The sequence below is a fragment of the Granulicella tundricola MP5ACTX9 genome (assembly GCF_000178975.2).
Classification (GTDB): Bacteria; Acidobacteriota; Terriglobia; order Terriglobales; family Acidobacteriaceae; genus Edaphobacter; species Edaphobacter tundricola.
Map to the genome: position 1 here is coordinate 1 of NC_015057.1, position 57,671 is coordinate 57,671.

31 protein-coding genes and 1 riboswitch (1 of these 32 running past the window's edge) are annotated in these 57,671 nt (G+C 60.8%); of the genes, 12 read left to right on the plus strand and 19 right to left on the minus strand.

All coding sequences use genetic code 11. The features are described from left to right. Positions 1-77 precede the first annotated feature (77 nt). The 12 genes from ACIX9_RS18900 to tssB form a co-directional block, all read right to left on the minus strand. Positions 78-7,769 carry a DUF7948 domain-containing protein gene (locus ACIX9_RS18900; RefSeq protein WP_013572702.1) on the minus strand — a complete coding sequence of 2,564 codons (7,692 nt, stop codon included), beginning with the start codon at positions 7,767-7,769 and terminating at the stop codon, positions 78-80. Between the two features lie 314 nt (positions 7,770-8,083). Continuing rightward, positions 8,084-8,590, minus strand: a complete 507-nt coding sequence (locus tag ACIX9_RS18905) for a hypothetical protein (RefSeq protein ID WP_408609733.1) — start codon at positions 8,588-8,590, stop codon at positions 8,084-8,086. A 62-nt stretch (positions 8,591-8,652) separates the two neighbouring features. After that, positions 8,653-10,689, minus strand: a complete 2,037-nt coding sequence (locus ACIX9_RS18910; protein ID WP_013572704.1) for a type VI secretion system Vgr family protein — start codon at positions 10,687-10,689, stop codon at positions 8,653-8,655. A 107-nt stretch (positions 10,690-10,796) separates the two neighbouring features. Further along, complete coding sequence (gene tssH, locus ACIX9_RS18915; RefSeq protein WP_013572705.1) at positions 10,797-13,457, minus strand: type VI secretion system ATPase TssH; 2,661 nt, start codon at positions 13,455-13,457, stop codon at positions 10,797-10,799. Between the two features lie 39 nt (positions 13,458-13,496). Beyond that, complete coding sequence (gene tssG / locus ACIX9_RS18920) at positions 13,497-14,549, minus strand: type VI secretion system baseplate subunit TssG (RefSeq protein WP_013572706.1); 1,053 nt, start codon at positions 14,547-14,549, stop codon at positions 13,497-13,499. Next, positions 14,513-16,360 carry a type VI secretion system baseplate subunit TssF gene (tssF, locus tag ACIX9_RS18925; RefSeq protein ID WP_013572707.1) on the minus strand — a complete coding sequence of 616 codons (1,848 nt, stop codon included), beginning with the start codon at positions 16,358-16,360 and terminating at the stop codon, positions 14,513-14,515. The genes tssG and tssF overlap by 37 nt, the downstream gene beginning before the upstream one ends. Before the next feature lie 3 nt (positions 16,361-16,363). Continuing rightward, complete coding sequence (gene tssE, locus ACIX9_RS18930) at positions 16,364-16,825, minus strand: type VI secretion system baseplate subunit TssE (protein ID WP_013572708.1); 462 nt, start codon at positions 16,823-16,825, stop codon at positions 16,364-16,366. Positions 16,826-16,854: 29 nt separating this feature from the next. Further along, positions 16,855-18,714, minus strand: coding sequence for a type VI secretion system protein TssA (gene tssA, locus ACIX9_RS18935; RefSeq protein ID WP_013572709.1), 1,860 nt, complete (start codon positions 18,712-18,714; stop codon positions 16,855-16,857). Further along, entirely contained in the window at positions 18,701-19,399 is a 699-nt protein-coding gene (locus tag ACIX9_RS18940; RefSeq protein ID WP_232298895.1) for a type VI secretion system accessory protein TagJ, read from the minus strand. The genes tssA and ACIX9_RS18940 overlap by 14 nt, the downstream gene beginning before the upstream one ends. A gap of 40 nt (positions 19,400-19,439) precedes the next feature. Next, entirely contained in the window at positions 19,440-19,916 is a 477-nt protein-coding gene (locus tag ACIX9_RS18945) for an Hcp family type VI secretion system effector (protein WP_013572711.1), read from the minus strand. Between the two features lie 81 nt (positions 19,917-19,997). Further along, a complete protein-coding gene (tssC, locus tag ACIX9_RS18950; protein WP_013572712.1) occupies positions 19,998-21,491 on the minus strand; it encodes a type VI secretion system contractile sheath large subunit in 1,494 nt (497 codons plus the stop codon). Continuing rightward, positions 21,484-22,005, minus strand: a complete 522-nt coding sequence (tssB, locus tag ACIX9_RS18955) for a type VI secretion system contractile sheath small subunit (RefSeq protein WP_013572713.1) — start codon at positions 22,003-22,005, stop codon at positions 21,484-21,486. The genes tssC and tssB overlap by 8 nt, the downstream gene beginning before the upstream one ends. Before the next feature lie 426 nt (positions 22,006-22,431). On the opposite strand from tssB, the gene tssK (ACIX9_RS18960) reads away from it, so the two are divergent. Beyond that, positions 22,432-23,787, plus strand: a complete 1,356-nt coding sequence (gene tssK / locus ACIX9_RS18960; RefSeq protein WP_013572714.1) for a type VI secretion system baseplate subunit TssK — start codon at positions 22,432-22,434, stop codon at positions 23,785-23,787. Positions 23,788-23,890: 103 nt separating this feature from the next. After that, complete coding sequence (locus ACIX9_RS18965) at positions 23,891-25,909, plus strand: amidohydrolase family protein (protein WP_013572715.1); 2,019 nt, start codon at positions 23,891-23,893, stop codon at positions 25,907-25,909. 57 nt (positions 25,910-25,966) lie between these two features. Here the strand turns inward: ACIX9_RS18965 and ACIX9_RS27465 are convergent, their stop codons facing one another. After that, on the minus strand, positions 25,967-28,417 hold the full coding sequence (locus tag ACIX9_RS27465; protein ID WP_013572716.1) for a hypothetical protein: 2,451 nt from the start codon (positions 28,415-28,417) through the stop codon (positions 25,967-25,969). A gap of 239 nt (positions 28,418-28,656) precedes the next feature. Here ACIX9_RS27465 and tssK (ACIX9_RS18975) point away from each other — a divergent pair, with 239 nt between their 5' ends. From tssK (ACIX9_RS18975) to ACIX9_RS19010, 8 genes are all read left to right on the plus strand, one after another. Beyond that, positions 28,657-30,015, plus strand: a complete 1,359-nt coding sequence (gene tssK / locus ACIX9_RS18975) for a type VI secretion system baseplate subunit TssK (RefSeq protein ID WP_013572717.1) — start codon at positions 28,657-28,659, stop codon at positions 30,013-30,015. Continuing rightward, the gene (locus ACIX9_RS18980) at positions 30,012-30,746 is read left to right on the plus strand and encodes a DotU family type IV/VI secretion system protein (RefSeq protein WP_013572718.1); all 735 of its coding nucleotides are present in this window, start codon (positions 30,012-30,014) and stop codon (positions 30,744-30,746) included. Before tssK (ACIX9_RS18975) ends, ACIX9_RS18980 begins: the two co-directional genes overlap by 4 nt. Then, positions 30,743-34,129: an ImcF-related family protein gene (locus ACIX9_RS18985; protein WP_013572719.1), complete on the plus strand. Its 3,387-nt coding sequence runs from the start codon at positions 30,743-30,745 to the stop codon at positions 34,127-34,129. The genes ACIX9_RS18980 and ACIX9_RS18985 overlap by 4 nt, the downstream gene beginning before the upstream one ends. A 78-nt stretch (positions 34,130-34,207) precedes the next feature. Continuing rightward, on the plus strand, positions 34,208-34,984 hold the full coding sequence (locus tag ACIX9_RS18990) for a Stp1/IreP family PP2C-type Ser/Thr phosphatase (RefSeq protein ID WP_013572720.1): 777 nt from the start codon (positions 34,208-34,210) through the stop codon (positions 34,982-34,984). A 305-nt stretch (positions 34,985-35,289) separates the two neighbouring features. Further along, positions 35,290-36,555: a M24 family metallopeptidase gene (locus ACIX9_RS18995; protein WP_013572721.1), complete on the plus strand. Its 1,266-nt coding sequence runs from the start codon at positions 35,290-35,292 to the stop codon at positions 36,553-36,555. Between the two features lie 97 nt (positions 36,556-36,652). Then, positions 36,653-37,351, plus strand: coding sequence for a GntR family transcriptional regulator (locus tag ACIX9_RS19000; protein WP_013572722.1), 699 nt, complete (start codon positions 36,653-36,655; stop codon positions 37,349-37,351). A gap of 665 nt (positions 37,352-38,016) precedes the next feature. Next, positions 38,017-40,944, plus strand: a complete 2,928-nt coding sequence (locus ACIX9_RS19005; protein ID WP_013572723.1) for a diguanylate cyclase — start codon at positions 38,017-38,019, stop codon at positions 40,942-40,944. Positions 40,945-41,014: 70 nt separating this feature from the next. Beyond that, a complete protein-coding gene (locus tag ACIX9_RS19010; RefSeq protein WP_013572724.1) occupies positions 41,015-42,376 on the plus strand; it encodes a glycoside hydrolase family 28 protein in 1,362 nt (453 codons plus the stop codon). Here ACIX9_RS19010 and ACIX9_RS19015 read toward each other — a convergent pair. The 4 genes from ACIX9_RS19015 to ACIX9_RS19030 are packed head-to-tail and all read right to left on the minus strand — an operon-like array spanning position 42,373 to position 49,400. Further along, positions 42,373-44,046 carry an ATP-binding protein gene (locus ACIX9_RS19015; protein WP_013572725.1) on the minus strand — a complete coding sequence of 558 codons (1,674 nt, stop codon included), beginning with the start codon at positions 44,044-44,046 and terminating at the stop codon, positions 42,373-42,375. The genes ACIX9_RS19010 and ACIX9_RS19015 overlap by 4 nt on opposite strands. Next, positions 44,043-48,425, minus strand: coding sequence for a cobaltochelatase subunit CobN (locus ACIX9_RS19020; protein ID WP_013572726.1), 4,383 nt, complete (start codon positions 48,423-48,425; stop codon positions 44,043-44,045). The genes ACIX9_RS19015 and ACIX9_RS19020 overlap by 4 nt, the downstream gene beginning before the upstream one ends. A gap of 3 nt (positions 48,426-48,428) precedes the next feature. Next, positions 48,429-49,151, minus strand: a complete 723-nt coding sequence (locus tag ACIX9_RS19025; RefSeq protein WP_013572727.1) for a CbtA family protein — start codon at positions 49,149-49,151, stop codon at positions 48,429-48,431. Positions 49,152-49,181: 30 nt separating this feature from the next. After that, positions 49,182-49,400 (minus strand): CbtB domain-containing protein, encoded by a 219-nt coding sequence (locus ACIX9_RS19030; RefSeq protein ID WP_013572728.1) that lies wholly within the window; start codon positions 49,398-49,400, stop codon positions 49,182-49,184. A 228-nt stretch (positions 49,401-49,628) separates the two neighbouring features. On the opposite strand from ACIX9_RS19030, the gene ACIX9_RS19035 reads away from it, so the two are divergent. Next, entirely contained in the window at positions 49,629-50,201 is a 573-nt protein-coding gene (locus tag ACIX9_RS19035; RefSeq protein ID WP_232298897.1) for a histidine phosphatase family protein, read from the plus strand. Beyond that, positions 50,200-50,392, plus strand: a riboswitch (cobalamin riboswitch). Its footprint overlaps the gene before it by 2 nt. An 88-nt stretch (positions 50,393-50,480) precedes the next feature. Continuing rightward, entirely contained in the window at positions 50,481-54,101 is a 3,621-nt protein-coding gene (locus ACIX9_RS19040) for a TonB-dependent receptor (RefSeq protein WP_013572730.1), read from the plus strand. A 126-nt stretch (positions 54,102-54,227) separates the two neighbouring features. Here the strand turns inward: ACIX9_RS19040 and ACIX9_RS19045 are convergent, their stop codons facing one another. Then, a complete protein-coding gene (locus tag ACIX9_RS19045; protein ID WP_013572731.1) occupies positions 54,228-57,617 on the minus strand; it encodes a TonB-dependent receptor in 3,390 nt (1,129 codons plus the stop codon). Positions 57,618-57,662: 45 nt separating this feature from the next. Further along, positions 57,663-57,671, minus strand: the 3' portion of a protein-coding gene (locus tag ACIX9_RS19050; protein ID WP_013572732.1) for an alginate lyase family protein. Its footprint extends 1,215 nt past the window's final position; the window shows 9 of its 1,224 coding nt (coding positions 1,216-1,224); its start codon lies off the right edge, out of view; it ends in the stop codon at positions 57,663-57,665.

Consider the following 57,671-nt stretch of genomic DNA (forward strand, 5'->3'; position numbering starts at 1 on the left):
CCTTCTCGAACTGCCGGTTTAAGATTCAGTTGAAAGCCACGATAGCAGAGTCCCTTCAACTCTCGTCACGTGCGCCGTTAGTTTCCTGCCACCACCTTCACAGAGAACGCCGTGCTGTAAAGTATGCCGCTGCCGGTTGCCGGAGTAGCCGAAGCGCGGAAGTAATATGATCCGGCTGGGGTTACGGTCGTGGCCGTTGTGCCTGCGATGCCCCCTGATCCGCATCCGGAGAGTCCTGCCGCGCCAGTCAGCATCAATAGCAGAACCAGCAGGCCGAAGCGCTTCGGATACCGGCGGCGCATGACTGCAAATGGAATGAGCATCGCCGCCAACACACCGCCGCCAACCAGCTTCCAGGTGGGCAATGTGGCTGGAACCCGATTCTGTGCGTTCAGCGTGCCCGAGGTCACAACGTAGATCGCGGGATTGGTCGGCGCGGTCGCTGTGGTGAAGTTGGCGGGGAAGGTAATTGTTCCACCAATCTGGCAGGTCAACCCAGCCGGGAGCGGCGTCACAATGCTTTGGGTTGCCGAGTCGACGCCGAAGCAGCTCAAGGTATAGGTGCCACCCGTTGCAGTCGGAACGATATCCCCCAGCTTCCACTGGAAGCCAACGGTCTGGCCAGCGGTAACCGTCGCCGCCGCTGCCGTGTATCCGGTCAGCACCGTCGTTGAGGGAGAGGATGGCGTTGTGGCCGGAGGAAGAATGATGAGCCCGCTGCCGCCGCCGCTGATGCTAGGGGTCAAATCAGAGATATCGGCGCTGCTGAAGACAATCTCCTGAGGAGGATTGCTGCTTAGTCCCGCTATTGAAATCGGGCAAGGTGCGGGAACCGTTACCGGCGAGTAGGACCCAGGTGCGTTGCCGGGATCGCAGAAGTTTGCTGCTTTGTATACAGCAACGGCTAGTTGATCGGCGACCAGCTCAAAGAGAGTCTCCCCACCCTGAACCTCGTAAGGGACCGTGCTGTTGACGAACGCTGAACCTGCCGCGGTCGCCAGGGGCCCAACAACATGGCTTTGGCTCGGAATTAAAGCCTCTCCGCCGAAGATCCATGTTGTCAGCACTTTATTGTCATCGCAGGTGCCACGATTTGTCCCGACACCAGAAGTGCTTGAATCGGTATAACACGGATCGTGCTCGTTGTAGTCGTGAGCTGTCGGGAACAGGAACGACACCTCGGACACACCCTTACCGGGGGTCGAAGAGATCGAAGCGCTGTTCGGTGTTTGGTAAGGAGCGAAATTGACCGGCTCCAAGACCGCGACGGTGAGCGGAGCAGTCACTGGTGCAAAACCATCTACCTGTCCGCAGACCATGGCGGGCTGGCTTTGCGTCGCGGGGAAGCCCGCGAACGAGGTATACGGCAACGCGCTGCCGCCTGCTTCGACGTAGCTTGTGCCGGTCAGAGGCTTCACGAGTGTTGTAATGTCGCCTGCCGGAGCTGGGATATTCGGCACCGTATGGATGAAGTTGGTAGAGGTGTATCCAGCCAGCGGCCACAGCAGAACACGCTCAGGTTTCGCAAAGCCATCCGAAAGCGCGCCTCCCGCGGGGTTCGCGAAGCACAGGTTGGTTGGGTTTCCGCTGTTCACCAGCGCGGCCGTCGTTCCAAGCGTATAGAAGTTTGGAGCGGCAGAGCCAGCCTGATAGAGAGGAATTGCCGTCTTCGATCCGCGCGGGTCAGGCGAAATGCCCATAGGCCGTGCGGCAAAGCTGTTCGTGGTAGTCTCCGTCGTGATTCCCGGAGCGGCAACCGCTGCGAAGGTGAGAGTCGCAGGCTGTGTGCCCGTGCTGGAGAACGGCGCCACGATGAAGTTGCTGCCGGACGGAGTATTGACCACCGTCACTGCAGGTCCGCTCACCGGAGTAAACGTCGCACCGGTGGTATCAACGATGCCCGGATCCATCAGCGCGGAGTAGGCAAGGGTGGCAGGCAGAAGCTGAGAGTTCACCCCTGCGAGCGTGCCCAGCTTGAAGTAGCCGTCCACGTCGATGACCAGCGCCGAGCCTGGCAATTCAGACAGCGGCGTAACCACGGAGGTCGGGCTAATGGTCGTTGATGTAGTTGCACCATACGAGCAGGTGCTGGGCAACGGTGTATCCGAACCCGGCGTGGTCGTCGTGCCCATGGCGCTTGAAGCAAGGTTCAGCCCTGCTGGCGGTACCACGGTGAAAGTTGGCAGGCGAGAGATGTTCGGCCCCGAGTTCTGCACATAAACCTTGTAGCGCAGGCAGTTGAAGACCGGTGTTCCTCCACCGACGCTCGGTTCAGCTTCAGCGATGATCGGGCCGTTTGCTCCCGCTGTCAAAGGTGTCTCGTTGGTCATCGTCTGCCGCGGAGCGCCCATGAGGATCAGGTGCGCGGCGCGCTGGATGGTATAGGCAGCCAGTGCAGCGCTCTTAGAGTCAGTTGCAGGGCCCGGATCGACTACCTTGGCGGAAGAAACCGTCGCATCACCCGGTGCGGACGTGACCGAATAGGTGCTGACGCCGTTTCCGAGATTGTCGAGTCCGGGAGCGTTGTCCTGGAACTTGCCCTGATACACGAACTGGACCGAGCTGGTACTTTCAAACGCCCCGGTCTTCGAAGCCCCGGCCGCAAGCGCAATGGGAGCGGTCGCAGTTCCGTAGGTGCAGATGATCGGCAGGCTGGTGCCCTGTGTGACGATGGGCAGCGTCAGCGCCGAACCGTCTGCCTTGGTGCACGTGAGTCCGGGGACGGCTGCAGTGGTCGGCCCCAGGTTCGCAGCGTTATCCGGTGCGACGGACGATCCTGCGACGAAGTAAGTCTTGAGGACAGTAAAGTAAGGCGGCAGAATATCAGCGAACTGGACACCCACCGCAGTGTTTACACCACCGTTGGCGAGAGTGACAGCATATTCAATCTCATCATTGACGCCAAAGGCTGCCTTCTTTTCGTCGAGGTTGGGGTCCTTGTCCACGAACGGAGAAACCGCGACCGCTGAGTTGCGAGTCTTCCGGACGAGAAGGTGCGCTGAACGAACGACGTTGACGGATGCACCCTGGCTTGTCGCATCTGAAGCCGAAGGATCCACGGCGAAGCTGGTCGTGGAAGCGGCCCCTGCGAGCGTCACCGCCGCCATCGCCTGTTTTGTTGCGGCTAACCCAGTAATGTCATCGGATGCACCGTTATCGATGAACTTCCCGGAGTATGTGATCGTTACGGCGGGAGTCGTGATGGTTGCAGGAGTGGAACCTACCCGCGCAGTGGCCGTCTTGGCGGCGACCGTGCCCAAGGCGCAGGTAAGGACAGCCGGCGTCGCTACCGGACCCGTGACATATCCCGTGGTCAGGGGTGAGGTGACGGCGGTCCCGTTGATCGTGCACGTAACGCCTGCGGGAATCTGTAGTTGAGTCATACGGAAGTAAGCCGGCAGCGTATCGGTCAGGACGACGCTTGGCGCATCGTCCAACGGGGAGTTGCCTACGCTGATCGTGGCCTTGATCGTGTCGTTCACACCTGGCAGCAGACTGGCTTTATTCTCTTCCAGGTTGATCGGTGACGAAGGGGTGCTCCCAACGAGACTGATCACCTTTGTGGTCACCAGGTGGGCCGCGCGGTCGATTTCGATCAGCGGCAACGCCGAGTTTCCGGCGGGCGCGCCGTTTGCGCTCTCTGATAGACCGAACGAGCCCAAAGTTGCCGCGGTTGTGACGAAGACCGCATTGGCCGGAACACTCGTGGCGTCCGAGGCGGCTGTTCCCATGATGGTTACAGTCGTGGGGGTCCCGATGGTCGGGTCGAAGGCGATGTTACCGCTGCAAAGAATCTGGTTCGACGCATTCGGTGCGCTGCATGTGACTTTGCTCCCAAACAGCGGTGTCGCTGAGGCTGTCGTATTTCCTACCGTGAAGACCAGCGGGTGGGCTCCGCTTGCGTTCGTAGGAGCGGACGGAAGGTTGATGGTGAACTGAGCGCCCACCGCAATATTCGGACCCTGGTTCTGGACGGCGAAGGTGTAGTTGATCGTATCGCTGCCATCACCCGTCTTCGACAGATAGATGCAGTGACCATTCCCTCCCGCGCACGTCGTATCCAGCTGGGGTAAGCTTGCCCCGAGGTTGAGGATAGAAAGAACTGCGGTGCGTTGGACTGTCGTGCTGGCAGAGGTTGCATAATCCGGCCCTCCGGCGGTCGCGGTAGACTCAAAGTCCCCATTCAGCGTGGCCGTCGCAGAGAACTTCTCAGCAACCGCAGCCGCCAGGATACCGGCGTTGTTCTGGTTGTCCAGGAACTTTCCGCTGATCGTATAGGCCGGTGACGCGCTGCCTCCGGATGCGATCGCCGCGATGTTGATGGTGCAGACAACCGGGGTCCCGTTTCCGCAGACGAAGCTTCCGGTGCTTGTCGGAGTGAAGCCGGTGGGCAGAGTCACGGTAAGGACATCAGTGCCGCTTGTAGCGCTCGGCCCATTGTTGCCGACGGTGACGGTGTAGGCGATCGAATCACCCAGGTTGATCGCGGTGGAAGAGGGCGACAAACTGCTGCCAAGCACGAGGTGAACACCGCGTTCAATCGGCGTCTTCGGCGCGTACGACAGGTCTCCCGGAGTGGAGAGCGTCGAGGAGACATGCGGGGTAAACGAATCGGACGATATAGCGCTCGCAGCGCCGGCCAACTCTGAGTCGGGAATGTATCCCGTGATGGTGTAGATTGCGCTTCCGCCTGCGGTGATCGTCAGCCCTGTGCATCCGTTTGTGTCGCAGGTCCCGATCGCACCGGGGGAAAGCGTCGCGCTGACGATTTGGAACTGGTTCGTGAGTGCAGGGTTCAGTTTGAAGATCGCGCCGGTTGCATCTCCCCCGATGGGCGCAGTATTGGAAATCGTAAAGGCGTAGCTGACCTGGGTTGAGGGGAGTGATCCGCCGGTATTGGTCGTGAAGGCGTATCCGGCAGCGGGAACCGTGGCCTGCGCCGTGATGGTAAAGCTCGCTGGAACCTGGATGTTGCTCTGTTCAGATGAACTGGTCGTGTCAGATCCGGCATCGACTGCGGTCGCAGTCAAGATCAGCGAGCTTGTAGGCTGTGCCGTGAGCATTGCCGGTAGTGTCACAAGCAGCGTATCGTTGGTCCCGCTGGTCGTCTGGGGGAAGGCCAGGAACGTGCAGTATGCATCCCCGCTCGCCAAAAGAGTGCATGTCGCGCCAACGTTTTTCGTCGGATCATTAACATCCGTGATCGTAGGAGCCGAGTAAGTCAGACCCGTGGTGGCCGGGATCTGGACGATGATGTCCAGCGGAGTCAGCAAAGCTGTACTTGAGTCAGTCAACTGCCAGAGGTATTGAACCGCAACGTTCGTTCCCGCATAACCGATCGGATCAGGTGTCCCGGTCACGGGTGTCGGCGGTGCAAGCGGCGAGACGACCGTCGCATCACTCAGCGGAATCGCCGTAAGGGTCAACTGGCTCGGAGCTGAGTTGGCGATCTCCGCGACATAGGCGGACGCGATGGCCGGCGTCTTGGCACTCTTCTCAAAGGCCGAATTAGCTCCGGGTGGCGTGTAAGCAGGGAAGAGGGACGCTGCGATGTTCGCGGCCAGATAAGCATTGTTGCTGCTGTCCAGGGCCAGGCCGATGCCGGTATCAGGTCCCGATGGGCTGCCGACGTTCGCAATATAGTTCACCGCGCTCAGCGCAGCCGGCAACTGAATCACGAAACCATGCTTTGAGCTGACCAGGGTATTATCCTGCCCAGCCGGAAGGACCGGGGTGGTCGGTCCGCCCAGCGCCACGGCCGGGGGATAGCTCATCGTCTGGGACGAGGTCGAACTGCCCCCCGCGTAGACCATGCCGTTCGTGTCAACACCGCCAGCGTTGATGACATCATCACCACTGCCGCCAAGGTAAGTCACCACGAGCGGCTTTCCGGTCTGATCCACACTGACCACAAAGCCGGAGTTATTCGTTGTCGCCGATTTGGTCAGCGTGCCGGACACTGGAGTGGCACCCACCTGACCTTGCGTTGGTGTCGTGACCGGGGTGTCCGTGTTGAAGTAGGTATAGGTGACGTTGGCCCCAGGAAGATCTGTGGACGTGGTCTGTCCGAAGATCAGAAGGTTTCCGATACTGCTCTTGGTTGATGTGTCCAGCGCGATGCTATTCAGTTGATCGCTGCCGCTGCCGGCCATCCAGACGCTGTACCCGATCGTCGCCTGCGTTGCCGTACCCGTCGGGAGAATCTGCGCCGCAAATGAGTTGTATGCGCCTGCGGGCTCCCCGGCGTTCGGTTGGTTCATCGCTCCGGAGCTATAGGTACCCGCTTGGGGGAAATCGCCGACGGTGTAACCACCCACGTAAATGGAAACTCCCGCCGGGTCGGCAGCCGCGCTGCTGATCGTCGTAAAGGGATTGAGCGTATCTCCCATGAGATAGGAGGCGAACGTGACGGTGTTCGTTGCGTTCAACTTAACGATCACGCCTTTCGTAACGGGGACTGCGAGCGTCGGAGCGTCAACGACAATCGCATCGGTGGTAGTTGCCAGCGCGGATCCCGTGCTGTTACCAACGGCAATCACATTCCCCAGACTGTCGCTCGCCACTGCGGTGACGGCGCTGATGCCCGTATCGGCAACTCCGCCCGTGGCGGCCGCAAAGGGCATGGTGCTGTTGAACGTTCCGTCCGCAGATTTCAGAAAGGAGAGGAAGCCAGTGGTTGGTGTTGGGGTGACGGCCGGGGTCGTCACAGGCGCGGTAGTTCCGCCGACGACCACGACAACCCCCGCCGGGGTCGGCTGTAGAGCAAGCGCCGTAGTCTTCGAGTCAACCGCGTCGACACCCACATAGGTCAGCCATGACACCTTTGACCCTTTGTCGGTGTTGTTGAACCGAGCAACAAAGTAAGCAATGCCTGTTGTTTCTCCGCCTGAATTGTCCGTCGTCGCGGTCACGCCGAAATCAGCCGCGGGAGAACGGGTATAGCCCGTCAGAAAAACATCTCCTGCGGGATTGGCGACGATGGCCGTGGCCGTCGAGTCTGCGCTTCCGCTGAAGTAGGTTGCATAGACGATCACGGGATCGATCACAAGTTGGCGGGAGTGATCATAATCACCCAGGGCAAAACGAAGGCTTCGCGAGGAAGCATCCCCGCCGAGAACAAAATCAGCCGCTACCTCAACGTGCTTGCCCTCAGGAGTGATCTGGTAGGCGACCGGCTTTTTGAGGCGCAGCTCTCCCGATTCAGCCGGAATCAGCACCTCGCCCTGCGCATCCAAAGTCGCCTTGTCGGCACCGCTCAGGTGCATGGAGATCGCAGACGCATCCGCCCCGGGAGAGACGAGAAAGTCGTGCTCGATCGCTTCACCGCTCGCGTAGAACTGCGCGTCGATACCGGGGTAAACATGATTCAAGCCGATACGGCTATAGTTCCTGATCCCCGTCTTGAAGTCGGACGGGTCTTTGCCCATGTAATAGTTCGTCAGCAAGGGAGCCGTGGTGATCCCGACCGGTGCCGTCGCGGAGCTTCCATCAAATGTCATCACGACGGAGGAAGACTTATGCGCTCCTGGCAGTGAAAAGCGCAGGTCCTTGGACCCGATCGCGACGCTGTAATGCTGCGTTCGCCCAAGAAAGCCAACACCCGCCGCGAGCTGTCCCGCGTTTTCTTCGAAGGCGAGCGGAAGCGTGCGATCCAGTTGCTTGTGTCCGGAGACGAGCGGCTTGGGAGCCTGCGCGCTGAGGGAAGCAGTGACGAAAGGCAGAAAGGCGGACAAAGATGAAATCAAAAGAGTGTTGCGCAGCGAAGCCATACCGGCACCTTAATTGCTCGACCAATAAACATGGAACAAAACCCTTTTGAGAAAAGGGAGAGATCGGCATTTGGTTGATGGAGAAAACATGATGATGATACAAACCAGCATCTGGAGGGTCAACAAAAATAGAGATGAATAATTCGCATCAGTTACGTCCCTTTACTCATCCGTTATCAATCGGTTCAGGATAGAGGGGCAGGCGTGCCAGGTACGTTTCCTCTCGAGGCAGTCCTATCCTGAGACTCAATCAAAAGTCCGTTCAGACATCTATATTCTCAGCGCCAATCTTTAACTCAAGTCGATCAAAATCATCAGGCTTGGGGTGCGTTCACGGCAGGCTCCGGCGTGATGTGCAGGCCTTTGACAAATGCGTCGTAGTCCGGCCGAACCGCCTTGAGTTCAGTTTCCCGCGTTGTCAGGGTAATGATCCCTACCCATCGCCCGGATCGAACATAAGTCTGCGCATGCAACATGCTGCCTGCGTTCTCCGGAACATGCCGAACGAAGAACAGGCAAGCCTCCTCAGCACCCGGGAACTCCATCGGCTTTGGTCCTGCCATGGTCGGATCATCAAGGTGATGCGCGATCAGCTTGGACTGAGCTGCAATATACCCCGCAAGATCGTCGGCTTCGCCAAGCTCGTCTTGTCCCAGCGACACATTGGCAACAATGCTCTGGGCGTCGACGGCCATCTGTCGAATCCCGAAGTTCGCCACATAAAGCCATCCCCGCGGCAGGGCCGTGACCAGCCATCTTCCCACGGTGGGGAAGTTCGTCTCCGCGCTGGATTGGTCCTGGGGCTGGGTCAAAGTTTCCACCTGATACTTGGATCGAATGCTAGGGATGCTCACCGTGGGCCTCGATGGAGGCCCACGGAAATCTACATCTTGCCGCCCTTGGTGCCGTCGTCGGCCTGGTCGGGAGCAGTCGGAGGATCGGGATCCACGATCGTGCCCGCAGTCCCAGAGACAGCGGCGCCACCGCTATTGATCATCACCATCGTGCCCGAGATCGCAATCCCGGCCGGCCCAATCGTGATAAACCCGCCTGCCCCCTTCAGACAAAGCTCCATCCCGCTTTCGATCACCAGCGTCATCCCGGCTTTGATGTACACCTCCATCCCCGCATCCATGGAGTAGTTCATCCCGACCTTCTCAGCCATATTCGTTCCGACCTGAAGCGATACGTTCCCACCCACCTTCTCATTGCGGTCCGTACCCACATCGAGACTCATCTTCTCTTTGATCTTTTCAACCTTGTTCGCGTTCAGCGTTGAATGACGATCTCCCCCCGTTTGATCGTAGTGAGATCCGTCAACCATCACCGACTTCAGGTTCTTGACGTACTCGCGGTGATCGTTCTCAATCCGATGATCCATGTCGTGCTCGGCGTTGATGAAGATCTGCTCGCTCCCCATCTTGTCCTCGAACCGCAGTTCATTCGCATTCGCAGCGCCACCACCCTGACTGCTTCGCGTCAGGATTCCGCTGCGCGTGCTCATGTCAGGCAGTGCGTACTTTGGAACATTGGTCCCGTTATAGACCGAGCCCACGATGATCGGATTATCCGGATCGCCATTCAAAAACTGAACAATGACCTCATCCTCCGTTCGAGGCCAGAAGTAAGTGCCCCACCCATTCCCAGCCCAGGACTGCGCCACCCGAACCCAGGTGTTGTCGATCGTATTGCCGTCCGGCCGCTGGTAGTCCCACCAGAACTGCACGCAGACACGCCCCAGCTTGTCGATGTGAATATCCTCGCCCTTGGCCGTAACCACGAATGCCGTCTGCGGTCCATGAATCAGCGGCTTTGGGGTAACCAGCCGGGGACGAAATACAAGGTCGCTTGAAACAGCTGTAAATCGATTGCGATACTCCCCGTCGTCTCCCCCCGTCGTGCTTCGGTAGGAGGGAATCTGGTCCACCTGGTGAGATATCTCCGTCAACAGGTACTTGCGATTCCAGGCGTCGTTCGTATGGTCCGTCATCGTGAACGTATAGCCGCTTGTCATCGTGCGTGCGCTGGATACCCCATGAAGGACCTCTGCCTCCAGGTCGCTCGCTCCCGCACGGTTCGCCAGAAATCCCTTCGCGTGCTGCGGGGTCGAAAGCTGCTTTGTCTCCAGCTTGACGTATCCTTCTTCGCCGCCGGGCCAGTAGTAGTTGCTGAACGTGTTATTCGCGAACGTGCTTGTGGTCGGCACGCCATCCACCTTATTCGGGTCGAAGGTGCGATAGTCGTAGTCGCCGGTGATATGGCGCCCCGTCACCATCGTCGCCGTTGAACTGAAGTTCTGGATGGAAGACACATACCGGTCCTGCGAAACATCGGAGTTCGGCGAATACGTAACGGTGTTCACAAGCGGGCAATCCGCATAGGCAGTCCGCGAGTTGCCGAAGTTCACCTTGTTGTCGCTGTCCGAGTGTTCAAACCAGTAAAAGATGCCGTGCTGCTCCGCCAGGCGCGAGATGAAGTTGAAGTCCGTCTCGTTGTACTGCGTGCAGTAGTCGAGCGCCTGCAGCGTCCCTTCCGTCTTATCGCCAACGCTCAAGCCGTAGGGCGTAATCACAGCCTTGATAATGTCCATCACGGTCTTGCCTTGGAAGACACGGCAGTTGGTCGCCAGTGTCAACTGCCAGAGAGAGGGAACGATGTGGACGTGATACACATCGAAATCGGTATCCCCACCCATCTGCACAAACCCATTGACCATGCCGTTGATATACCGGCTGCCCTGCGTCTCGACCAGCGAGATCTCCACCGTAACCTTTTGCCCCATGATCGCCGACAGCTCGATCTCGGTGCCGGCGTCCGCCAGCAACTCGCCTTGAAACTCGAATAGGCGCGAGATTCCTTCCGTACCTTCCAGCGTCTCGATCACAAGCTCATCCGGCCCCAGAGGGCTGGTGAATTTCATCAGACGATCATCCTGCGATTGCGATCCCATAGTCGACCTGCTCCGGGTCTCCCCGCTTTCTTGCGCGCGCCGCACGCCTCAAACTGAGGCGTGCGGCATGCCAGCCTTCAGGCTGCCTTTGCCACTTCCTGCCAATCGTACGTCATCTTACCGTCCGCCACGGAGATCGCGACACTCTCAATCGTCTCGCCCTCCGCCAGTTTCCCGAGCATCTGCCGCGAGATCTCGGGCAGCATCGTATTGGACAGAATATTGTCCACGTTTCGCGCACCGCTTTCGACCTCCGTGCAACGCGACGCCACCTCGTTCAGTAACGCATCGTCATACGTCATCGTGACCTTGTGCGTCTCGCGTAGCCGCTTCTGGATCTTGCCAAGCTTCAGCCGGATGATCTGTTTCAGAGCTTCATCCCTAACAGGGAAGTAAGGCACCGTGATCATGCGGCCCAGGAACGCCGGCTTGAAGATCTTGTTCAGCTCCGGCTTGATCGCCGCCAGCAGTCCATCGGAGAACGGCATCGTCTCCGGATCGGCGCACAGCTTCATCAACGTATCCGTCGCTGCGTTGCTCGTCAGCAGGATGATTGTGTTCCGGAAATCTATCTCGCGGCCCTCACCATCCTCCATCCGGCCCTTATCGAACACTTGGAAGAACAGCTCCAGCACGTCCGGATGAGCCTTCTCGCACTCATCCAGCAGCACAACGGAGTAAGGACGGCGACGCACAGCCTCGGTCAGCACACCGCCCTCGCCGTATCCCACATAGCCCGGAGGCGAACCCTTCAGCGTCGATACCGTATGTGCTTCCTGGAACTCCGACATGTTGATCGTGATCATGTTCTTCTCGCCGCCGTAGAGCAGGTCGGCCAGCGCGATCGCCGTCTCCGTCTTGCCCACGCCGCTCGGTCCCACCAGCATGAAGACGCCAATCGGTTTGACCGGATCGTCCATATTCGCCTTGGAGGTGAGAATGCGTTGTGCGATTGCAGCCAGCGCATGGTCCTGTCCGATGACACGCTTCTTCAGGTGTTCGGCAAGCGTCAGCACAGTCGAGATCTCGTCCTTCATCATCTTGCCCAGCGGAATGCCCGTCCAGGCCGAGATCACCGCACCGCAGATCTGAGCGTCGACCGAAACGCTCATCAGTCCGGTTTCACCCTGCAGTGCCAGCAACTCTGCTTCAAGCTCGCCCAGCTTCTTCCGTGCCTCTGCCGCGGCTGCCTCGTCCTTCTTCGGTTCAGCCTCAAGCTCGATCTGGATCGTGCGAATGCCGGAAACGAGAGCCTTCTCTTTCTCCCAGCGCTCCTTCAACTCTTCAAGCGTCGCCTTGTTCTTGGCGATCTTCTCGTCGATCTCGGTCACACGTTCGCCATGGCTAGCGCCGATCACGTTCTCACGCTCCAGCACCCGCTTCTGCACCTCAAGGCTGTCGATCGTCCGCAGAACGTCTTCCAACTGAGGAGGCATTGAGTTCTGTCCGAGAGCCAGGCGTGCACAAGCCGTATCCAGAACGCTGACCGCCTTATCCGGTAACTGGCGACCGGCAATGTACCGGTGCGAGAGCTTGACCGTCGCGACAATCGCCTCATCCAGAATCCGCAGTCCGTGATGCTTCTCGAGCGAAGCAACAATTCCACGGAGCATCGTGCAGCAGACCTCTTCGCTCGGCTCCTCGACCTTCACAACCTGAAAGCGCCTCGCCAAAGCCGGATCTTTCTCAAAGTACTTTTTGTACTCAGACCACGTCGTTGCAGCAATCGTTCTCAACTCGCCACGTGCGAGAGCCGGCTTCAACAGGTTGGCCGCATCGTTCTGTCCCGCCGTACCGCCCGCGCCGATCATCGTATGCGCTTCGTCGATAAACAAGATGATCTTCTCGGTCGAAGACTTCACCTCGTTGATCAGTCCCTTGAGCCTCTGCTCGAACTCACCCTTCACGCTCGCGCCGGCTTGCAACAACGCCAGGTCGAGGCTGTACAGGTGAACTCCCTGCAGTGCCGGGGGCACATCACCTTGAACGATCCGGTTCGCCAGCCCTTCCACGACAGCGGTCTTACCCACACCCGCCTCACCGGTCAGGATCGGATTGTTCTGCCGGCGGCGCATCAGGATGTCGATCATCTGACGAACCTCAGCATCGCGTCCCAGCACCGGGTCGATCTTTCCGGCCTTCGCGTTACCGGTCAGATTCACGCAGTACTGATCCAGATTCGGAGTCTTACCCTTGCCCGCCGCAGGCCCATCGCTGGTCGTCGCGTCGCCCGTTCCGCCCGTTGGCTTCAGACTCGCCTGTACCTCGCGCGAGTTCGCCACGATCGTATAGAAGTCCTTACGCAGCCCCTCTGGTTCAATCTTCTGTAGCTCGCGGCTGATCTCTTTCACGGCGCGTGCAAGGTCCTCGTGGGTTAGTAGCGCCAGCAGCGTAAAGCCCGTACGTACGCTGCCCGCATCGTACTCGATCGACGCCACAGTCCACGCCTCCGCCAACATCTTCACCAACTGAGGGCTGAACGCCGGGGACCGCGCATTGCCCGTCTTGATATTGTCCAGCGCCCGGTCCAACTCCTTCGAGAGTCGCGACTTATCCACGCCGTAATGCTTTAGGATCGACGCGATATCGTTATCGCTGCTCTCCATCGCCTTCACGAGGTAGTGCTCGATCTCGATGTCATAGTGCGTGCGAGACATGCACAAACCAGCCGACGCTTCGAGCACGCTGCGGGTCGTATCGTTCAACTTCGCAATCAGGGACTTCAGATTCAGACTCACGGGGATAGCCTTTCTTGCTGCAAACTCTAGAGAAATTTTCTAAGCCAAAAGGTAGGTCGCCTCACCTGCATCCGTCATCCTCGGCCGTGTCTTCAACCAGCTCACAAGCCCAAGCCGCGGGGTACTCTGGCCCTGCCCGTCCAACTCACACTCGGGCACATCCTGCTTATCCAAAATCAACTGCACCTGGGTCTCGTACGCGCCGTCGGAGTAGAACTGCATCCATCCGACCAACTCGTTGTATCCGGTCTCACCCGGTAAAAACTGTTGATACCGGTCAAAACGCATTGGCCCCAAGGAAATCTGAATCCGGCCGTGATGATCCCAGACCTCTTCGCCCGTCACCACGCCCAGTCCAAGCTGTTCGCTCATCCGCCCGCTTCCCGAAAGAAACGTCATATTCTCCTTCGGCAGGGAACGCCACGTCCCGGCAAACTGGTTGATCTGCACCGGAACGTCGAAGAAGTCCTCCAAGATCTGACGGAGCGAATCCGCCGTACGAATGTGCCGTCCCAGCAGTCCGGCATAGTAGATATAGGTCTTATCGGAAAGCCGCGCACGATTCCGAAGACCTTCCGTGCCCAGCCCCAGAATGTCCAGCAGACGGAGGCTCAGCTTGTCATCGAGTCCAGCCTCATACCCGATGTAGTAGCGGTGCTTCTCCCAGGCGCGGTAGAAAAGCGAAAGAATGCGATGGTTGAAAATATCAAAAAACTCAACCATCGCGCGATCTTTTTCGCGAATCCGCGTCAACGCCTGTTCCGTGTACATCGAAGGCAGCGCAGACAGGGCGGAAGTCAGTCCCATGAACTGCACGGTCATCTTCAATTGCCCGGAGGACATCCGCTCCAGGTCATAGATCTCACTCGGCGGAAACCCGAACGTCGGAAGGGAAGAGAAGCGAAGAGTCTCATCCTGCGGCTGCGAAAAACCGCCTACAGTGCCTCGGCCCTTCTCCATTCGCTGCAGCATCCGCACAGCCTGGAAGAAGCGAACGCGGAACGGCTCGTCATCAAGCATCTTCCGGACGGCCTCAAACTGCGCCCGGTCCGTCTCTAAAGCAGAACCTTCGTGCCCGCTCTCGGTGGCCATGTCCGCATTACCTCCTTCCTGAGATTCGTCCGCACGGAAAGCTGCGAGAAGCTGTTGATGGAGGCATATCCCGCCAGAAATCGATCCAGAACCGCCGCAAACAGGTAAACGCCGCCGCCAACGAACTGCTGTTCATCAAGCTCCAGGTGAACCTCGGTACCGCGCGCCGGCACCAGTCCGTAGTCGGAAAGCACCAGCGCGAAGTGTGGCCCGGAGGTCATCTTCTGAATGCTGCCGATGTGGTTCTCCAGGTGCTGCGAATCCGTAAAGTTGTGCAGCCGCAGAATCTCCTGCAGCGCCGTCTTCCCATCTTCCGTCAGAGACAGGTAGTTCAACGAAAGCAAAGAGACCAGCCGCCAAACTTGACCTTTGCCCTGCGGTGGATCGGCACTCGCCGTGGGCCGCCGCAGCACGTTCACGACCTTCGCCGCCGCATGACCCACAGCCTCCATGTCGCTCTCGGTCGTACCGAAATTGAATCGTGACGGCAAATCGAAGTTCGAGCAGGTCGTCCGTACCGTCAGCACGTCCGCATCCGGGCTCTTCAGTTGCCCGTTCAGATCCACCACGGAGATCGTCAGTACGGAAGGCTCGCGCTCTCCAAGCTGACTCACATTCCGCGTCGCCGTCCAGTAGGCCGTGTCCTTCTGCTCCCGGGTCTCATACCGATGCGCGTTCACTGGCTCCAGCGTGACCGACTGCCGCAGCTTCGGGTTCGCCGCAATCACCTCGTCGATGCTGAAGACCTCCATCATCGCCGCGTGCCGGCCATCGGGAATCACCGTATACTCATGCTTGGTCTGCGTCAGCAAAATTGGCTCGGCCGTCTGCGGAAACAGGTTGATCACCGGCGTGCATCCCAGCCGGAACGTTCGTGCACTGACCCCCAACTCCATCACCTGCTGCCGGTCTGACCGCTCAAACCGAGAGAACAGAAAGATAATCTCCGCCTCGTCCCCAAATCCTGTTTCCCCCAGCGCCTCCAGCCCGCTCAGGTCGAAGAACAGGAACTTCTCCGGCAGCGCAAAGTACTCCTGCAGCAGACGATGTCCTTCAGCCGATCGCCGCTCATGCGGAATCACCGCCTCATCCTTTTCGAAACCCACCATTCGGATCTGCCCGGGCTCCAGCGAGATCGTTCGGGTCCGGTTCTTCGGATCGCGCAAAATGATCTCAATGCAGTTCGCCGAGATCATCTCGTACAGGTTGTAGACGACGCTTGCGTCGCCCGCCAGATGAAACCGAAGCGTCGAAAGCGGAAGCCCTTCAAACTCCACGTCCTGAAAGCACTTCAGCTTCAGCCGCGCAGCCGTCACCGCTTGCACCTCGCCTGAAGCCCGCACCGGATACTGGAGCCGCTCCACCTGCCGCCACTCCGCCTCCACCACCGAGAACGGCCAAAGCTCAACCTCATAAGCTGATTCGAACCGGCACGGCATCCCATCTACCGTCGCCTTCGTCACCATCGCGGAGCCGCGCGGAATCTTCGTACCCGCCGTCTTCTTCCCCTGCCCAGGATCGGACAGACACTCCACAATCGTCATCGAGGGAATTGGCCGCAGGTAGGCCGGGTAGATCATGTTCAGCAGCGATTCGCTGATCTCCGGAAAGTCATCATCGATGCGCCGATGAACCCGCGCCGCCATGAACGCAAATCCTTCCAGCAGCCTTTCCACATGCGGATCTTCGCAGGAGTCGCCCGTGAGCAGCAAACGGCTTGCCACCCGCGGATAGCGGCGCGCAAAGTCGCCCCCCATCTGCCGCAGGTAGTTCAGCTCGCGCTCGTAATACTCCAGCAACTCTTCCGACATCGCCTACTTCACCTCATACTCACCGCGCGTCAACTCCAGCACCGTGTCGAACTCGATATTCTCAACCTGCGTGTCGAACTGAATGCGCCCCTCAATCCGAAACTGAAGACTCCGCGTCATCGCCTCCCCGCGCGAAACAAACACCCGCACGCCCTGAATTCTCGGCTCAAATCTCCGCAACGTCTGTAGCATCGCCGTCATCAGTGCGCTCTGGTCTCCGGCGGACTCTGAATACGAATGAATATCCGGCAACCCATAATTGATCACTGAAGCCGCCGCCCTCGGATAGAGGTTGATATCCTCAATCGGTGGCCTCCGCGAGTTCAGCAGATACTCCACATCCCGCTTGATCGATTCACGATAAACTCGCATAGACTGCTGCCGCGTCGTAGGCCAGTCATCCACATCGCACAGCCGGTCCAGCAGCGATTGCGTTACGAGATTTTCTGCTTTGCTCTTGGCCACTGCACTCTCTCCCAACCGCTGTCCTGTGGCTAAGCAAGCCTGCCCAATGCCGCCTGCGGATCGAGCCGACACAAACGTTCAAACACGACTTCCTTCTCCTCTGCCGGGCTGCCTCGCTTGTCTAGGCACTTGAGCAGCAGACCCAGGGGGTGCGCTAGCATCTCGCCTGTCTCCCACGTCTCCAGCCCGCGCCGTTCGATCTCCTTGGAAAGCTCTACCAGAACCGGATAAGCAATCGCTCCCTGATCCGCAACCAGGCAGAGTTGTGCAACCTGCACACGGCGTTGGAAACGGGTGCGTCCACTCGGTTGCAGTTCAGCGTCCCGCACCAGCAGGGTAATGGCCTCGCCTGTCTTGCCGCTCTTCAGCAGAATCGTAGCCTGCTCATAGATGTCGGGTCCCTTCATCTGTTCTGGTCCGGCACCCATCGGCGGTGGAGCAGCCACAACCGGCGCTTCAACCGTGGGCTTTTCTTCTTCGATCACCGGTGCCGGAGGCAGGATCGCCGCATCGATCCATTGTTGTGTCTCCGCGTTCGCCGCAGGAGTGTCATCATCCAGCGACCACCCGCGAATCTCCGGCAGATCGATCAGCACGCCACGCACGGTGCTGACGATCGCTGCAGCCAGCGCATTCGCTCCCAGCCCTGTCGCGCCGCGCCATAGATACCGTTGCAGATCGAGCCACGTCCGCGCACAGGGCTCTCCCAGTGTTTTGAGACCTAGTGTCAGAAGATCGTTCCAGTTGCTCTCGCTCGCCAGCCGCTTCAAAGCCTGGCGCGTCTCTGTAGGAGGGGCGACGGCAAAGTTCAGCTCATAAACCGCCCCCTGCGCGCGCATCTCTCCAAACCGCAAACCGGAGCAGACCAGGTAAGGAACCGGCGATTGTGGAGCCTGACCGTGCAGAAACAGGGCGCCTTCCATCACCGCCGTGTGTGCCTGCTCGGGAGTCGTCGGAACCCCACCGAATCCAGCGGCTTTCAACGGAGCCGTCTGCACTACCGGTACGGCTGCAGGGGCAGCTTGGCTTTCGACAGCAACCGCGATCGGAGCGGCAACGACCACTACAGGTTCCGGTTCAGGCTCGGGCTCAGGTTCCGGAGCGATCTCAATATCCGGTTCCGTCTTACGCCGTTCATTCAATAGCCCGGAGACAGCCTGCTTCACCTCCTCAAGCGACGTGACGAGCTTGTTCATCGCAGGATAATCGTCGCCGTACTTGTCCTCCTGAAACACCCCCATCTCATCGATCAGGAGAAGGGAAGCCGTGAGGGCCTCTTCCGTTGCAACAAAAAATGTCTTTGGAGTAGCCGCAAAGGCGATATCGAAATCTTCGGCCGTGACCTGGCCCTGGTTGATGGCGTCCTGGCGAGCCTCGCGCTTTTCCTTGGTGTCGGCAGCCTTCTCATAGCCCACCTTGCGGGATTCAACGTACTTCGACTGCCCAAAGCCGTTCTTCAGAATGGGAAGCCCTTTGACGAAGCTGGCAATACGGTTCACAGGAGCTTCAATCGCGGTGACGCGCAGCCCCAGGTCGCCGTCGTCATCGATCTCGGGAAAAACCGTATCCCAGAACTGATCTTGCAGCTTCAATATCAGATCGAGGCACCCGGGAAGCAGTGCAATTCCCTCTCGCTTCAGGTGCGACTCGATCAGCCAGCCCGCAAGCCTTAGATCCTTCGTTCGCTTGGCAAGCGTCTCGCTCGCCAGCTTGATCACAAGGACGTGGTCGGCCTTCTTCGGCGTGCGTTCCCACGCACCCGCCGAACCGCTATCGTCATCTTCGATACGGGCTTCCTTAATCTGATCGAAGACTTTGTCGTAGTAGAGGTTGGTCCCGGAAGGATTGGCACCGGCGATCGGCTCGAGCAGATCCTCACGCAGAGGCATCGGCGACTTCCTCCGCGATCCGTTCCCAATCGATGCTGTTCAACTCCAGCAGAGGAACTTCCTCACCGTCGATCAGCATCATGCGCTGGCCGAACGGAACCTCCGCCTCACCATCCGCGGACTCCCATACCGTCATCCGGCCGAGCTTCACCGCATCGTCCGCCTGCTGATAAGAGAACGGCGACAGAACAGGGATCAGAACCTCGCCCAGGTCCTGTAGGCGGAAGGCCTTGCTCGTCTCAATGCGCGCCCGAGCCCAGATCAGATCACGCAGGCTCTCGGGCTTCTCGATCTCGATCTGCTCCATGTACTTCATGGGAATCCAGGTGTAGCTGCCCGCAATAAAGACCTCAAGATTTGCGCCGATCCGTGGGTCGGCATCTCGCAGATCGGAGAAAGCCTGACCGTTCCACATTCCAGTCAGTGGCTCGACGGAGGCATTCAACTCTGGATAAGCCTTCTTCGCGAAGAGATCCTGCCGCGTTCTCTCCGCATGCAGGGCACTGCGATACATCAAAGCGCCGGCGGCCGTTTTCCCGCCATCTCCTGCCAGAAAATCCAACTGCTTCTCGGCGCGGTCGTAGTTGCCGGCGAAGCAGAGAAGCTCGAACAGAAAGGTGCGGCGCTTGGTGTCGAGAGGATTGCTCCTGACCTCGTCACCAAGCACCTTGATCGCTTCTTGCAACTCACCTTTTTTGTACAGGTCCAACGCCGTCATGATCTGCCTAGCTGACGAGGTTCTGCTTCAGGTTGTAGTTGATGGCAGCCTTCACATTCAGCTTGCCGGTCTCATCCTGCTGTGCATACTCGGTCGAGATCGTGTTGTAGCTGAAGGACACGCTCTCCATCGGAACTTCGCTTGATCCGCTGACCTGCACGCTGGTGATAAAAACCTCGCCCAGAGAGATCGTCAGGAACGGGCTGCCGTCGCCGCCGGACTTCACGGCCGTCAGCACGCCGGTTGCAATGTGGGTGCCGAGCAGGAGGGCCTTGTACATCGGACCGCTCGCTACGTCGTAGTTCTTCATGATGCTCAGGTCCGCAAGAGACGCCTTGCCGGCTCCTGATCCGCCCGAACCCGAGACCGAGGTGGTCTGGCTCGCCCCCCAGCTGAAAGACATCACGCTGATTTCGTTGGGGTGCTTGGAATCCACGGACTCACCGGGGATATCTGCGAGTTTGAAAAAAAAATCTACGGCCATGACTTCTCCTTGTTGTGTGAATGCTGCGGCTAATACTTCATGAATTGTAAAGACTGGTCGATATTCCGAATGCTCCCGCCATTACTTCGCGGGAGCCGGCAGATCCGCCACCAGCCTCAGAGAAACGGTCAACTCATCCAGTTGGAAATGCGGCCGCATAAACGCGACTGCGCGCAGCGCACCCGCATTTCCAGGAACCGACATGACCTCAATACGAGCCTCGCGTAAAGGCCGTTTTGCCTTTGCCGCCGCAGATCCTGTGTCATCCGCAAGCACGTACTGGTTGACCCACTGATTTAGGAACTTCTCTGCCTCGACACGGCTCATCGCGCTGCCGATCTTATCGCGCATCATCGCCTTGAGGTAATGTGCGAAACGAGACATCGCCATGATGTACGGAAGCTGGGCCGAAAGCCGGGCATTGGCATTCGCCTCCGGCTTGTCGTACAGCTTCGGCTTGTTGACGGTCTGGACGCTGAAGAACGCGGCCTTGTCCGTCCCCTTGCAATGAACCAGGGGAACAAAACCCTGATCGGCAAGCTCTTTTTCACGACGGTCGGTGATCGTCACCTCGGTCGGACACTTCAGCGCGACATCGCCCTCGTCGGTCGTGAAGTTATGGGCCGTCAGTCCTTCGACCAGGCCCCCGCCTTCCACGCCGCGGATCGCCGAGCACCAGCCGGACCGCGCAAACGAGTTCGTCATGCGTGCAGCCAGGCCGAACGCCGCATTGCCCCACAGATACTTCGAGTGGTCGCGGCCGTCCACCGCTTCCTCATACGCAAACGCTTCGATCTGCTTCGTATCCTGCCCGTACGGCTGGCGCATCAGGATGTGCGGAAGCGTCAACGCAACGTAGCGGGAGTCGTCGGACTGACGGAACGACTTCCACTTCGCATACTCGGTGCTGTCGAAGATCTTCGACATATCGCGTGGAGCGCCGAGCTGTGTGTAGTCGCTCAGGTTCATCAAGCCAGGAGCGGCAGCGGAAAGGAACGGAGCATGCGCCGCGGATGCGACCTGCCCGATCTTCTCGAGCAGCTCCAGATCTTCAGGACCACGGCCAAACTCGTAATCGCCGACCATCGCCGCGAACGGAGCGCCGCCGAATACGCCGAACTCCTCTTCGTAGACCTTCTTGAATAAGGCGCTCTGATCGAACTCCGGTGCACGCTGAAGATCGCGCAGCAGGTCTTTCTTGGACGCGTTCAGCACCTTGATCTTGAGCATGTCGTTCGTCTCGCTCTGATCCATCAGGTACTTGATGCCGCGCCACGTCGCTTCCAGCTTCTGGAACGAAGGGTGATGAATCACCTCGTTCAACTGGATCGAGATCAGACGGTCAAGCTGCGCGATGCGTGCGCTGATCGTCGCCTCGGCATCCTTGCTCAACGTCATCTGTCCTTCGAGCACCTGGCTGACGAACTCCTTCACCAGATCTTTGCCTCGCTCTAGATCGCCAGCCTCGCGGCTGAAACGGCCCTGCGCGACGATCTGATCAAGAAGGGAAGGCTCGCCCGTCTCGACTGCTTCTGCGGTGCTGGCGCTCGCCAGCGGGTTCGCTGCACTACTCATTTCCACCCTCCGGGGTCGTGCCGACTTCCGCACGAAGCTTGTTTCGATCTTCCGTGTTCGAAACCGCATCGAACAGCATCTGGTCCAGCTTGTCGTTGCCCTGCAGCGTGCCGCGCAGATCGGAGAGCCGCGTGCGCAGATCCAGAAGCTCCTTCAGCGGCTTGACCTGCTTCGCCACGTTCTCCGGCGAAAAGTCGTCCATGCTCTCGAAGTGAAGATTCACCTTCACCTGTCCTGCATTCGGGTCGTCGCTCAGCTTGTTGTCAACAGAGTATGCCAGGTGCGGCTGCATCCCCTTCAAAACCGTGTCAAAGTTGTCCGGGTTGATCTCCACGAACTTGCGGTCTTTCAATGCGGCCAGCGGAGTCTCAGGCTGGCCGGTCAGATCGCCCAGCACACCCATCACGAACGGCAATTCCTTAAGTTCAATTGCATTGCCGACTTCAACGTCATACGTGATATGAACGCGCGGCGATCTCACACGATCGAGTTTGTGTTGCGTACTCTCAGCCATGATGCTCCCCATCCTTGGTTTTTTTCGGTGCCCCTAACAAGACCACAACTCCCTGTGGAAGTCCAGCAGAAAATCCGCTGCTTCTCTTACCATTCGCTCGGGCCCGATGTGAGCGGATGGTAACGTCTTCTGTATCGTCTGGATGAAACCATCGCACCCACACGGGAACACAAGTCAGAGACTATCGCTGAACCTTCACTTCAGCAATGAGGCTTGCAACAGAGGTAACGCAGGGCCCTATTTCCTTTGAGGAGTGAACTCTATCGCAACCCGGTCCTCCCCTACAAGTAAATTTTTGAAGAGCCTTGAAGCTTCCTCTCCACCCATCCTCTCACCCCCAAACAATCGCCCTCTCACCCGCATCAAGAAGCGGTACAGTGATGCGATAAGCTAACAAGCGATCCTCATCGGTTCGGAGCACCTCGCATGCGACAGTTGCAGCCCGTCATCTGGTCCAAAGGCACCTTCCTGTCCCCGCAGCACCTGCAGTCGCAGGAACGCTTCGTCGAAGACACCGTGCGCTTCTATCTCGATTCGCTTGTCTCAAAATCCTGGGGCTTCCTCAAGATCCAGATCGACGCCAAGGCCCTCACCGAAGGCACGCTCACCATCTCTGTTGCAACCGGCATCTTCCCTGACGCTCTCCCCATCGACGTCCCCGCTTCCGATCCCGCGCCACCCTCCCGAGTCCTTGACGAATGTTTCCGCGACGGACGCGAGACCTGCATGTTCTACCTTGCCATCCCGCAGTACCTGCAAGGCGGCATGAACGTCTCACTCCAGCGCGGCCGCGTCAGCACCCGCTACCTCGCACAGCTTCAGATGACTCGCGACGAAAACAGCGGCAGCAATGAAAAGCCTGTACAGGTCGCCCGTAAAAATCTCCAGCTCCTCGCTGAAGGCGAAAACCTTGAAGGCTCCGTCCTCCTGGCCTGCGCGCGCGTCCTCAAGACCGAAACGGGAATGTACCACCTCGACCCAACCTACGTTCCATCTCTCATAGACGTACACGGCAACGAAACGCTCACCAGCATCATCCGCGGCCTGATCGAGCTCCTCGTCACCCGTTCCAGCCAGCTCTCCGGCAGCCGCCGTCAAAAGAACCAGACCCTCGCCGACTTCACCGCCTCGGACGTCGCCAACTTCTGGCTCCTCTACACCATCAACACCCACCTCCCCGGCCTCCGCCACTACCTCGAATCCTCCAGCGTCCAGCCCGAGATGCTCTTCGGCGATCTCTCCGACCTCGCCGGCGCGCTCACCGCCTTCTCCACCCAGATCGATCCCCGCGACCTCCCGCGCTACGACCACGACAACCTCGGCCCCTGCTTCATCGAGCTCGACCGTCTCCTCCGCATCATGCTTGAGACCGTCGTCCCCACCAACGTCGTCTCCATCCCCCTCAACCTCACGCGCGAGACCATCTACGCCGCCTCCATCGACAAGGACGCCTGGTTCGACAACTCCCGCTTCTACCTCGCCGTCTCCGCCGACATGCGCGACACCGACCTCATCGACCGCATCCCCAAGCTCACCAAGGTCTGCTCCGCCACCCACATCGAGATGCTCGTCCGCCAGGCCCTCCCCGGCATCAAGCTCACCCACGTCGAGCAGCCTCCCCGCGCCATCCCCGTCAAGCTCCGCTACCAGTACTTCAGCATCGAGCGCAGCGGCACCGCCTGGGAGGCCGTACAACGCGCCCGCAACTTCGCCGTCTACGCCCCCTCAGACCTCCTAAATCCCCAGATGGAACTCATCATCCTCCTGCCTAAAGCCAACTGAACTGGAGCTTTCAGGGTTTGATCGATGACTGTATTGCTTGCTCTCTTGCGATACACTCACGTCGTCCGCTGCACACGGCTCTTGCTGCATAAAGGAGAACACCATGCGCTCTCTTCGCCTGATCTATGCCTTTCTCTTTATGTCTGCATCGCTTACCTTCGCGCAGCAGCCCGCTACGTCTGGCATATTTGTGCTGCACAAGTTTGCGCAGCCCATAGGCAAAGAGACGTACAGCATCGCTGCAAGCGGCGATACGTATACGCTGCGCTCGCACTTCTTGTTTACGGACAGGTCGACACCGGTATCGCTGGAAACGACCTTCACGGCGCATACGGCGGACATGCTACCTCTGAGCTATGCGGCGAAGGGAAAGTCTTCGCGACTGTCACCGATGGATGACACGATGACACTTGCCGATGAAGCATTGCTGGTCAGTGCAAATGACAAGAAGACCTCGGTGACGCCGAAGGGGCCATGGTTTATGACCGATGGCTATTCGCCTGTCGCGATGCAGGAGCAGATGATGCGGTGGTGGCTGCTGCAGGGGAAGCCGGCGGCGTTCACGGCGTATCCATCAGGCGCGACGGTGCACATCCTCCCTGCTGGAGAGCTCACGGTGGAAGGCCATTTGTTGCATGGGTACACCGTTGGCGGACTGATCTGGGGGCAGGAGAGTCTGTGGATGGATGAGGCGCAGGACCTCGCTGCGCTGGTGTCGATCGATGCTGAATTCGATCACTTCGAAGCGCTGCGCGACGCGTTTGCCAACGATTTGAGCACATTCATATCCGCTGGAGTAAAGAACAATCTTTCGGCACTGAAGACGTTGAGCGCTTCGGCCCGCATGAGACCCGCCAAGGTGCTCGTGATCACGGGAGCAACCCTTGAGGATTCCACGGGTGTGGCTGCTGTCAAGGACTCGGTGATTGTGATGAGCGACGGTGTAATTACGGCGGTAGGATCGAAAGGGAAAATTAAGGTGCCGCGAGGTGCGACGGTGCTCGATGCGCGCGGCAAATTTGCAGTGCCGGGGCTTTGGGATGCCCATGCACACTACGAGCAGGTGGAGTGGGGTCCTATCTATCTCGCCGCAGGTGTGACGAGCGTTCGCGATGTCGGCAACGAATACGACTTCATCACAACGGTGCATGATGAGTTGGATCGCAAGGCAGATCCGGCGGTCGGGCCGCATTTGGAGTTCGCGGGCATCATCGACGGCAGCGGCAAGGACGGGAAACGAGCACGGTCGCTCGGCGTGGTAATTGCCGATACGCCCGAACAGGCGCAGATGATCGTTACGAAATACAAAGGCGCGGGTGCAAAGCAGATCAAGATCTACAGTTCGGTGCAGCCGGAGATTGTGAAGGCCATCTGCTTAGCCGCGCATGCGCAAGGGATGACGGTGACGGGGCACATTCCGGATGGCATGACCGCCGTGGAAGGTATCAATGATGGCATGGACCAGATCAACCATATTCAATACCTCATCCCCTATCTGGTAAAGCCCACGCTTGGCCCGGATGGCAAGCCGATACGCACGGCAGACGTCTTCCTCGACGTCACACAGCCGAAGGCGAAAGAGCTGCTGGACGTGATGAAGCAGCACCACACGGTACTCGATCCGACCATTGCGCTGTTTGAAACGCAAATTCACACAAAACCGATGAGTGAGTTAGAGCCGGGGCTGGACCACGTGGCCCCGCAGCTCTATGCAGCACTGAATTCGCCCGCTGCTCCGGCGGCTCGGGCCCACGCGGTGGATAACCGATGGAGTCTTTTTCCGGCGATGGTCGGGGCCGTGCATGCGGCGGGCATCCCCGTCATTGCAGGCACAGACCAGGCGATCCCCGGGTACTCGCTGCACCGCGAGATGGAACTGTATGTGCAAGCTGGGTTCACGCCGCTGGAGGCGCTGCAGTCGGCGACGATCGAGACGGCACGCGCGGTAGGAGTGGAGAAAGAATCAGGATCGTTGGAGGTAGGCAAGCGTGGGGACGTGCTCTTGCTCGACGCGGACCCGATGGCCGACATTCACAACACACGCAAGGTGTGGCGGACAGTATCGGCCGGGGCAGTGTATGCGCCGGGGGCATTGTGGGAGAGCGTTGGGTTCAAGCCGTAGCAGTTGGGGTGAAGCAAATAAGGACTACCGAGTGGCGACTCCTTAGTATCAATAGCTTCACTTTTTCATCAGCAACACCACAGCCACCAGAATTGCCACCAGCAGAAAGATCACCAGGATCAGCAGCAGCGGGAGCATCTGCTGCATCTTCCCCGCAGCCGGTGCCTCAACCTTGAGCTCAGGTGCCTTCAACTGCGGCACCGCAGGAGCAGAAGGCATGGCAGGCCCGGTAAAGTGAACTCCTCCACCACTCGCACCAGGCATCCCCGGCATGGCAGGCGGCGCGAAGTGAGGCGCAGCCCCGCTACCCGCTGAAGGCATGGCAGGCATGTGTGGCATGGACATCGAAGGCGGCGTGAACGTAACTCCTAACGGCGAACCCCCAGCCGCCGCAGCCGGAGCCTCCGCAGGAGCGCCGCCGCCGCTCGGCCCGCGCAGCCCAGCCTCCCGCAGCGCGGAAGCCGTCACAATGCGCGTGAACTCACTCGGGCCCGCACCCGACGGAGCCACAGGCGGCGGTGTATACATCGGTGCCTGTCCAGCCGGAGGAAAGCCCGCCGCAGGCAGACCTGCAGGGGGAAAACCTTGTGCATTAGGAGTCTGCGCCTCCCACGCCGAACTCGGCGTGCTGGACTGTGCAGGCTGATCAAGCGTCCGCAGCAACTGCGTCAAGCCTCCGCTCCCCGCAGGAGGAGCCTGCGGCGGAGGCTTGGGCTGGCTGTACCCCATATCCCTCGCAGGAGGCGCAACAGTCTCAGGCCGTCTCGCCTGCGGCTCCGCATACGTGGAGAACATCTGCGAGGCTCCCATCCCCGCATCGGAGCTGGCCGGTGGAGCCACACTCGGTCTCGAGTATGGATCGGGACTCCCAAACGGATCGCCGCCCGCAGCCTCCTGACGCACAGGCTGACTCACCGCCGGCTTGCTCTCCGCAGGCTCTGAATCGAGCGTCCGGAACAACTGCGTAAACGTCCCGTCACTCGCAGCGGCCGGTGGCGCAGGCGGAGCCGCCGGAGGGGGAGGAGCAGCCACATATCCCCGAGCCTCAGGCAGAGCAGGCTTTGTCTCAGGCTCTGAAAGCGCACTAAACATCTGCGTGAACGATCCCGGTTCAGACTTCGGTGCGGCAGCCACAGGCTCCGGAGTATAGCGTGGCGCTTCATGCTGCGGCGCACTCTGCGGTGACATCGTGGAAGCATTGAACATCTGCGTAAACGATCCCGGCTCGCTCGCCTTCGGCGCAGCCGCCGCAGGCTCAGACGGCGCGGCAACCACAGGAGCCCGTACCGGCTCCGCAGGAGGCGCTGGGATGGGAGTAGACGCAGCAGGAGCCGCATCGAGCGCCTGGAACATCTGCGTAAACGAACCCGGACTTGGAGAGCCCGGCGGAGCCTCTGGCACTTGGGCCGGCCGACTGAACGATCCCGGCTCGCTCGCCTTCGGAGCAAGCTGCTCTGAGCTCGGCAGCGGCATATCCAGCGTATTGAAGATCCGCGTAAACGATCCCGGACCGGCCTCGGCAGCAACCGGCGCGGGTGCCGGCGCAGCAGCCTGTGTCTCCACAACAGGAGGCGCAGCAGGCGACGTATCGAGCGCCTGGAACATTTGCGTAAAAGAACCCGGACTTGCAGCCGCAGGTGCCGCCATAGGCGCCGCAATCACCGGTGGCGCTGTCTCTGGAGCTACATAGGGCGCTACGGTTTCAACTGCCACCGGCGGTAGAACTGGAGCAGGCGGGGCCACCGGAGCAGCAGGCGCCGGAGGTGCAAAGTCGAGCGTATTGAACAACTGCGTAAACGACCCCGGCTGGCTCACTGGAGCAACTGGAGCGGCAGGCGGAGCCGCCACACCCTCAGGTGCCGGCGCACCCACCGTCGCAGGAGCCCCCCGGAATGACGTCACCTGCGCCTTCTTCAACGGTGCAGCCTCCACCGGCTTGGCCTCAGCCACAGGCTCGTCGATCGTCCGCAGCAACTGCGTGATCGACTCCACCGCAGGCGCGGCAGGAGGGGGAGCAGCAACAGGGGAGGGAGGCGGAGCAACCGGTGCAGTAGCCGGTGGCTGGTCATAGTTCAAAGCCCTCAGCAGTTGTGTGAACCCGCTGTTCGGCACAAGCGGCGCGGCGGGCGGTGGAGGAGGAGCGACCGGTGCCGGCGCAACAGGGGCAACAGGAGCAGCCGGAGGAGAGTTCCGCAGCAGGTTCTTCAGCGCCTCAGATCCATCCTGTGCAGCCGTGTTGTCTTCCTTGAACGTCACCTCGTGAACCATGGGCGCAGCCGGCCGAACCGCCTCGGCCTCCTTCACCGGTGTTGCAACTGGCTCCCACCCAGGCGCAGAAGCCTGAGCAACCGGCGGCGCGGATGCGAGCCCCAGCAGCCGTGCCAACTCATCATCCTTCTCGCCCGGTGCGCTGTCCGAAGAGATCGTCCCAAAGATATCCGTCGCACCGCCGCTCGAAGCCTGCGCCCGATTCATCTCGCTGTCATTTTTGAAATTCGGATCCGCCATCAATCTCTTCTCCGGGACTCATCCCCTGTCGCGCGTACCCCGCGTGGAAGGATGATATCCGATCCAGAGAATGTTTCTTGACACCCCCGGCAAAGATTCCTAGTATGGCGCTACAGCCTCTTCAAACGCGGCGAGTTACCCCTGTTGGTCTCAGCCTGTTTTCCTCGCAGGCATCGCTCCTGAAACCCCCTAAACCGCCGCCGTTCTCCGAACGTCAGAAACACTATGGACCGCTCCCTATGAAGTTCCTCTCTCGCGTCGTCTGGTCGGAGGGAATGCATCTTGGCCCACATCACTTCCAGACTCAGAGCCGCTATTTCGAAGACTCCCTCTGGTTCCTCTCAGCAGGCCTTCGCCGCAATCCCTGGGGCCTCATCAGCCTCTCCCTCGACACCGAAGCCATCCGCAACGGCAACGTCGTCCTCCGTTACGCCTCCGGCATCTTCCCGGACGGCCTTGTCTTCGAGATCCCCGACAGCGATCCCGCACCCCCCGCCGTCAGCCTCAAAGACCTCTTCTCCCCCACCGACAGCGAGATCACCCTCTTCCTCACCGTCCCCAAGCGCTCCTCTCGCGGCCTCGACTGCGACACCGCCACCCTGAAATCCAACGCCGCCCGCTACTCCTCCGCCGACCGCACCATCACCGACGACACCAGCGGCCAGGACGAGTACACCGTAGCCTTCGGCAATAAAAATCTCACCCTCGTCAGCCAGGCCCAGCTCACCCCCGACGCTATCTCCTTCCCCCTTGCCCGCATCTTCCGCGATGGCAAAGGCGGCTTCGCCGTCGATCCCGACTTCATCCCTCCCGCCCTCCGCATCTCCGCCAACGAGAACCTCCTCACCCTCCTCAAGCGCCTCATTGAAACCCTCAACGAGCGCATCAAGACCGTCTCCCGCGGCAAAAAGCGTGAAGGCCAGTTCGAGATCGGCAGCTCCTCCCTCGACGTCGCCAACTACTGGTTCCTCCACGCCCTCTGCTCCGCCATCCCATCCCTCCAGCAGCATCTCGACGCCAAGCACAGCCACCCCGAGGAGCTCTACCTCGATCTCGTCCGCCTCTCCGGCGCCCTCTGCACCTTTTCGCTCGAGTCCAATCCATCCGACATCCCCCCCTACTCCCACCTCCATCTCCAGTCCGTCTTCCACGCCCTCGACGCCCACATCCGCCGCCATCTTGAGATCGTCGTCCCCTCCAACACCCTCACCCTCGACTTCACCAAGTCCGAGCCCTACGTCTTCGTCGCCAACGTCAACGACGAGCGTTGCTTCCGCCGCGCCCGCTGGATCTTCGGCATCCGGTCCTCGCTCGCCGAGTCCGACCTCCTCCGCCTTACCCCGCACCTCGTCAAGATCTGCTCCGCCGAAGGCGTCACCAAGCTCGTCCAGCGCGCCCTCCCCGGACTCGAGCTCCTCCACCTCTCTGTCCCTCCCTCCTCCATGTCGGCTGAGGCGGACATGCACTACTTCAGCATCAGCTCCGCCGGAGCCTGCTGGCAGCACATCCTCCAGACCAAGCGCGTCGGCATCTATGTGCCCGGTGACATCCGCGACGCCGTCTTTGAAATCACCGTCATCCTTGAGGCCAACGCATGAGCACCGCCGCCACTATTCCGCAGGCCCCACCCGCCGCCCGCACCAACTCACTCGCCCTCTCCTTCCAGGACGTCATCACCGTCGTCCTCCGCATGCGTTACGGAGCCCAGCGAATCCCCGACGCCGCAGCCTTCCGCGTCTCTATCCGCAAGATGATCGCGGCCTCCGTCCAGGAGGTCCGCTCTCTCGGTTACTCCGATGCCACCAGCCACATGGCCCTCTACGCCATCATCGGTTTCCTCGATGAAAGTGTCCTCAACTCCCAGGACCCCGTCTTCGCCGATTGGTCCCGCCGCCCTCTCCAGGAAGAGATGTTCGGCGGCCACTTCGCCGGCGAGACCTTCTTCCGCCAGGTCGCAGACCTCCTCAACGCCCCCGAATCCACGGAAGTCGCCGACACCCTCGAGCTCCACGCCATCTGCCTCCTCCTTGGCTATCGTGGCAAGTACGCCTTCGGCGAAGGCGGCGAGATAAGCGGTATTCTGTCCCGCATCCGCGACAAGATCATCCGCATCCGTGGCCCGCTCGCCCTCGCCCGCCTCAGTGCCGTACCAGAGGTCAAAATCGTCGCCAAACGCGATAAGTGGCTCACCTCCCTGTATCTCGCCGCCGCCTGCCTCATCGTGTTGACCATCGTGCTCTTCGCCGTCTACACCCTCACCCTCGGCTCCGGCCTCGGCAGCATTCGCAGCGCTGCCCTCTTCACTCCCTTTACGAGGCTCTCCCTGTGAAACGCATCTGGCTCGTCGTCCTCGGCTTCGTCCTCTATCTCGCCCTCGTCATCGGCGTAGGCTTCCTCCTGCATCTCCCCACCCAGCGCACCGTCCTCTTCATCGTCATCCTTGGCCTCCTCGGAGCCGCCGCCTGCGCCGTCATCATCTGGTACCTCAACAAGATCTCCCCCGCCGGCGAACCCGCCAACGCAGCCGATCAGTCCAACCTTGACTCACTCATCAAGGACGCAGACAACAAGCTCAAGCAGGCCAATCGCCCCGGCATCAAGTCCCTCGCCCAGCTTCCCCTCATCTACGTCATCGGCGACGAAAACTCCGCCAAAACCCAGACCATCCTCCAGTCCGGCCTCGACCCCGAACTCCTCGCCGGCCAGGTCTACCGCGATCAATCCATCGTCCCCACCCAGAGCATCAACATCTGGCTCACCGGCTCCGCGGCCGTCGTAGAGGCCTCCGGCGCACTCCTCCGCCAGCCCGGTCTCTGGCAGCGCCTCGTCAAGCTCACCGCTCCCGGCAAGGTCTCCGCAGCCCTCTCCAAATCCGCCCTCCAGCCCACCCGCGCCGTTGTCCTCTGCGTCTCCATCGAGCGCATCCTCGCCCCCAGCACCTCGGAGCAGATTCGCGCCCTCGCTCAGTCCATGAACGAGCGCCTCCGCCAGATCTCGCAATCCCTCGGCATCTCTCTCCCCGTCTACGTCCTCTTCACCAAGCTGGACACCGTCACCGCCTTCGCAGAGTACGCAGCCAATCTCACCGAAGCCGAAGTCACCACGCCCCTCGGCTCCATGCTCGCTGAAACCGGTGCCGCAGGTGCTGGCCTCTATGCAGATCGCGCCGCCCAGCAAATCGGCCAGCGCTTCGACGAGGTCGCCTACCTGCTCTCGGAGTTCCGCCTCGAGCTCCTCGCACGCGGCGGCCAACCCCAAACCCTCGCCCGCTCGTATGAGTTCCCACGCGACCTCCGCAAGATCCGCCCCGGCATCGTGGACTTCCTCGTAGAGGTCGCACGCCCCACCCAGATCGGCGTCAACCCCTACCTGCGCGGTTTCTTCTTCTCAGGCATGCGCGCCCACATCGTGGAGGACGTCCTCTCCGTCGGCGCACAGCATTCAGCACCCATTGTCGATCCCAACGCCGGCGCCACCAAGATCTTCTCCATCGCCGCCATGCAGCAGCAGGCCGCGCCCACACCCGTCCGCTCCTCCTCAACCCGCAAGGTAGCCCAGTGGGTCTTCCTGCCGTACTTCTTCTCCCGCCTCGTCCTCACGGACAAGACCGCGCTCGAATCCAGTCGCTCCAGCACCCGTGTCTCCGGTGTAAAGCGCTTCCTCGCCGCCTGCGTCTGCGCTCTCTTCGCCGTCTACCTCGTCCTCCTCACCATCTCCTTCTTCAACAACCGCAGTCTGGAAAATCGCGCTGCGGCCGCCACCCGTGACATCCATCCCGTCGGCAAATCCGACGTAGCCTCCGTCGCTGACCTGCAGTCTCTCGAAGAACTCCGCCAGGTCCTCGTTGAACTCGACGGCTACCACAAGGACGGCGCGCCCCTCATGGATCGCTGGGGCATCTATCGCGGCGAGGACATCCACATCGCCGCCTGTCATGCCTGGGGTGACCGCTTCAACAAACTTCTCCTCACCCAGACCCAGAACAACATCACTACCAAGCTCGCCGCCCTGCCCGTCAAAGCGCTCCCCACGGACGAGTATCAGGCTACATACAAGCCCCTCAAGGCATGGCTCATCACCACCTCCAACCCGGACAAGAGCACCACGGACTTCCTACCGCCCGTCCTCTTCTCAGAGTGGGTCGCCGCCCGCTCCGTCACCGCCGAAACCGGAGCGCTCGCTGAAAATCAGTTCGAGTACTACGCCGGCGTCCTCCCTGAGCCCAACTCCTGCCTCGCCCGCCTCGGCGGCAAACCCGACCAGACCCTCATCGCCAACACCCGCGGCTATCTCAACTCCTTTGCCGGCATGGATCATGTCTACCTCAGCATGAAGGCCGCCGCCGACCGCAAGTTCCAGCCCATCGAGTTCAAGAAGCTCTACCCCGGCTCCGTCCGCATCGTCAGCGCACCCACCATCGTTGACGGCTCCTTCTCCAAGGATGGCTTCACCTTCATGCAGGACGCCATCAACCACCCGGATCAGTACCTCTCCGGAGAAGAGTGGGTCACCGGACCAGTCACCGCGCCCATCGATCGCGGCCACCTCCGTGACCAGCTCTCCGAGCGTTACCAGACCGACTTCCTCGGTGCTTGGCGCACCTTCATCAAGACCTCTCAGGTCAACGGCTTCGGCGGCCTGGAAGACGCTGCCAACCGCCTCCATGAGCTTGATGGGCCCGCCTCACCGGTCCTTCAGGTCCTCGGTCTCGTCTCGCGCAACACCTCCGTCAGCATCCCCGCCTTCAGCCAGCCCTTCCAGATGCCGCAGGCGATCGTGAAGACGGATACCGCACCCACCAACTCCGGCTACACGGAAAAGCTCACCGCCATCGAGCAGGCCCTCCGCCAGATGATCTCCGCCCCCGGCACCCCGGACCCCAGCGGAGTCAACAGCGCCGCCGGAACGGCGGAAACAGCCGTCAACGGCATGCGTGGCAGCTTCGATCCCGCCGGAGTTGTAGACACCAGCGCGGAACGTCTCCTCCGCGAACCCATTACCTATGTCGGCGGCATCGCCGGCAAGGCTGGCGGCAAGGCAGCCAACAAGGAAGGCGGAGACTTCTGCGCCGCCGCCAAGACCGTCCTGGACAAGTTCCCCTTCAACCCCGACGCCAAGCTCGACGCCACCCCGGAAGAGGTCGCAACCTTCTTCAGCCCCACCGGACCCATCGGCGTCTTCGTCGCCAGTCAGTCCAAGTTCATCGCCTATAACGGCACCCTCTACAGCGCCGTCCCCGGCACGCAGGTCAACCCGGCCCTGCTCAACTTCCTCAACGCCACCAAGTCGGTCGCCGCCATTCTGCTCCCCAACGGCGCCACCACCCCGAGCCTCAACTTCTCCATCACCCAGGAAGCTACCCCCAGCCTCACTGCGGCCACGCTGGATGTGGACGGCACCTCCTACTCCACCGTCGGCACCTCCAGCCACATCACCTGGCAGTATCGTGTGCAGGGCTCGGTCAAGCTCGCCGGCTCCGGCCAGACCAAGAACAGCTTCGGCCCCTGGTCCATCTTCCACTTCGCCTACGCCGCCAAGCACCCCGCGCCCAACAAGCTCGAATACATCTTCCAGAACAACGGCATCACAGAAAAATCCCAGACCGGCGTCGACATCATCTATAACTTCGATCTCGACGAAAACGGCGCAAAACTCCTCAACCCCGACTACATGCGCCACTCCATGCACTGTGTCTCCACCGTCACCAAATAGGCCCGCGTTCCTACTGAACCGTCACTACCGTACCACTGCACCATCACTGCTTTTTCACTGCCTCAAGGGAGTTCTAAAGTGCCAAACAAGGTAGAAGTTGCCGCCCTCAGTGACGTCGGGTGCGTCCGCACCAACAACGAAGACTCCTTCGGTTACGATCCAGACCGCCAGGTCTACGTCGTCTGTGACGGCATGGGCGGGATGGCCAGCGGAGAGGTCGCCAGCCAGATGGCCGTCTCCACCTTCCTCCAGGTCGTCTCGGATGCAGCCCCCGCGACACCCATTGAGGCCATCCTGAACCAGGCCATCGTCGCCGCCAACTCAGCCGTCCACGAGGTCGGACTCCAGCCCGCCCACAAAGGCATGGGAACCACCCTCGTCGCCGCCTGCATTGAAGACTCAAAACTCTTCATCGGCAACGTCGGGGATAGCCGCGCCTACCTCATTCAGGGCCACCAGTGCATGCAGATCACCGTCGACCACTCCTACATCAACGAGCTCATCCGCACCGGCGTCGTGAAAGTGGAGGACGCGGGCAGCGTGGACCTTAAGGGCATGCAATCGGTCATCACCCGCGCCATCGGCGTCTCCGCCGCCGTAGATCCCGACTTCTTCTCCGCCGACCTCACCCCCGGAGACATCGTCCTCCTCGCCTCAGACGGCCTCACCCGCTACATCGAGCAGAAGGAACTCGGCCTCATAATCGGAGCCTGCGACCTCGAATCCTCCGCCCGGAATATGATCGCAGTCGCCAAGGAGCGCGGAGGCACGGACAACATCACTGTCCTCCTCCTTCAGCTCGTAGCCGAGGCCCAGCCCAACCCACTGATAACAAACGCCGAACTGATCGCCTGAAAATAATTTCTTCAAAAACCTCAGCAAATTCGCGTGTCAAGCCCCAAAACGACCTAAGTCACTCATTCCATGAGGAATAAAGATGGGGTATTTACCCCTGCAAATAGTGAATAATAGAAGTACAGAGAAAATTAAGAACTTGCCGGCGTCGCCCGTAAGTCCATTATTTGCTGCGCCTAAACGCTAAGTCCTTTAGAATGAAGATCTTGGCAACCATATCCAGATCTAACCCCAATCGAATCAAGACTTTAGATCAATTCGACGGGGGTGGGGCATACCCCAAAGGCCTCCGTCCAGGAGCTAAATTGGACCGTCGCCACTTCCTCCAGACCTCCGCCGCACTGACCCTAGCACCCCTCGCCCAGGCCCAGCGAACCGCACCCGCCGAATCTGGCCCCCTCCCCCCCGCCATAGCCGCCCTCAAGAACCGCAAAAGCGAAGCCATCCCGATCACCTTGGCGGAACGCGAACACCGCTTCGCCCGCGCCCAGGAACTCATGGCCCAGAACGGAATGGACGCAATCCTCCTGGTGGGTGGCACCTCCCTCCTCTACTTCACCGGAATCCGCTCCGGAAATTCAGAACGCCTCTTCGCCTTCATCCTGCCGCGCAAGGGCGAGGCCTTCATCGTCTGCCCCGCCTTCGAGAAGGACCGCATGATGGAGCGCATGGACTCCGTCCCCGGAGGCAAGTCCACCCGCATCTACACCTGGCAGGAACACGAGAGCCCCTCCGCGCTGGTAGGGAAGGGTTTAGGCGGCACCGGCACCTTAGGCATAGAGGAGAAGACCCCCTACATCTACGCCAGTGAGATAGCCAAGGCCAACCCCCACCTCAAGCTGGTGGATGCCACCGCGGTGACTGCGGGTTGTCGCGAAATCAAATCGCCCGCGGAATTGGCGTTGATGCGGCTCGCAAGTTCTGTCACGCTACAGGTTTACGAGGCAGTCTTCACAGCAGCACATCCAGGAATGACCACGCGGGACTTTTCCAATCTGTGTGCCGCGGCGTATCAACGCGTTGGTTTTCAAGGAGATGCGAGCTGTCAGACGGGAATCTACTCGGCTTTGCCGCATGGGTCTTTGACACCGCAGATTATCAAGGAAAATGAGATCGTTTTGATTGACGACGGATGCACTGCGGAGGGCTATTACTCTGATTTATCAAGGACTTTCGTGTATGGGAAGCCTACGGACCGGATGCTGAAGGTGTTTGAGGTGGTACACAAGGCGCAGGCTGCGGCGGTGGCTACGGCGCGGCCTGGGATTGAGGCGCAAGTTGTTGATTCTGCGGCACGTAAGGTCATTACGGATGCGGGATTCGGGCCGGATTACAAGAACTTTCTGCATCGGGTGGGGCACGGGATCGGGATGGATATGCATGAGTGGACGTATCTGGTGCGAGGTAACTCCACTGTTATCAAGGCGAACATGACTTTTTCGGATGAGCCCGGAATCTATCTCCCGGGTGAGTTTGGGGTGCGGTTGGAGGATGACATGGTGATTACGGAAGATGGAGCCAAGTTGTTGACTCCACAGAGCAATTCGCTCACGGACCCGTTTTCTACCTAGCAGATTCGTTACCACAAATGCGTGGTGGCGCACCACAAATCGTGGTGTCTGCGGGGCGTGCGCTACACTTGGCAGATTCCCCTGCTGTGAGGCTCGATTGGTCGAAAAGCTGGATCCGCTCCCTAACCTGACTGAACTGGCTTATCTGTCGATCAAACGCTCGATGCTCGAAGGCAAGGTCGAGTGGCACCAGCGTCTGACGGAGGACATGCTGGCGAGCCAGCTTGGCATCAGCAAGTCTCCGGTGCGGGAGGCTTTGAATACGCTGCAGGGCGAAGGCCTGATCCGGATCGAATCGCGCCGCGGGGCTTACCTGCGGCAGTTCACGGCGCAGGATGTGAACGACCTGTATGACCTGCGAGGAGTGTTGGAGGCTCACGCGGTGGCCAAGGCGAAGGTGACGCCGGAGCTGCTTCAGGCTTTGTGGCAGAGCGTGGACGACATGAAGCAGGGTCTCCAGTCGCATGACAAGGTCAAGCACATTGAAGAAGACAACCGGTTCCACGCCCTGATTGCGCAGGCGACGGGTAATGAGGAGCTGGGGGGCACGCTGCGGAATGTGCAGAACAAGATCTGGCTGTGCCGGAGCAAGAGCTACGACCTTTCCTCCAGCACGGCGCCGGCGGCTCATGCGGCGATCGTGGAGGCGCTGGAGTCCGGGGACAAGAAGAAAGCCCAGCGGTGTATGCGGGATCATATCGAGACGGTGCGGAAGAGGCTGGTGAAACGGATCGACGAAGAGAGCCGGCCCGGAGCTAAGGACAAGGGCAAAGATTACGGGGATAAAAAGGGATAAGAGCGATCAGGGCGGATCGAGACGTGGCTTTGCTTATTTTGATCCTTTGATCCTTTTTCTTCTTGATTTCCTTTGCTTATCCTTTCTCCTGGGATGGATCTTGTGGCGGATGAATTTTCAGAGTGAGCCTGGGTGGGCTGTGACCCGAAGGGGTGATGGTGCGGGCGGCTTTGGGACGCGATACTTGAGTTCGGTTGAAACAGGCGAAGATTGTGCCGTTGCTCTACGGGAACGAATCCGGAGGGCGGCATCTGCGATCGCGAGATGCCATGCGTTTGCTTCCACTTGTGATGAAGCGTGTGGATGGGCCGATCTTACTGAGGTATGAAGCGTATCGAAGCGTTCAAGTGATGCGGGGTAGTTACCCCCGGTGTGCCATTTGCTACAGCGATTCTCAGGAATATAACGCCACAGTGGGATGTACAGGTTGTTGGGGAAGCCCTATACCCATAGGGAAGCAGATTTTTTTATAACTTTCCGGCGTGAATGAAGAGGCGTCGAGTGTGAGGAAGGGGGCCCGTCGAATGGCGAAGCGTGAGCACGGAAGACTATGTGTCGCGTTGCAGATTTTTGGCCGGCCTCGACAGACTCGCAACGACGTTGAGCAAACGATTGACCGGGCTCGTACCGAAGGGCGCGCTCTATTTCCGGGGACATGGGGGCTTATGGCCCTGCTGGCGGTCCTGGGGGCGCTCGCCCCGATGCGTTGCTCTGCGCTGGACGACCGCAAGCAACTGACGCAGTACGTGCAGATGACGCTGACGGACCGCAATGGGCTGCCGCAGAACTCCGTGGACGCGGTGGCGCAGACAACTGACGGGTATATGTGGTTCGGGACGCAGGAGGGGCTGGGGCGCTTCGACGGGTTGACGACGACAGTGTTCGACGCAAGCCATAATCGGGACTTCCGGGATGCGTTCGTGAAGACGATGGCTTCAAGCCGCGACGGCAGTCTGTGGATCGGGACGCGGAGCAACCTGACGCATATGCAGCATGGTGCGTTCCATACGGTGCTTTCCGCGCAGTCTCCGATCAATACGATTCATGAGGCGCAGGACGGGCGGATCTGGGTGGGGACGGGACGGGGGCTTTACTCCGTGGATCACGATGTCGTGCATTTTTTCACGGCTCAGGACGGTCTTCCGAGCGCGAGCGTGCAGAGCATCGTGGAGACGAGAGACGGTAGCCTGTGGTTTGGGACGGAGAAGGGTCTTTTCCGTCGCAAGGGCGGCAAGGTCGAGGCGTTTGGAGCGAAGGACGGCGCACCGGGGGCTTCGATTCAAGGCCTTGCGGTGGGGCAGGACCAATCGTTGTGGATCGGGTCGACTGAGGGATTGTCGCACTGGAACGGCAAGCTGCTTCAGAACTGGCCGGAGGCGATGATGCCTCCTCATGCGCGGATCTCTTCACTGCTGGTGGATCACAACGATCATCTCTGGATCGGATTTGAGCATAGCGGAATGGCGACGCTGCGGGACGGCAAGCTGGAGCGGTACACCGTGCAGCAGGGCCTGCCGAACGACGATGTGGCGCAGTTGTTTGAGGATCACCTGGGCCATCTGTGGGTGGGCCTGGGAGAAGGCGGCGTCCTGGAGTTGAGGGATGGACTGTTCACGAGCTTCGGAGTGCAGGAGGGGCTGTCCGAGAACATGGTGTGGAGCGTACTGCAGGCGCGGGACGGAAGCTTCTGGGCGGGTACGGACAGCAAGGGTCTGGACCACATCTTCAAAGACGGCAGCGTTCAGGTTTATGGGCTGAAAGAAGGTCTGCCGGGGGGCACGGTCTTTGCGCTGCATGAGGGTCTGGACGGCAGTCTGTGGATCGGCACGGAGCATGGCATCCTGAGCCATTTGAAGGACGGCAAGATCGAGAACTTTCGCGATCCGGCGGGCAGCGAAGGACGGCTGCAGATGATCATGGATGCTCCGGACGGCGATATGTGGCTGGGGTACTACGAGAACGACGGCCTGGTGCGCTATCACCTGGGGACGTTTACGCATTATGCGATCCCGGGGCTGCTCAATACCGCTTCTTTCGCGGCCGATGGATCGATGTGGCTGGGGACGGATCATGGCGGGATCAGCCATGTTCGCGATGGAAAGGTGCTGCAGACGCTGACGAAGCAGGACGGTCTGTTGAGCGACTTTTCCCAGGCCGTGTACGTGGACAAAGAGGGCGTGGTGTGGGCGGGTACCTCTCCGGGCGGGTTGAACCGGATCAAGAATGGGCGGATCACGACATACTCCGTTGAGCAGGGACTGGCTAACCTGACGGTGGGCGCGATTGTGGAGGACAGCCTGGGGAACCTATGGATGACGTGCAACAAGGGCATCTTCCGGGTGAGCAAGAAGGAGTTGAACGACTACGCGGAGGGGCGTGTGAGTTCGATCCACAGCATCATGTATGGGACGGCGGACGGGATGCGGTCAGCCGAATGTAACTTTGGGGCGAATCCATCCGTGTGGCGGGACGTGGAGAACCGGATCTGGTTTGCGACGACGGCTGGCCTGGTGATGATCGACCCGGCGCACAGCGAGACGGTGAAGAGTACGCCGCTGCCGTTTGTGGAGCATGTGCTGTTCAACCGGCGGCCGGCGGTTTTCGATGTTGGCGAGCCGATCGGACTGGGCACGGGCGATGTGGAGATCAAGTTCACGGCGCCGGATTTCGTGGCTCCGGAGCAGGTGCGGTTTCGCTATCGGCTGAAGGGATTCGACCAGGACTGGGTGGATGTGGGCGACCGGCGCGAGGCGTACTACACGCGGATCGACCCGGGCAAGTATCAGTTTGAGGTGCAGGCGGGCAATCAGAACGGGGAGTGGAACGGCTACACGGCGGTGCTGCCGCTGACGATCACGCCGCACTTCTGGCAGACGACGATCTTCCAACTGTGTTGCTGGTTGAGCGCGCTGCTGCTGGGGGCGCTGATGTACCGCATCCGCATCCGGTTCCTGGTGAGACGGAATCAGACGCTGGAGACGCGGGTGAGTTCGCGGACGAAGGAGTTGCAGGAGGCGCTGCAGGCGGCTGCTTCGGCTCATGACGCGCTGCATGAGCAGGCGACGAAGGATGGGCTGACGCGGCTGTGGAATCGCAGAGCGATTCTGGAGATCCTGACGCGAGAGGTTGACCGGGCGAGGCGTGACAGCGGGTCTGTGTGCGTACTGATGGTGGACGTGGACCACTTCAAGCGAGTGAACGATACGCTGGGCCATGTGGCGGGCGATTGCGTGCTGGAGGAGGTTGCGGCCAGGATCAACGGGCTGATCCGTCCGTATGATTCTGCGGGGCGCTACGGGGGCGAGGAGTTCCTGGTGGTGCTGCCGGGCTGTACGCTGGCGGATGGGTTGCAGAGGGCGGAAGAGTTTCGTTATGCGATTGCGAACGAGCCGACATGTGTGGATGCGGGGTCGATCGACGTGACGTGCAGCTTTGGCGTGGCGGCTGAGTCCGGTACCTCTGCAGAACACCTGATCATCAGCGCGGACCAGGCGCTGTATGCGGCGAAGCATGCGGGCCGGAATCGCATCCAGGCGATGCTGGGCGAGGCGACGGTGGAGGTTGGACCTTTGCTGACGGAGATTACGAGCTAGAGAGTTTTGAGCAGACGAATGAGGGGCAACCGATGCATAATGGTTGGACCTCTGGAGGCTGTGTTTCTTTATGCGATTCATTTTCGGTGTGTTTGGGTGTGGTTTGGGGCTGTTGGCTGGGGTGGCTGGGGGGCAGGATTCGCGGACAGTGACGGAGCCGGTGATTCCGGTGGCTTGTGTTTCGCTGGATGCGCGGATTACCGGGCAGGGTGGTGGGATTGCCGCGGCGGATGAAGGGAAGCTGGATACGGAACGGATTCAGAAGGCGATGGATGGGTGTGGGGCGGGGAAGTCGGTTGTGTTGCGGGGACGCGACGGGGCGAATGCGTTTTTGAGTGGGCCTCTGCAGATGCGGGCGGGGGTTGCGCTGGTGGTGGATAAGGGTGTGACGTTGTATGAGTCGGTTGATCCCAAGGTGCTGGAGGTATCGCCGGGAAGCTGTGGGATAGTGAGTGCGACGCCGGGGCGGGGGTGTCGGCCGCTAATCTCGGTGGAGAACGTGAAGGGCGCGGGGGTGATGGGGGATGGGGTGATCGACGGGCGTGGCGGGGTGAAGATGGCTGGGGTGGGGAAGAGTGCGTGGGATCTGGCGGAGGAGGCTCGGCCGGGTGGGGGGCAGAAGGTGAGCCGGCTGATCGTGGCGAATCATGCGGATGACTTCACGCTTTATCGGATTACGTTGAGGAACTCGCCTAACTTTCATGTGGTCTATAACGCGGGGGATGGGTTCACGGTTTGGGGGGTGAAGATCGATACGCCGGGGAAGGGTGCGCGGAATACGGATGGGATCGATCCGGGGGCGGGGTCTAAGAACATTACGGTGACGCATAGCTTTATCAGTACGGGGGATGACGACATTGCGATCAAGGGTGGGACGGGCGGGCTGACGCAGATGACGGTGAGCCACAATCATTTTTATCGCGGGCATGGGATGTCGATTGGGAGCGAGACGAATGGAGGCGTGAGTAAGGTGAGGGTGTTCGATCTATCGATTGACGGGGCGGATAACGGGATCAGAATCAAGAGCAATGCGGCCAGGGGTGGGCTGGTGCATGACGTGAGCTATGAGGATGTGTGTGTCAGGAACTCGCCGAATCCGATTCTGCTGGATACGGCTTATAGCGCGAATGGGAGCATGGAGGGGACGCTTTATCCAAGCTTCGTGGATATTACGCTGCGGCGGGTGAGTGTTGCGGGTGGGGGGAAGATCTCGTTCAATGGGTTTGCCAAGGATCATCGGGTGGGGGTGAATCTGGATGATGTTGTGGTGGATGGGGGGAAGTATTCGTACTCGGTGAATCACGCGGACTTTAAGGTGGGGCCGGGGGCTATGAACCTTAACCTGGCGGGGGAGGATGTGACGAAGAACGGGACGGCGGGGAGTGGGGCGGGGAAGAGGTGTGAGGGGATGTTTGTGGCTTTTCCTCGTTAGCTTCGCTGGCTGTGGCTTAGGGTGAGGGTTTCGAGGGTGGGGAGGTCTTCTAGGGTGATGTAGCGGGCGTTGATGGATTCGGCGAGGGTGCGGGTTTGGCCGGTGGCGTTTTGGGGGGGCTCGGTGTCGATGATGAGGGTGGGGCAGGTGATGTGGTGCGCGGCTGCGAGGGCTTCTTGCCAGGGGTCTCCGTTGTTTATGGGGACGTTGGCGCGGCCGTCTGTGAGGAGGATGAGGAGGGTGGTGGGGGTGATGAGGGTTTGGGCCAGGGTGAGGGCGTGAGCCAGGGGGGTGCGGCCTCCGGTGGGGAGGTATTCGAGGGCGGCGATGGCGTCTGCGAGGGTCTGGGTGGGCTCGAGGAGGATCTGGGCGGCGGTGCCGCGGAAGAGGATGATGGCGGCTTCGTCGTTGCGCTGGAAGGAGCGGGTGAGGAGGGCGGTGACTGCGCCTTTGACGAGGCGCATGCGTTCCTGGGCGGCGTGGGAGCCGGAGGAGTCGATGACGAGGAGGAAACGGGTGCCGGGGCGGGGGGTGCGGATTTTTTCGTGGAGGTCGGAGAGGCGGGGGGTTGGGGTGCCGGTTTCGCGGAGGGCGTGGGTCAGGGTGGTGCGGAGATCGAGTTCGGTGGGGGTTGGGGTGGCTCGGGTGCTGGTGACTGGGCCGGTGGTTTGTGGGGGCTGTGCGGGTTGGGTGAGGCGTAGGGTTGGGGCTTCGACCTGGTGGGGGGTGAAGATGCGGTCGATTGCTTCTTGCGTTGGGGAGTCTTTCTCTGATTGAGGGGGTGGGGGTGGGGTGGGAGGCTGCTGGGGTGGGGGAGTGCGGTTTGGGGTGCGGGTGCGGTGGGCGAGGACTAATGGGAGGACGGTTTCTACGTGCTCGGGGGTGACTTCTGGGGAGGCTGTGAGGGCGGCTAGGGCTATGGCGGCTCGGACGGTGGCCAGGTCGGCGCGGAGGGAGCGGATGTTCTGGGCGGCTATGGTTTGGGTGATGAGGGCCAGGATCTCTGGGGGGCAGAGGATGGTGGGGAGGGTGCGCCGGGCGGTGGTGATTTGTGACTGGAGATGGGATTGTTCTGCGGACCAGTTTTGGGCGAAGGCTTGGGGGTTGCGTTCGTAGGTGAGGCGTTGCTCTACGACCTGCTGGCGCGTGAGCGGGTCTGTGGGGGCGGAGATGTCGACCGAGAGGGCGAAGCGGTCGAGGAGTTGGGGGCGGAGGGTGCCTTCTTCCGGGTTCATGCTGCCGAGGAGGACGAACTCTGCGGGGTGGGAGGCGCTGAGGCCTTCGCGTTCTATGGTGTGGATGCCGCTGGCTGCTGCGTCGAGGAGTGCGTCGCCGAGGTGGGCGGGGAGGAGGTTTATTTCGTCGACGTAGAGGACGCCGCCGTGGGCCTGGGAGAGGAGGCCGGGTTTGAGGATGGGGTCGCCTTGCAGGGCGCGCTCTAGGTGGAGGCCGCCAAGGAGGCGATCTTCGGTTGCGCCGATGGGGAGGTTGATGAAGGGCGCTGGTGAGAGTAAGAGAGCTGCGAGGGCTCGGGCGGTGGTGGTTTTGCCGGAGCCTTTGTCGCCGCGGAGGAGGACTCCGAGCCGCCAGTCCACAGCGGCTAACAGGAGAGCCAGCTTCATCTGCTGCTGGCCAACAATGGCGGCGAAAGGGTATGGGGCGGGTCTCATGCTACGGGCTCTGGTCTGGTTTCGGCGTGGGTTTCGCCGCGAGCTTCCAGGACGGTTTCGGTGTCGAGGAGAACCTGGCGGAGGGCTGCGAGGGTTTCTGGGGCGGGGTTCTCCCAGAGGTCGCGGCGGGCGGCTTCGAGGAGACGCTCTGCGATGGAGGTGAGGGCCCAGGGGTTGGAGGCGGCCAGGAACTCGCGCATCTCAGGGGCTAGGGCGTAGTGCTCGGCGAGGCCTTCGTAGACGAAGTCCGGGGCTACGTGGGCGGTGGCGTCGAAGCCGAAGATGTAGTCGACGGTGGCGGCGAGTTCGAGGCCGCCCTTGTAGCCGTGGCGCTTGATGGAGTCGATCCATTTGGGGTTGACGACGCGGGAGCGGTAGACGCGGAGGGCTTCCTCTTTGAGGTCGCGGACCTGTGCGGATTCGGGGCGGGAGGTGTCGCCGAAGTAGGCTTTGGGCTGGAGGCCGGTGAGGGCGCGGATGGAGGCGACCATGCCGCCGTGGAACTGGAAGTAGTCGTCGGAGTCGAAGATGTCGTGCTCCCGGTTGTCCTGGTTGTGGAGGGCGACCTGGATGGACTTGAGGCGCTCGGCGAAGATGGGCTGGGCGTCTACGCCGTCTGCGCCTTTGCCGTAGGCGTAGCCGCCCCAGGTGAGGAAGGCGCGGGCAAAGTCGTGGTCGCCGGTCCAGTTGCCGGTCTCGATGAGGGGGAGGATGCCTGCGCCGTAGGAGCCGGGTTTGGAGCCGAAGATGCGGTAGCGGGCCTGGGCTTCGGCTTCGTGGGTGGGGAGGGCTTTGTGGGTTTCAAGGTCCGCGAGGTAGTGCTTGCGGGGGAAGTTCTGGTCCAGGGGTTCGTCCAGCTCTACGACCTGCGAGATGGCCTGATCGAAGATGTCGATGAGGTGGGGGAAGGCGTCGCGGAAGAAGCCGCTGATGCGGAGGGTGACGTCTACGCGGGGGCGGCCGAGTTCTGCGAGGGGGATGATGGTGATGCCGTCCATGCGGCGGGACTGCGGGTTCCAGACGGGCTGGACGCCGAGGAGGGCGAAGGCTTCCGCGAGGTCGTCGCCGTGGGTGCGCATCTGGGAGGTTCCCCAGACGCTGAGGCCCATCATTTCAGGGTAGACGCCTTCTTCGCGGCGGAAGCGCTCAATGGCTTCATGGGCGAGCTGGAGGCCTACTCGCCAAGCGGCCTGCGAGGGCAGGGCGCGGGGGTCTACGGCGTAGAAGTTGCGGCCGGTGGGGAGGATGTGGGCCATGCCGCGGGTGGGTGCGCCGGCGGGACCGGCGGGGATGTATTTGCCTTCGAGGGCGTCGAGGAGATGTTCGATCTCGTCGCCGGATTGTTCCAGATTTGGGACGAGCTCTGTGCAGGCGAAGGTGAGAGCGGCGGTGATGTCGGGCGACTCCGCGCGGAGGATGGCGTGCTGCACAGCAGGGATGGAGTCAGGCCGGAAGCCGAGGGTTTCAAGCATGGTGTAGAGGTCGAGGGCTGCGCGGTCAAGGATCTCGAGGGCGTCTGCGTGGGTGTGGCAGGGCTGGCCTAATAGTTCAAGTGTTACTTTAAGGGGCTGGCCGGGTTTATCGAGGAGCGTGGGGAGATCGAAGCCGAAGGTGGTGGCTAATGCGGCCTGGAGGCTGGGGGTGTTGATGTTGGCGAGGCGGGTGAGGGAGCGGAGCATCTCCGGGAGGGGCGGCATCTGGCCGAGGATGTGGAGGCCGTCGCGGATCTGGGCCATGCCGAGCTCACAGAGGTAGCCGTCGAGGTCTTCGATGAGGTGGGCGACCTCGTTGCCGTTCATTGTGGCGAGCTGGGCGGGGATGCCTTCGGGGGTGAGGGTGTCGTCCCACTCGTGGGAGTGGTCGCCGCGCTCGCTGGTGAGCATGGTCTTGAGGTCGAGGTCGGCCTTGAGGTTGGTTTCTTCGACGAGCTTCCAGATCTGCTGCTGGAGGAAGGGGATCTTGGCGGGGTCGAGTTTTTCTACGGCGTAGTACTCGTTGACGAGCTGGTTGAGCTCTGCGAGGGCGCCGTAGGTCTCGGCGGTGGTCATGGGCGGGGTGAGGTGATCGACGATGACGGCGTGGGCGCGGCGCTTGGACTGGCTGCCTTCGCCGGGGTCGTTGACGATGAAGGGATAGACAAGGGGGAGATCGCCGAGGAGGAGATCGGGGTAGCACTCGCCGGAGAGGCCGATGCCTTTGCCGGGGAGCCACTCGAGGGTGCCATGCTTGCCCATGTGGACGATGGCGTCTGCGCCCCAGCCGCCTTCCGACTGGGGGGTGCCTAGCCAGCGGTAGAAGGCGGTGTAGTGGTGCGTGGGGGGGAGATCGGGGGTGTGGTAGATGGAGTCGGGGTCGATGCCGTAGCCGCGCGGGGGCTGCAGGGCGATGAGGGCGTTGCCGAGATCCATGGCGGCGAAGAGGTAGTCGCGGTCGTCGCCCCAGGGCTCTTCCTGGGTGATGCGGACGATCTTGCCGCCGATGGTGGGGAGGAGTTTGGCGTCAGTCTTCTTGGGTGGGAGGATGCTGGGGCCGTTGGGCTGGGGTGCTCCCCAGAAGTCCTGCATGCGGCGGTTGGGGCGGGCGGGAAAGGCTTCGAAGATTTTGCCGTAGGCTGCGCGGGAGAAGCGTTGGGCCTGGGCGGGGTCCAGCGGGTGGTTTTCGTCGTAGGAGCCGCGCTGGAGGAGGGACTGCATGAGCTCGTCTGAGGTGTCAGGCAGCGACGAGATGGTGTAGCGGCGGGCTCGCATGGCGCGGAGGGTGGTGAGGAGGGAGGCTGGAGTGTCGAGGCCTACGGCACCGCCTACCTGCGAGGCTTTGGCGGCGGAGTTGGTGAGGACGAAGGCGATGCGGCGATCTTTGTTGGGGGTGCGGCGGAGTGCTGCGATGCGGGCTGCGAGGCCGGCTACGCGTGCGGCGCGTTCTTCGTGGGCTACGTAGAGACCTTCCGTACTGGCGGTGTTGCGCTCCTTGAAGGAGATGGGGACGGTGATGATGCGGCCGTCGAACTCCGGGATGGCTACGTTGACTGCGGTGTCGAGTGCGGTGAGGCCGCGGCGGGAGCCCTCCCATGCGCCTCGGGGCATGCCGCTGGCGATGGCCTGGAGGACGGGGATGCCGAGGTGCTGGAGGGAGTCGGAGGACTCGCCGGGGAGGGTGATGTTGCCGGTGTTGACCTCGCCGAGGGCGAAGGAGAGGGTGGAGATGAGGACGTCGGCGCGGCCTTCGATCAGTTTGAAGGCTGCGGGGCGGCCGTCCTGCTTGGCCTTGAGACTGGAGGTGAAGATGCAGAGGGCGTTGACGCCTTTGGAATCGAGGGCGGAGGCGAGGACGTCGATGAAGGCGGTGTTGCCGCTCATGCGGTGGGCACGGTAGAAGAGGACGGCCACGGTGGGGCGGGTGGGGTCGGCCTGGCGCTGCCAGTCTTCATACGTTGCTGCGTCGGTGTCAGGTAAATAGATGCCGTGCTCGGGCATGGGGCTGGGGGCGGCGTAGCCGTGGCCGGTGAGCATGAGGCGGTCGGAGAGGAAGCGGAACATTTCAGCGAGGTTGTTGGCTCCGCCGAGGGCGAGGTATTCGGCTGCGGAGTGGGTGACATCTGCTGGGACGTTGACGGTTTCGGCGAACTCCGAGGTGTTTTCTCCGCAGCCGCTGATGAGGACGAGGGACTGGTTGCGGTCGATGCAGGCCTGCTTGAGGCGGTCGAAGCCGGGGATGCAGCTGAGGGGGCCGTGGCAGCGGACGATGATGACTCGGGCTTTGCTGAGCTCGCCGGTTATCAGGACTTGGAGCTGGTCTTCGGTCTTGAGGGCGTTGAGGGAGAAGGCGCTGGCGCGGAGGTCTTCGGGGAGGGATTCGGAGGCTTTGATGAGGGTGAGGAGGTCGGTGTCGGCGTGGGAGAGGAGCATGATTGCGCCGGTGGATTGGGGGGTTTGAAGCTGGACGAGGTTGTCTGGATTTTCTGAGGGGGATGGGAGGCGGACGTCCCAATCGTAGTAGTTGAAGACGTACTCGCTGAGCTCTGAGGGGGGCTGGATGAAGCGGTCGGCGGCGAGCATGGCGTCGATGTAGTCGTAGATCTGGCGGACGAGCCAGGGGCCGTTGACGGAGTGGAACCAGATGCTTTTCTGGTCGAAGACGAGGCTGACGACGTTGGCGAGGGCGCAGGGGCCGAGGCAGCCGCCCTGGGTGAGGTGGACGTCGTTGCGGATCTTGCGCTTGAGCCACTCCTCTTTGTAGACGTCTACGGGGACGGCTGCGTAGCCACGCTCGGTGATGCCGCAGCAGCAGCCAAGGGAGCAGTAGGAGAGGTGGGCTCGGTGTTGAACGATGTTGAAGGCGCGGCCATCGGCACGGATGACGCGTTGGCGGTGGGTGGACATGGGCTAGGCCTCCTGCCGGTGTGTATTCTGATCGCGTTCTGTGAGGAAGCCGAAGATCAGGCCTATGGTAGCGAAGAGGACGGCCTGCATGCCCCAGGAGGCGATGCGGAAACGCCAGAGGAGGGTGGCGGGGAAGTCTTTGGGGACTTCGTCGATGACGGGGAGGAGCTTGTAGAGGATGGCTACCAGGAGGACGTAGATCGCTGAGGCTGATATGGCCGCGTTCCAGGTGCCGAGGTGCGGGGTGAGGCGGCGGTTGAGCTGGAAGGGCAGGGTGAGGGTCGCGAGGGAGAGGGCGATGAGGAGGAAGTAGGCTGCGGTGCGGATGCCGATGGTGGCGGGATCGCCTACTGCGGGGGGATTGGCTGGGTATTTTAAGGTGGGGATGAGGACGATGGAGAGCCAGCCGAGGAGTGCGATGAGGGCGGCGAGGGGGCGTGGTTCGGTGATGGCGTAACGGCCCTGGGCGTAGGCGAAGACGAGGCCGAAGATGCCGCCTAGCGCGATGGAATAGACGATGGTGCCGGTGAGGAGGCCTAGACCCTTTTGAGTGGGGCGGGTGACTATGGGGGTTTCGGCGGCTTCGCCTTTGGATTGGTCTTGTGCGGTTTCGAAGGCTATGGCGCGGTCGACTTCCGGTTCGCCGACGAGACGGGCGAAGGCGAAGACGATGAGTCCGGCGAGGATGCCGGTGAGCATCCCGCGAACGAGCAGGGATCGGATCATGGACGACCTATGGAGTGGTGCGGCGCTGCTTTAGTGGCAGGGGAAGCCGAGCAGGTGGCGGCCGTCGTGCAGGAACTCATGGACGGCGGTGCCGTGGAACAGGGCGGTGGCACCCTGCTCTGCGCCGACGAAGTAGATCGCCATGAGGAGCATGAGGCCTGCGAAGAGCGCCCACGGGAGGAGCTCGCGCATGGGGATGACGGGGATGGAGAGGGGTGCTGCGACGGGGGTGGTTGCGGAATGTGCCATTGTGTTGCCTCCTGGGATCGTGCGTCCCAATGCAGTGCTCGTTCGAATGAGGGAAGGTCTGACTTTCAGCTGCGGGGCAGCCGATTACAGGGGCGCGACCGTGCCGGATTTGCACCGGCTTCTTTGCTCTCATTTCCAGAAGCTAGTCCGAGCCTATGTGCGGCTAAGATCAGTGTCAAGGCGGAGGGGTGGGTTTATGGGGAATTGGACAAAGAGATGACATCAAGGGTGACGTTTATCAGTCATGGGGCTACTGCGGCGGTGAGGGCAGCGAGTTTTCCGCTGGATGAGGGGCTTGAGAGTGGTGAGGGGTCGCGGATTGCTGGGCTGGGGTGGAATGGGCCTCGGGCGCAGGATGTGCTGATGGGTCCGGAGGTGCGGGTGAGGATGACTGCGGAGGGGCTCGGGCTGACGGGGGTGGTGGATGGAGGCCTGCGGGATTTTGACTATGGGGATTGGCGCGGGCTGGGGTTGGGGGAGGTTGAGGGGCGTGATCCGGAGGGGCTGATGGGGTGGCTGACGGATGTGGAGGCGCGACCGCATGGAGGGGAGTCGGTGGCGGGGGTGATAGAGCGGACTGCTCGATGGATGGAGGGGCGGACGGCTGCTGGGCATACGGTGGCGATGACTTGTCCAGGGGTGATCAAGAGTGCGGTGGTGTTGGCGATGGGCGCGCCGGCTGCGGCTTTCTGGCGGGTGGACGTTGCGCCGCTTTCATTGACGGATCTGCGGTGGAATGGACGGGTGTGGACGGTGCGGTGTGTTTCTTGTGCGATCAACTCTGCAGCCGTGCTACTTTGATGAAGTAAAGATCTTGGGTGCCCGCGAGGGCATAACAGGGAAGCCGGTGTAAGTCCGGCATGGTCCCGCCACTGTGATCAGGAACGACCTTTCAGATGCCACTCGGTGAAGAGCCGGGGAAGGCGGAGGGTTAGAGGCTGAAGTCAGCCTCACCTGTCAATCAGGAGACCTACCCAGGATTGGTTTGTGATTCTACCCCGCGTGGAAACGGGGGCGATCGCTCATTCAGCCTGAGCTTTATGCCTCGTTTTCCGTTTATTTGAGGTGCACGTGCTCTTGATGAATGATCGACTTTCCTCTGCCAAGCGGCAGATCCTTCTTGCTTCAATTTTGATTGGTTCAGGCTCCTCGCTTCATGCCGCGACGGGTGGCAGTGTGTCTGGCACTGTGACCGACGCGAGTGGCGCGGTGATTCCGGGGGCGGCTTTGACGCTGGTCAGTGTGGGTCAGCAGACGGTTTACAAGACTGTGGCGAATGGGCAGGGGCTTTACTCGTTTCCGAATCTGCCGGTGGGGCATTATGAGCTGACGATCTCGGCGGATGGGTTTACGCCGCAGCGCAAGTCGAACCTGACGGTGGATACGGACTCGGTGGTGCGGGTGGATACTGAGCTGGCGGTGGGAAACCGGTCGGACAGCGTGACGGTGACGAGTGAGACGGGGATCCAGGTGGAGACGAGCGCGACGCATCTGGGCGAGGTGGTGACGGGCGACCAGATGGCAGCACTCCCGCTGAACGGGCGGAGCTATACGGATCTGCTGTCGATTCAGCCGGGGGTTGCGCCGGTTTCGACGCTGCTGCCGAATGCCGTGATCATGGCGGGGGTGACGGGTGGGATCTCGCCTTCTGGGGATGAGAATCCGGGGAATGTTTCGATCAACGGGCAGCGTGAGTCTTCAAACGGCTTCATGGTGAACGGGGTGGATGTGCAGGAGCACATGAACGGCGGGACTTCCGTGGTGCCGGACCTAGATTCGATCGAGCAGTTCCGGGTGCTGACGAATAACTTCGATCCGGAGTATGGGAACTACAACGGTGGTGTGGTGACGGTGGTGACGAAGTCGGGTGGCGGACGGCTTCATGGTGGGGCGTTCGAGTTCTTCCGGAACACTGCGCTCGATGCGCGGGGGTACTTCGATCCGACGCGGCCGGAGTTCAAGCAGAATCAGTTTGGCGGGACGCTGGGTGGGCCGGTCGGGCATACGAAGCTGTTCTTCTTCGCGGACTACCAGGGGACGCGGGAGACGCAGGGTATCTCGACGGGGAACATCTCTGTTCCGACCGTGGCCGAGCGTACGGGAAATTTTTCGGCGGACGCCGCGGAGTTTACGACCAAGGCGGTGGTGAGTGGGACCTCCATCGACGTGCCTACCGTGGTGAGTGGGCCTTACCTGGCGACCCAAGTGCTTGCGCCGAAGCTGGGGTATTCGGTGGCGAGTGGTGAGCCGTATACCTACCGGGCGGGTGAGTCGATGCCGGTGGACGCTAACAACCTGAACGCCATGCCTGCGAGGTACGGCAGTGACTGTGTGAGCACGACGCAATGCGTGTTTCCGAATCTTTCAATCCCGCAGTCTGCGTGGGGGGCGCCGGGCAAAAGCCTGCTGGGGTTCATTCCTACGCCAAATGCGGGCGATGGATTGTTTTCTACATCGGCTTCAACGCAGACGAACCGGGATGACAAAGGATCGTTCCGGCTGGATGCGGATACTCGCGCTGGAAGGATCTCTGCGTATTACTTCCTGGACGATTACACGCTGGACAATCCTTATCCGGGGTCGCAGGGCGGGGCTTCGATTCCGGGGTTCGATGCGCTGACGATTGGGCGGGCGCAACTGCTCTCTGTGTCCGATACGAAGGTGATTGGGGCGAACTCCGTGAACGAGTTCAATCTGGGGTATTTGCGGTATGCGAATGTGGTTGGGAAGCCGCAGGGCGGGCTGGGCGTGTCATTGGCGTCACAGGGGTTTACGACGGGAGCCGGGACGCCAGGAATCTATGTGCAGGCTCCGGAGTTTGAAGGCGTCGAGAATGTGACGTTTCCTTCGTTCACGATGGGTGTTCCGATTACGAACCTGACACAGGTGAATAACACGTACTACGTCAGCGACGGGTTCTCGCGAGTGTTTGGGGCGCACACGGTGAAGGTGGGAGCGCAGTTTCATGAGGAGCAGGTGAACGAACATCCGAACGCTACGTTCAACGGGACGTTCAATATCAATGGGACGGAGACGGGGTCGGCTTACGCGGATTTGTTGCTTGGGACACCGAGTAACTACACGCAATCGTCTGGGCAGCCGTTCTATCTGCGGAATCATTACCTGGGGGTGTATGCGCAGGATAGCTGGCGGGTTCGGAACGATCTTACTTTGAATCTGGGGATTCGGTGGGATGTGGTCGAGCCGTGGTCTGAGAAGAATCATCAACTGCAGACCTATATTGCGGGGCGGCAGTCGGTTCTTTATCCGGGAGCGCCTGCGGGGTTTGTGGTTGCGGGCGATCCGGGTGTGCCGGAGACGATTGCTCCGACGAGCTTCAAGAACTTTGCGCCGCGGATTGGGGTGGCTTATGCGCCTCGGTTTGAGAGCGGGTTGGGACGGCTGCTGTTTGGGGAGTCGGGCAAGAGCAGCATCCGGGCTAGTTATGGGATCTTCTATACGGCGTTTCCGGGGCTTTCGGCGGGGATCATGTATGCGGTGCCGCCGTTCGGCTTCAACTATCTGAGTCCGGGGCCGCCGCTGCTGGCTACGCCGTTTATTACTGCGGCTACGGGTGTGAATAACGGGCAGCGCTTTCCTTTCCCGTTTCCTCCGCATAACGTTTCGACTTCCAATCCGGACAACAATGTGGACTGGTCCAACTTCACGCCGATTGCGGCCGATCCGTTCTTCAACTCTCGCAACAGGGTTCCGTACATCAATAACTACATGCTGTCCCTGCAACGGCAGATCACGCGCGACCTGGTTTTTACGGCGAGCTATGTGGGGAACCAGGGGCATCATCTGCTGACGCTGGTGTCCGTGAATCCGGGCGATCCGGCACTGTGCCTGAGCCTGCCGGGGTGCGGGGCGTTTGGAGAGGATACGGCTTATACGAATGGAGCGGGACAGACGGTGCGGGGGACTCGGGTGGGGCAGGGGTCGAACTATGGGGAGAATACGTCGGACTCTTCGATTGCCAACTCCAACTACAACGCGTTGCAGACTACGTTGAAGTATCAGCATCGGGGTTCGTCGTTTCTGCTGAGCTATACGTATGGGAAGTCGATCGATCAGGGATCGAATCTGGGGGAGCAGTTGGACCCTGTGGATGCGCGACATTCACGGGCGATTTCTGCCTACGATCTGCGGCATGACTTTGTGGCGACTTATGACCTCCAGCTTGGGGTGGATCAGCTGGTGGGGCGGAGCAATCGTTGGACGAAGGACTGGAGTTTGTCCGGCACGACTCGGTTTGCGAGCGGGCTGCCGGTGACCTTGTCCGATAACTCGGATAACTCGTACCTGGGGACGCTTGGGAATGGAGCGAATAATTTTCTGATCGATACGCCACAGTATGCGCCGGGAAATTTACAGATCAACAAGGACGGTCGTAGTGGGCGGGATGCGTTTCGTGTTGCGAGTTTTCAGGAAGAGCTGCCGGGGCAGCTTGGAAATGCGAAGCGGAGGTTCTTCTACGGGCCGGGGATCGATAACTACGATGCCAGCCTGCAGAAGGGCGTGCGGCTGCGGGATGCGATGACGCTGAACCTGCGGCTGGAGGGTTTCAACGTGTTCAACCATGCGCAGTTCTTTGGGCCGGCTGCGGTGAATGGTCAGTTTGAAGATCCGTTGTTTGGGAAGATTGTGAGTGCGACGGCTCCGCGGTTGGTGCAGGTTGCCGCGAAGCTCGCCTTCTGAGTTGAGGGTATGCCGCCAAGGAATAAAACGAGCAACAACAAATACCAATATGGAGGTTCTGGCTTCGCCAGAATGACGAACATATTTATCCGTTGCTCTATTAGTGACTGCCTTCTATCGACGGCTTTAGAAGTAGATCTTGGCTGCCAGCTCGATCTGGCGGGAGCCGTTGAGGGTTGAGCTGACTTGGCCGGCGGTGGTGGAGTCGATGTTGGTGACCGGGGTGGCGAAGGTGGCGTGGTTGAAGAGGTTGAAGAAGGAGCCGCGGAGTTCGAGCGAGCGGGACTCGGAGAAGTGGAAGTCCTTGAGGAGCGACATATCAAACTGGACGAGGCCGTCCGAGCGTAAGAGGTTGATGCCGCCGTTGCCGTAGGTGTACTGGGTGGGGAGAGCGTAGGCGTCGGTGGCGTTGGGTGCGAGGGACTTGCAGGCGGTGTTCCTGGAGTCGAAAAACCAGCAGTTGACGTTGCGGGTGTTGGTGACTCGGCCGATGACGTTGGGGCGCTGCGAGCCTACGCCGGTGTTGGCCTGGTCGGCGCTGATGGTGGGGGTGTAGGGCAGGCCGGACTGCAAGGTGACGATGCCGGAGACCTGCCAGTTGGCGATGGCCTGGTTGATGATGCTGTTGGTGTGGCTGAGGAAGGTTTTGCCGCGGCCGAAGGGGAGTTCATAGACGTAGCTGGTGACGAAGTTGTGGGTGAGGTCGTAGTTGCAGACGCCGTAGTAACGGATGAGTGGGGTGTCTTCACGGACGACGGAGGTGTAGGTGCCGTCGGTGAGGCACTTGCTGTAGGTGTAGCTGGCGAGGAAGGTGGCACCGGCGAAGCCGCGCGCTTCAAACTTGGTCTGCAGGGCGTTGTAGCTGCCGTTGCCGGCGAAGCGTGAATCGCTGATGGTGCCCCACTGGGGGAGTTGACGGCGGTTCTGTACGGCACCGGCGGCGGGGTTGGGATCGTTGATCTGGAAGGCCTGCTGCATGTGCGTGGTCTTGTTGCCGACGTAGGCGACGTCCAGCGAGATGCGTGCGCCGAATTGGTGCTGGACGGCTGCGTTGTACTCCTGAATGTAGGTGTTCTGTACGTGGAGGGCCATGCTGGTGATGCTGGGGGTGGAGCAGGAGTTGGCGACGAAGCCGAAGGAGCAGACGGCGTTGGTGGTATTCGCCGTGACGACGGGTTGACCGGAGAAGAAGTTGCCGAAGGTGAGGGTGGGTGTTGGGGTAGCGTTGTTGACGGTCTGCGAGGCGATGAAGGGGACCGTGTTCTGGGTGTTGTTGATGGCGTTATCGTCCGGGAAGAGGAAGAAGATGCCGTATGCGCCGCGCAGGACGGTGCTGGGTTTGGGGCTGTAGGCGAAGCCGAGGCGTGGGGCTACGTTAGCGTAGGCGGTGGAGCGGACGTTTTCCGGAAGGTGGAGGCTGGCGGTGGTCTCGAAGCGGTCCGCGAAGAGGGTGAGGAGGGATGGGGTGAGGGGCTGGACGCTGGGGTCGATGTTGGTGGGGATGACGAGCTTGCCGGTGGCGGTATCGAAGCCGGAGGTCTGGCCTTTGAGGGCGGTCCAGAAGGGGTTGATCTCTTCACGGATGCCGGCATTGACGGTGAGGTTGGGGAGGACTTTGATGTCGTCCTGGAAGAACATGCTCTGGAAGTTTCCGTTGCTGCCCCAGATGTTGCGGAAGGTGCTGCGGCTGCCGCTGAGGGGGTCGCCGATGAGGAAGTCCGCGAAGTTGTCTCCGCAGGTTACGCCGGCGGTGGCGGTGCAGTTCTTGCCGGTGTAGAGGCCGTTGAAGTTGAAGGTGCCGGTGGAGTTGTTGCCTGCGATGAAGGTGTTGGTGTTGTGGAAGAGCTCATAGCCGATGCGGATGTCCTGCTTGCCGCTGGCGTAGTTGAGATGATCGACATACTGCCAGGAACGGATCTTGTTCTGCTTGGGATAGCTGTTGTTGGCCTGGCCGTTGTAGTTGGAGTAATTGGAGATGGTGACGCTGGGGAAGCCGACGGTGGAGGGCGGCGCGAGGCCGTCGAGGCCGGTGATGCCGGCGAGGTCGTCGATATTGGTGCCCTGGAGTGAGCTGGTGAAGAGGAAGTAGCTGCGGTAGTAGGAGACCTGCAGATCGTTGATGAGCTTGGGGCTGAAGACGTGGGTTTCACGGACGACGGCGTTCTGGCCACGGCTGCGGAGCGGGAAGCCGCCGAGGGCGGTGTAGGCGTTGGGATCGGTCTCACGGTTGTCCGAGATGGAGTAACGGCCGGTGAGGTGATCGGCTGCGAAGAGTTGGTGGTCGATGCGGATATCGCCTTGGCCTAATTGCTGCTTGAGCTTGTTGGTGACGATGGCGCGGCTGGTGCCGTTGGAGACGAAGTTGGGCAGGGGCATGTACTTGAGGAGGTACTGGGCCTGCGGGGAGATGCGGTTCTGGGGGATCTTGTTGAGGACGCCGCCATCCTGGAACTGGAGCTTGGTGGTGGGGTCTATGAGGATGACGGGGAGGGCGGAGAAGTCGCCGTTGCGCTGGGCGGCTGTGGGGACGACGGAGTTGAAGTTCTGGGCCTGGGAGAAGAGGGTCTCCTGGAGATCTACGAAGAAGAAGGTCTTGTCACGATAGATGGGGCCGCCGACTGCGAAGCCGAACTGGTTGCGGTGGAGGGGTTCATCACGCTGAGTGCTGCCGGTGGGCGGGACGAAGAAGTAGTTCTTGGCGTCGAGGGCATTGTTGCGGAGGAACTCATAGAGGACGCCGTGGAACTTGTTGGTGCCGGATTTGAGGGTGGCGTTGATGACGGTGGGGCTGTGGCCGTAGTCCGCGCCCATGTTGCCGGATTCAACCTTGAACTCCTGGAGGGCGTCTACGTTGGGCTGAATGATGGTGCCGCCGAGCTGGAACTCGGTGATGTTGGCTCCGTCGAGATACCAGCCGGTCCATGAGGGGGAGAGGCCGTTGACGTTGACGTTGACGGCGCTGGCGCGGATGGAGGTTCCACCGGAGGCGATGTTCTGGCCGCCCTGGATGAAGCTGACGCCGGGGGTGAGCTGGGTGAGCTGCCAGAAATTGCGGCCGTTGAGGGGGACGTTCTGGACGGTCTGGGTGTCGATGACCTGGCCGACGGAGGAGGTGGCGGCGTTGAGGAGGGGGACCTCGGCGGCGATGACGGTGACCTTGTCCGTGACGGCTCCGACGTGGATGACGGGATTGATGGTGGCCTTCTGGGCGACCTGGAGCTCGGTATCGGCGATCTGGACGCTGGCGAAGCCTTCGTGCGTGACGGTGACGGAGTAATGGCCGATCTGGAGGTTGGGAAAGGTGTATTCGCCGTTGGCGCTGCTCTTGACGGTGCGGGTTTCTCCGGTGCCGAGGCTTTTGATGGTGACCGTCGCGTCCGGGACTACGGCTCCGGAGTCGTCCTGGACGGTGCCAAGGATGGTGCCGGTGTTGGACTGAGCGAGGAGGCTGGGCGTGGCAAGCAGACTGGCGGAGAGGAGATAGAGTGAGGCTGTTTTGACGAAGGGGTTACGCATGGTGGCTCCTGAGAATCGAATGGTGCGGTGCTGCGAACGAGCGGGTCAGACCCA

Coding starts and splice junctions, on each gene's coding strand:
- ACIX9_RS19030 (WP_013572728.1), bottom strand. CDS start 49,400: ATGGCACATTCCGCAACCACCCCCGTCGCAGCACCCCTCTCCATCCCC.
- ACIX9_RS19045 (WP_013572731.1), bottom strand. CDS start 57,617: ATGCGTAACCCCTTCGTCAAAACAGCCTCACTCTATCTCCTCTCCGCC.
- ACIX9_RS18900 (WP_013572702.1), bottom strand. CDS start 7,769: ATGGCTTCGCTGCGCAACACTCTTTTGATTTCATCTTTGTCCGCCTTT.
- ACIX9_RS18965 (WP_013572715.1), top strand. CDS start 23,891: ATGCGCTCTCTTCGCCTGATCTATGCCTTTCTCTTTATGTCTGCATCG.
- tssG (WP_013572706.1), bottom strand. CDS start 14,549: ATGGCCACCGAGAGCGGGCACGAAGGTTCTGCTTTAGAGACGGACCGG.
- ACIX9_RS19010 (WP_013572724.1), top strand. CDS start 41,015: ATGCGATTCATTTTCGGTGTGTTTGGGTGTGGTTTGGGGCTGTTGGCT.
- ACIX9_RS27465 (WP_013572716.1), bottom strand. CDS start 28,417: ATGGCGGATCCGAATTTCAAAAATGACAGCGAGATGAATCGGGCGCAG.
- tssC (WP_013572712.1), bottom strand. CDS start 21,491: ATGAGTAGTGCAGCGAACCCGCTGGCGAGCGCCAGCACCGCAGAAGCA.
- ACIX9_RS19020 (WP_013572726.1), bottom strand. CDS start 48,425: ATGTCCACCCACCGCCAACGCGTCATCCGTGCCGATGGCCGCGCCTTC.
- tssK (WP_013572717.1), top strand. CDS start 28,657: ATGAAGTTCCTCTCTCGCGTCGTCTGGTCGGAGGGAATGCATCTTGGC.
- ACIX9_RS18945 (WP_013572711.1), bottom strand. CDS start 19,916: ATGGCCGTAGATTTTTTTTTCAAACTCGCAGATATCCCCGGTGAGTCC.
- tssB (WP_013572713.1), bottom strand. CDS start 22,005: ATGGCTGAGAGTACGCAACACAAACTCGATCGTGTGAGATCGCCGCGC.
- ACIX9_RS19005 (WP_013572723.1), top strand. CDS start 38,017: ATGGCCCTGCTGGCGGTCCTGGGGGCGCTCGCCCCGATGCGTTGCTCT.
- ACIX9_RS19040 (WP_013572730.1), top strand. CDS start 50,481: ATGAATGATCGACTTTCCTCTGCCAAGCGGCAGATCCTTCTTGCTTCA.
- ACIX9_RS18980 (WP_013572718.1), top strand. CDS start 30,012: ATGAGCACCGCCGCCACTATTCCGCAGGCCCCACCCGCCGCCCGCACC.
- tssF (WP_013572707.1), bottom strand. CDS start 16,360: ATGTCGGAAGAGTTGCTGGAGTATTACGAGCGCGAGCTGAACTACCTG.
- ACIX9_RS19015 (WP_013572725.1), bottom strand. CDS start 44,046: ATGAGACCCGCCCCATACCCTTTCGCCGCCATTGTTGGCCAGCAGCAG.
- ACIX9_RS18910 (WP_013572704.1), bottom strand. CDS start 10,689: ATGAAATTCACCAGCCCTCTGGGGCCGGATGAGCTTGTGATCGAGACG.
- tssK (WP_013572714.1), top strand. CDS start 22,432: ATGCGACAGTTGCAGCCCGTCATCTGGTCCAAAGGCACCTTCCTGTCC.
- ACIX9_RS19025 (WP_013572727.1), bottom strand. CDS start 49,151: ATGATCCGATCCCTGCTCGTTCGCGGGATGCTCACCGGCATCCTCGCC.
- tssA (WP_013572709.1), bottom strand. CDS start 18,714: ATGCCTCTGCGTGAGGATCTGCTCGAGCCGATCGCCGGTGCCAATCCT.